Genomic DNA, 49,321 nt, shown 5'->3' with positions numbered 1-49,321 from the left:
GTATTTCCACAGCTTGATGGCCCTCGCCCGTGCAATTTCAAGCGTGCCTGGTACTTCTATGTCGGAAGAGAACCCCGGGAGCCCACACAAGGGGTGTTCATGCGCCCATGGCCACATCGGGTACTGGTCGCGTGCATCGTATGCACCTAGCCACTTGAGTAAATGGATCAGCCATCTTTCTCCTGAGCTTCTGTAGTGGTGGGTATGTCCGAACGCAGCGCTCCTGTGATGGCCCATGTTGGCTTTATCAGACCAATCCTTCTTGGTCACCCTCAGGTAGGGGAGGTAGTCATGCAAATGACCTTGCCCGTAGCCCGCTTTGATCAGGGCATATAGCTTTGTCCATGTCATTCGCCCAGCCTGAGGGGGAGGGCGCCGCGAAGAAGCGACGAATCTCTCCGGTCGAAAACCGAGTACGCGCTGGTTCATGGAAGGGACCTTCCATGCGATGGCGAAAGATCGTTGGGCTCCAGCGAAGTTCGACCGCGAACGGGGCCGTCGTGGGAGCTCGTTCGATTGCCCGTCACTGCCTGCGCGTGACTGGCAATGACGCCACAAACATCTAACGGCCACCCTCGTCGGTTCGTGCTGCAGTCACTCGACTGCGGGTCGCCCGCGGACACGGCAGTGCGTCTTCGGTGAGCCTGCAGCCAGGTCCTAGAGAGGCGGTGAGATTCGATCCACTTCCGCTGAGAAAGTGGGGGTGAAACTGATGCGTCTGGGTGCCGGGGACTTTCCATGATCTCTCCTGGTTCCCGTCGATGTTCGACAGGGTGTGACGTGCCTTGACGCCACCTAGTCCCAGGGAGATACTGTCATTAGGGTCGTCCAAAAACCTTAGACATCTATCTATGAGGTGTCGGCGGGCGCCGGCTTTTCGAAAGGGGGTCGGCGTTTTGCTTTTCTGGGGGCGTAGTCCTCCTCAGGCGGTGACTTCAGTTGCGAGTCTCGCCAAGTACGCTGCCAAGTCTGACGTCGAAACAAAGGCCTTCCGGCGTCCGGGAGGCCTGATCAATTTGAGTGGAAGACGTTTGCGCTGGATGGCCCGGTTGAACGAGTCCAGCGTGGGGAAGCTCAATGCTTTCCAAGCATCGTCGGCTGAGACCAGCGGTCCATACTTTGCAAAGAGAAGCTCGAACGTACGCTGCTCGACGGTAGCGTCGTTCTGTGCGCGTTGTGCCGTCGAAGTCCCGGACTGGGACGGACTAGCAACTGCAGAGGGTGGCTGAGTGCTCACGAGCCAATTCTGATTTCGAAGCCATTTAAAGTCAAGAAATTCTTCCGTAAGTCATTGTCGCGGTTGAATATTTCCTTCGTGCCGTACTACTTTACGGAGAAACTAAATTCGCGGCAAATTTGAAAAAATCGGGCGCGATAAATTTCTTCCTGCACATGAAGATCAGCAGTCTCGTTCAGCCACGGAGTTGCGGAAGTTGCATTCAGAGCTTCTAGAACGTCCGGAATCATCGTCGGCCGGTTGCATGCTTGCTGTGTCTACAGCTAAGATGGCTTGACACAGCTCACTTTGGAAATCTGCGAATTCCCATGTCCGGCCCTTCTTTCACAACCGTCAAACGCGCCAGCATCGACGCGGGCGTGGCTGTGCACGTGGTGATTCGCTCGGAATGTTCAGGCCAGTCGGCGAACCGAATAGCGGTAGTGGCATCACCTCTGCTCGTCCCCGTTCACCAGTCTTAAGGAGCTGACGTTTGGCTCCTTTTAGGAGCTCCGAATGTTCAGCCGATATCGCTTCCTTCTCTCTCCTTGGGGCACAGCGCCCACATTGGCGTTTGTTGGCGGATCACACGCCGACTTGAAGCCGTTGATCTTTGCGATCAAACGCGTCGGAAGTTCACCTTTCGCGTCTGACGCATGCACTTCGCCTTCGAGACCGGCGGCTTTGTTCGGCCGATCTTCAGGTGGTCCATGTCGGTGGCAAAGCGTGGAATCTCCAGTTCTCGATAGCGGCGTCGTGAGTGTCCTGCAGAAGAAAGAGGGCTAGTGACGTGAAGCTGCTTATCCTTTCGGACCTGCACCTCGAGTTCGGTACCTTTCTCGTTCCGGAGGTCGACTACGACGTCGTGATCCTCGCGGGCGACATCTTCGTGCCCGGCTCCAAGGCCATGCGCTGGGCTCGCCGGCCGGAAAACCTTGGGGAAGCGGTTCCCATCGTCTTTGTGCCCGGTAATCACGAGTTCTATCAGGGCGTCATGCAGACGTCTCTCAACGAGATGGCACTGACCGCGGCCGCATGCAACGTGCATCTGCTGGCGCCAGGCGAAGTCGTGATCGCCGGCGTCCGGTTTCTGGGCTGTACCCTGTGGACCGATTTCGAACTGCCCATCCAGACCAAGGCCGGGTCTGTGGTCGACGCCGAGCGGGCCATGAAGGCGGCCAAGGTCCACCTCAATGACTACTCGTCCATCCGGTGGGCCGAGGTGCTGGCACCTTCCGATGCTCCGGCGGCAGCCAAGCCCAGGAAACGCCGATTGACGCCCGAGGACACACGGACGCTCCACTTCAGTGACCGTGCCTGGCTGGCCCAAAAGCTGGCCGAGCCCTTTGCAGGGCCGACGGTGGTCGTGACCCACCATGCCCCACACCGAAACTCGCTCGCGCCGCACTACCAGTCCGACTGGCTATCCCCAGCCTTTGTGAGCGAGCTTCCAGATTCCTTCTTCGAAGTGCCGGCACTCTGGGTGCACGGCCACCTCCACGAGAGCCACAGATACGGCGTCGGCAACTGCCGGGTGGTGTGCAACCCGCGAGGGTACGTGCGACATGGCCGAGAGCACGAAAACAAGCAGTTCAACCCAGAGCTGGTTGTCAATCTATGAGCTCCGTAGACTACCAACGTCTGGCCCAGCAGCTCTGCGAAGTGGTGGATGAGCGCCAGATCCTGTCGCCGGCGAAGTTCGTCGAGATGATGGGCCTGGATATCGCTTCGTTCGCCAGAGAAGCACATGTCCACCGAAGCACGGTCACTCACGCTCCCGGAACGCAGAGCATCCAGGCGCATATCCGCACGAGCCTGCAAGTGCTGGCTGCCGTGGCGACAGCCTCGGGAGGCGACCTCCAGGGCGCTATCTTCCGGTACAGGAACGAACCACTCGCACCGTTCAACTACAAGACGGCTGAAGCGCTGGTGGCCGAAGGGCGGGCCGCCGATGTGCTCAATCTCCTGAAGTCCATCCAGGCCGGGTTCGTTGGATGACATACCCGCGCACCACCCGCACTGACGACTCCAGCGCCCTGCTGTTCCTGGATGTCGATGGTGTTCTTCATCCTGTTGGTACAGACTACTCGTTCAGCAGCAAGTTCTTCAGCCACTTGCCGCTGCTTGAAGAGCTGCTTCGGGAGTTCAGTTCTGTCGAAGTCGTCATCTCCTCGGATTGGCGACTCGCCGACAGCGTTGAGCAACTGCAGCAGTATTTCAGCGATGACATCCGGGATCGGATCATCGGAGCCACGCCGCAGCTCGACCCCAACGCGGCCGTCCATCACCGGCGCCAGCTGGAGATCCAAGCCTGGCTCGAGGGGAACGGTCGCGGTGACGCAGAGTGGGTCGCGCTTGACGATTGGCCTTCAAGCTTTGAAGCAGGCTTCGAACGGCTCGTGCTCACCGACCCCAAGCGTGCGTTCGATCAAGACAGCTTCCAGGAGCTGCGCTCGCACTTCCTGCGGTTCGCGGTTGGCCGATGAACCGCTATCCGGCATATGAAATGAAACCACTCATTCCATCGGACCTCCATGCGCGACCCGAGCACGAGCGGTTCGCGCCAAAGCTGATGTTCTTCGGCGACCCCCACGGCGACTTCGACCCCGTGATTGCCGCGGTCGAGCGCTTTCAGCCTGAGGCGATCGTGCTGCTGGGGGACATTCAGGCGCGTCGACCTCTGCAGATCGAGCTGCAGTCGATCCTGTCCCTCACCGAGGTCTACTGGATACACGGGAATCACGATACGGACGGGGATTTGGACTACCAGAATCTATTCGAATCGGACCTCGCAGATCGAAGTCTGCATTGCCGCATCGTCTCCGTCGCTGGCTACCAGGTCGCTGGCTTGGGAGGCATCTTCCGCAGCAAGATCTGGGATCCTCGGCGGCCGATCGACGAGGCGGCGTTCCAATCGAGCGACGCCATGCGCCGAACCATGAAGAGCCATGAGCGGTGGCGCGACGGCATCTCCCGCAAGCACCGGTCCTCCATCTTCCCGGATGAGTACCAGCGGTTGCTGCGCAGCGGACCCGCTGACATCCTGGTGGCGCACGAGGCGCCGTCGGCCCATCCACACGGCTGGAAGGCGATCGACGAACTCGCCGTGAAGCTCGGCGTCCAGTTGGTGGTCCACGGTCATCATCACCGAAGCGTCGATTATGTCGGCGAGGGTCTGATGCCTGCCGCGGCGCCTTTCCGTGCCTTCGGGGTCGATACGGGATCGCACTTGACTTGGCCGCGCGATGAGCCTGGGCCGGGAGGGCCTCCACAAGACGTGCTCGATCTCGCTACTCAGGTGTTCGGCGCAGCGGCCCAAGCCTGGCTGGACAAGCCGCACGAGCTGCTCGATGGTCAAACGCCGGCGACGCTCGCTGTCGGGGGCGGCGCTGACAGAGTGCGATCGATGTTGATCGCGATTCAACACGGCGGTGTCGTATGAGGGCCGGTGGATATGGGCTAGGAGATTCAGAGTGATCCTGTTCCTCGACTTCGACGGTGTGCTGCATCCGGAAGGGGAAGATCACATTCTCAACGGTGGCGCCGACTTCTGCTTCCTGCCACGCCTGGAGGCATTGCTGCGCGAGTTCCCACACGTGAAGATCGTGATCAGCTCATCCTGGCGCGAGCAGCTTCTCTATCAGTCCTTGCTGAAACCATTCTCCAGCGACATCCGAGCTCGAATCCTTGGAGCTACGCCACACTCAGGTTTCGGGCTTCCACCGCCGTACAGGAAGCGCGAAGGAGAAATCCTTGCCTGGCTCCAGCTCCACGATGCCGTCGACGAACCTTGGGTTGCGCTCGACGATGCGTATTGGCAGTTCGACCATTGCAAGGACCATCTGGTGGTGTGCAGTTCGTTCGTCGGCTTCGACGACAAGGCGTGTGCCGAACTTCGCGCTCGCTTTGAAGGGGCATCCCGATGAAAGTGCTGATTCTTTCCGACCTTCACCTCGAGTTCGCCCCCTTCGAGCCGGTGCCTGATCTCGATTTCGATGCGGTCATTCTCGCCGGCGACATTCATTCACCGGCCAAGCGCGCCGTCCATTGGGCGGCGGATCGCTTTCGCGGCAAGCCGGTGATTTATCTGCTCGGAAACCATGAGTACTACGATGGACGAACTGACACGACATTGGCTGAAGCGCGCCGCGGGGCCGATGGAAGCAATGTCCATCTGCTCGACGGCGACGAACTGGTGATCGATGGCGTGCGCTTCCTTGGCGCTACGCTGTGGACCGACTTCGCGCTCGCCATCGAGACGCCTGAGGGTCCGGTCAGCGATGTCGGGCGTGCCATGAAGATGGCGACCAATCTGCTGAACGACTACGCGCTGATCCGCACGGTCGACGAGTCGGCGGAGCCCGATACCTGGCGCTACAAGCAAGGAAGAAAGCTCCAGGCGGCGGACACGCTTCGGATTCATCAGGCACAGCGCGCGTGGCTGCGAAACAGGCTTTCGGAGCCGTTCGCCGGACAGACAGTGGTCGTGACGCACCATGCGCCGCATCGCGGTTCACTGGCGCAGCGCTACGCTGACGATTGGTCCTCAGGCGCCTTCGTCACCGAGCTTCCGGATTCCTTCTTTGAAGTTCCCGTGCTCTGGGTGCACGGACACACACATCAGCAGTTCGACTATCGAGTGCGTTCTTGCCGAGTCGTGAGTAATCCGCGTGGCTATGTGAACTGGAGCGGCAGGATCGAGAACAAGGCGTTCGATCCTGCCCTGATCATCGACGTGAAACCTTCCGTCATTGAAGCAGCTCGTGGAGCTATCCAATCATGACTAAGGGGGCGTCCAAGATGACACGTCTGATCCCGCAGGCAACAGATCTGCTGCCTGCGAAATCGACGTCCGTCTGGACCACGAAGGTCGGATCGAAGAAACTCGCAAAAGCTGACTTCGTCAGCCTCTTCAAGATTGATCCCCTCGAGCATGTCGAACTGATCAAACACGGTGTACCCACATTCTTGATCGAGTTGGTGGCCAGTGAAATGAGCGTGTCGAAAGACAAGCTGCTCGCCATTCTTGGCCTGCCGCGCGCGACCATTCATAGAAAGGCCAGGAAGAATCAGCCTTTGTCGACCGAAGAGTCATCCAGGGTGCTGGGAATCAGTCGCCTCATTGGGCAAGCACAAGCCATGGTCGAGACCTCCGGAGATCCCGACGGCTTCGATGCGGCGACATGGGTGGCCCAGTGGCTCGATCAGCCTTTGCCCGCTCTCGGTGAGCGACGACCTGAAGAGCTGATGGACACCGCAGAGGGGCAGGCCATCGTATCGAACATGCTCTCCCGCGCCCAGAGTGGCGCTCACGCATGATGTCAGCGCTATGGCTTGTCGGAAACTGCTAGCGCTGAGTTCACCACCGATGAAATGGCAGACGTTCGCGCCGAGATCACCGGCGGCCACCGGAGCCGCATAGGCAGCGCCGTCATACGTGCAGTCGCGAACAGATCGCTCGGAGCAGTCCTCACGCATGCGGCATTGCAACCAATGCGACGCCCAGCCCGAGCAGCGCTGCCCGACACAACTCGTCTGGGTCACTGAGCACGATATGGTGGCTGCCCAACCAGAGAGAGATGAATCCGAGTTGATCCCGACTGAACTGCATGCATGCACCGCACCATGGCATTTCGACGGCAGAATGCGACCATCATTCGACCTTCATAAACAATCGGAGTCACGCCGTGAAACGAACGCTGACAGGTAGCGATGGTATGGCGATAGTCATACCAGACGGTTGGACGGCGCTGCAAGGCTCCGACGGGCGGATGGTTCCCATCCCACCAGGCGGTCGTGGTCTTCAAGGAAGTGACGGACGAATGGTCGCTATACCTTCCGGCGGTCGAGGTCTACAAGGGAGCGACGAGCGAATGATCGCCATTCGCTCAGGTGCGCAAGGGCTTCAAGGCAGCGACGGAAGAATGGTGGAAATTCCCAGCGGCGCTCAGGGAGTCCAAGGGTCTGATGGGCGAATGGTGGCAATTCGGAGCGGGTCTCGGGCCGTTCAAGGCTCCGACGGAAGAATGGTCGGAATTCCATCGGGAAAGAATGCCGTGCAAGACGCTCGAGGTCGGATGAGGGGCAAGTAAGAGCATTCCCCATGGCTGGGTAGTAGCCTTGAACGACTGTCATGGGACAGGCGAGTTTCGAGGTTGAGACTAAGGATTTCCCTGATCTAGCGCGTATTGATCCTGAATGTGGGCAAGTCTGTCTTCGAAAAAATAGGGATAGGCTATCTCGCATGAAGTGGACAGAATGCGCAACTTTCGGAGACGCCCAATGATCGAGGTCGCAGGTCTTGTTCTAGCGATAGTTGGTATCGCGTTCGCCTTTGAGACGCCTAGTCTTACTGTGTCATAAATGAAATAGTGCAATCCTCTAGGGCGTGTTAACACTACTGGCGTGACTCCAGGCTCATATCGGAAACTCCGGGTATGGAGATCACGCAAGCCCAATTCGAGCAGATTGCACATTGTTTGCCTACACAGAGAGGCAACGTCAGCCTGTCGAACCTGAGTGTGTTGAACGCGGTGCTGTATGTGGCCGAGCACGGCTGCAAGTGGCGCGGTCTGCCCAAGCGGTTCGGCAATTGGCACACGATCTATACACGCATGAATCGGTGGTCCAAGGCCGGCGTGCTCGATAGGGTGTTCGAGGAGTTGCAGCGTGCTCAGGTTGTGCGCATCAAGATCGAGGCCGTCTCGCTGGACAGCACGAGCATCAAGGTACATCCGGATGGAACTGGTGCGTTAAAAAAAACGGGCCACAAGCCATCGGCAAGTCCCGAGGCGGATGGAACACCAAGATTCATATGGTTGCCGCGGATGCTCGAACGGCCATAACGTTCTCGCTGTCGCCCGGGCAGGCACACGATGCGCCCGAAGGCCGGGCCTTGCTGCGTCGGCTGGGTGGGCCAACCCGCCCACTGCATCTGCTGATGGATCGTGCCTACGAAGGCAACGAGACACGGCAGTTGGCGCTGGACCTTGGATTCATCCCCGTAGTGCCGCCGCTGAAGACCAGGGTCGAGCCCTGGGAGTACGACCGAGAGATGTACAAGCGCCGCAACGAAGTCGAGCGACTGTTCCGGCGCCTGAAGGGCTTCCGCCGAATCTTCTCGCGATTCGAGAAGCTCGACGTAATGTTCCTTGGCTTCATCAGCTTTGCGCTGATCGCCGACGGACTTCGATTGTGTTAACAGGCCCTAGTCTTCGCACCGGAGGATTGATGAACGCAGTCGAGCGCTTCGATAGCTACCTGGAGCACCTGAGCGCAGGCTTGGGTCACACGGATCGGCACGCAGGCCTTCGTGGGTACTGCACGGGCCTGATGCTTCCCTTGTCGCGCAAGAGCGTAGAGCCCATGGCCGCGCGGGTGGATCCGACGCATGCCAGCGCGCGGCACCAAGCACTGCACCACTTCGTGGCCAAGGCCGAGTGGTCTGACACGCAGATGCTGCGGCGGGTGTGCCAGTGGGTGATGCCCAAGATGGACTTCAGTCAGGGTGGCTGGTGGATCATCGACGACACCGGGTTCCCGAAAAAGGGCCGCCATTCGGTCGGTGTCACGCGCCAGTACTGCGGGATGCTGGGCAAGCAGGACAACTGCCAGGTGGCCGTGAGCATCTCGCTGGCAAGCAAACAGGGCAGCTTGCCCGTCGCTTGGCAGCTGTACCTTCCCGAGGACTGGGCGGCAGATGCTGAACGCCGCACCAAGGCTGGCGTTCCCGATGAAGTGCGTTTCGCCACGAAGACGCAGATCGCGCTGCAGCAGTTGCGTACGCTGCTGGACGAAGGCGCACCGCGCCATTGCGTGCTGGCCGATGCCGGCTACGGCGTGGACAACGCCTTCCGCCAGGCGCTCAGCGACATGGGCTTGCTCTACGCGGTGGGCGTCACATCTGCCGTCGTGGTCTGGCCGCCTGGCGTGCAGCCGCTGCCACCCGAGCCTTACAGCGGCATGGGCCGCCCGCCAGTAATGCCCAGGCGCACGGCGACGCTACAGCCCATGAGCGTCAAGGCATTGGCGCAGTCGCTTCCAAGTCGGGCATTCCAGAACATCAGCTGGCGCGAGGGAACCAGCGACACACTGAACGGCCGCTTCGCGGCCGTGCGGGTGCGCCACGCCGGCGGCAATACGGGCAAGGCACGTCTGCGTCCCGAGCAGTGGTTGCTCATCGAGTGGCCGGCAAGCGACGCTGAGCCGAGCAAGTACTTCTTGTCCACCCTGCCAGAGGACACACCGATCAACGAGTTGGTCGACATCGCCCATCAGCGTTGGCGCATCGAGCGTGACTACCAGGATCTGAAGCAGGATTTCGGCCTCGGCCACTACGAGGGCCGAGGGTGGCGGGGGTTTCATCATCACGCCGCGTTGAGCATCGCGGCCTACGGGTTCCTCATGGCCGAACGCCTCGTCGCCGACAAGTCTGTCGGCGGTAAAAAAAACTTCATCGAACGCCAGGTGCCTACCCTTCCCGAGGATTACATCCCCCGCGGAAGTCCTGCGCGCGCAGCGCCACGTGCCGACGTCGATCACAACACTGCGCCATCGACTGAGCTACCAACTGATCGCTCGTCTCGGTCAGTGCCCCTGCTGCGGAAGGGCAAGCGCAAAGCTACTCTTGTGACACAGTAAGACTAGGACCAAGTTCCTCACCATGCTTGGCTGGAGAGCTTCAGCGCCTTCATCCGCGACATCTCAAGGGACGACCGTCAGCGCACTCTCTGGTCATGATCGCGAGCTTGCGAAGACCTTTCGTTCGCTCTTCGCTGACTCGGGTCTATTCCGGGAGTATCAACAGCATGACTTCTTGCTTCCATTCAGGGCGAAAGCCACTACCCCGCTATACACAGTTGTTGAAACTTGGACCAACGAAGCCCACTACTTCACGCACCAAGAACTTCGCCTTAAACAAGCCGCTTTCATCAAGGCAGCCAACGAATTGGCCGCGGAGCTGGTTCGCTACACCGTTCCAGACGGCAGAGGCTACGTTAGCGTGATTACACGGGATATGGATCCGGAGAACCTTCCAGCATATGTTCGAGATGAAGCCAAAGCTATTGACGCGAAGCTACCTGCATTTCTTCAATCGCATGAGCAGTTGCTCGCCACGTGCAATAGGCTCGCTTGACGCTCCTTTTGTCGCATGTGCAGGCAAAACCATCGAGCACTCCAACCATGGTTTTTTTCGCAAGGCGGCGGAGTTCCGCATACGTCGGTGAAACACTCCTGCCCTATCAGAGCGGCTCGAGATCCCAGCGCCTTAGCTGACTGACCGAGGTCAGCCGCAGCTACGCTCTCATTGTTCTTTTCTCTGTCTCGCCAGGAGTGTGGCCTCAACTAGGTGTCAAGCATGTCCCAATCGCTGCCCAGCGCCCAGCGCCCAGCGCCCAGCGCCCAGCGCCCAGCGCCCAGCGCCCAGCGCCCAACGCAGCGCGGACAACTTCCCGGTAATCATGCCCCACTCGAAGTCGGTCCACGGCCCGACATTGCCGTGTCCGAGTTGCCGTTCAATGCGAATGGCGGCAGCGGCAGCGGCAGCGGCAGCGCTACGCCACACCGTGTCTACGGTCGTCCCCTGCGAATCCTGGAATTCCTCCCACTCCTGGCGCAAATTCAACTTCGGGCTCGCAGGCAACGCCGGCGGAGCGTCGGGGCTGTAGTGGCACGGCACAATGCGTCCATGCCCAACATCGCCTCAATCCTCAAAGCTGAAATCTCCCGCGTTGCTCGCAAGGAAGTGCGCGCCGAGATCGAAACACTCAAGAAAGCGTCCGTCGCACATCGCGCGTCGATTGCTGAACTCCGTCGCCAAGTGAATGCGCTCGAAAAGGAACTGCGTCGTGTTGCGAAGGGAGCAGCGCGCTCCGCTACGACGCCCGCTTCGGGCCATGAAGCTGCAGCGGGCCCGAAGCGCCGCTTTAGCGCAACCAGGTTGGCGGCACATCGCGCAAAGCTCGAACTGTCCGCAGCGAGTTATGGACAGCTAGTTGGTGTGTCTGGGCAGACGATCTATCACTGGGAGCAAGGGAAGGCTCGTCCGCGGGCCGCACAACTCGAACGCCTCGCGACAGTACGGGAATTCGGTGCACGCGAAGTCGCCGAGCGCCTGGCCACGTAATAGCACATAGGGCATGAAGCGTCTTGCCCCACGACTTCTAGAGCGAGGCAGGCTCGCGACGAATCAATGAATTGCCAGCAACCAATCTACGGATATGCGCAGCAAGCGACCCTGCGTGTAATGGGCCAGACAGGTCGGGCCGGGACGAGAACACTCCGATAGGGAGTGAGAGCACCAAGCTCGATGTTCAGATGGGAACTTCGTCAGCGAAAACTATCAGGGCCAGCGGGCATATCAGCCTGCATAACAAGCCGCACTGCAACCCTGCCTCCTGCTTCTTCACATTACTTGTGATCCGGGAGGCGCCCATATCGGACGTTCCTTAGGTGGGCCGCTGGCTCCGAGCCTGACGGCTTGTTTCGGCTGGCAAATGATTTCCCTTCAACTCGAGGTTGCCGAAGAGCTCGATCGTCCAGTCGATGAACGCCCGCATCGCCGGAGAAAGAAAGCTGTGATGCGGGTAGAGAAGTGATACGGGCACCGGCGCGGGCCGGCTGTCGGCCAGCACCTCGACCAATTCTCCGGACTGCAAATGGTCCGTCACCAGAATCTCAGGCAACTGCATCAATCCGAGGCCATCGAGGCCCAGCTTCATGTACAGCCCCGTCTCGTTGACCGCTACCGTGCCAGGGACTGGCACTGCGATGCCGACTCCGTCCTTGACGAAATGCAACTGGTTTTCCCGGCGCGTCGTGTTGGAAAAGTAGTGGACCGCTCTGTGTCGTTTGAGATCCTCCAGAACCTCGGGGACACCCCTTTCGTCCAGATAGGACGGCGCTGCACAGGTGATCCACCGCAGTTCGACCAAGCGGCGCGCGACCAACGTTGAGTCATTGAGGCTTCCAGTACGGATGACGCAATCGACTCCCTCCTGGATCAAATCCACCTGGCGATCATTGACTCCGATCATGAGGTAGATATCCGGGTACCGTCGTTGGAATTGCTCCAACTGCGGCAGGATCAATGCATGTGCAATGCCGCCCGGCATGTCCACGCGCAGTCGCCCCTGCGGACGATCGGCGGAGTGCAGACTGGATTCAGTGTCGTCGATCAGGTCCAGTATTTCGCGGCAGCGATAGAAGTACCGCTCACCTTCTGGCGTCAGGCTGAGGTTTCGGGTCGAACGGTTCAGTAGGCGTGTCTGCAGATGTTTTTCAAGCCTCTTGATGATGTCGGTGACCGATGACGCCGGCAATCCCAGGGTCTCTGCTGCGCGCACAAAGCTCTTGCTTTCGACTACACGAAGAAATACCTGCATTGCTTGTACGCGATCCATTGTCTTGTCCTGCTAGCGATAAAGGAAAGCGGCGCCACAAACCGGCATTGTTCGGATTTTCTGAATATGGAGAACGGCCAGGGCTGCTTTTTCTGTGTTGATGCCCCCGCTACAGTGCGTGCACATCACACGTACATGAGAAATCAACAATGCCCGATCGAGACCGTCAGCTGCCAGTGCCGCCAAGCCATACGATGAACCCAACAGATCCTAACGCCACGTCTCAGAACATTCTCGTGCTCGGTGCGGGGGAGCTCGGCCTCCCGGTGCTACGCAACCTGGCACGCCGCGCGAAGGACGTGGCCGGTGCGAAGATCAGTGTGCTGCTGCGCGCAAGCGCAGTGGAGTCCAGTGCACCAGGCAAGCAACAAGACATCGCCGAGATCCAAGATCTCGGAATCGAGATCGTCATAGGCGATCTCGTGAAGAGTTCCATCGATGAGCTCGCCGCAGCGTTCGCTCGATATGACACGGTCATCGGCTGCGCGGGCTATGCAGCCGGAATCGATACGCCAATGAAGCTGGCGCGGGCTGCCTTGCAGGCGCGAATCCCGAGGTACTTCCCCTGGCAGTTCGGAGTCGATTTCGACGTGATCGGTCGCGGCAGTCCGCAGGACATCTTCGACGCGCAACTGGACGTGCGCGAGTTGCTGCGTAGTCAGCAGCAGACCGAGTGGGTCATCATCTCGACCGGCATGTTCATGAGCTACCTGCTCGAGCCGGAATTCGGTGTTGTCGACCTGCAGAACGACGCAGTCCACGCTCTAGGCAGCCTCGACACCGCTGTGACGCTGACGACGCCCGATGACATTGGAGCGCTGACCGCTGAGATCGTGTTCACCAAACCCCGTATCCGAAACGAGATCGTGTATCTGGCCGGTGACACCGTGACCTACGGGGAGGTCGCTGACAAGCTGCAGGCGGGCCTCGACCGCCCCTTCAGTCGTTCGGAGTGGAGCGAGCAGTATTTGCTGGATGAGCTGGCGCGTGACCCGCACAACATGATGCGCAAGTATCGTGCGGCCTTTGCTCAAGGGCGGGGTGTCGCGTGGGACAAGAGTGGAACGTTCAATCAGCGGCGCGCCATCCCGGTCACCGACGTGGCGTCGTGGATCAATGCAAACCTTGCTTCGGGCCGCGGCAAGTAGTCGTGAGTCCGACCCGACACCATCTAGGCAAACTTCGATGAGGCGATCCTTGGTGTCGACGGCCGCCTGGACGCCCGAGGGCTGATCCCAGCCGGCTGCTTCCATGGAGCGCGCGGATCAGTGCTCTGTTCGAGTTGCTCCTGATGGCGATCGACCTCGGCTGGAGCGAGGTTGCGATCTCGCTGGATGACCAACTTGAATTTGCTGCTGTCGATGGCCACGACGCTCAGGGAGAACGGCTTCGGGCTTCGAATTGCGGCACATCAGACGTCACGTATCGGGTCGTCTCCGGCGACGAAGTTGTGAAGGCACGGCGATAGCAAGGTGACTTGGCTTCGATCCTCGCCTGCGAGGATTTGCTTCATGGCTCATCCCGGCCAGCCGCGTTGGCGGTTCAGTCCTGTGTTCACAGATGCCGGCATCGGGAATGATCCGCGTCTGCTCGGTCGAAAATCTGTGCACAGCAATCACACATCGTCAGTAATCGGCAGGCTTGGTGCGCCAAGGGATTACAAACCATACGATGCGCTGGAGAAAGTCTCCTCGATCCATTTTTCAAACGCGCGAGTTGAAAGCGAAGTGGAATTACATTTGTTGCATAGAGCTCGTACTGAGGCATCTTATCGGCGTGCTTAATTGCAATACGCCGATTTGTGAAATCAGAGGTATTTCAGATGCACCCTAAAAATGCGACCCAGATCCAGCTCAATCTTACATCTGACCTTCGCAAATGGCGTGCCTTTTTGGCAATTGCAGAGCTTGGAAGTCTGACACACGCAGCGATCTTTCTTGGCACGAGTCAGTCGCATCTGAGTCGTCACCTTAACTCGTTAGAACGTGATTGCAAAACTCGCCTATTTAATCGCACGGGGCGCGGCCTAACTCTATCGGACGTCGGATTACGCATTTTCCCGATTGTTAAAGACTTGCTTTCTGATGCGGAGCAACTCGAAACTGAAATTCATGGTGATGCACTCGAGCCTGCAGGTCTTGTCACCCTAGGTTTGCTGCCATCTATTGCAAGCGCTATCGCATTACGCTTGTTCGAGCGTGTGCGAGAACGATATCCCGCCATTCAACTCAAGGTGCAAGAAGGTTCTAGTGGCCAAGTCGAGGAATTGCTGACCGGGACGCGAGTCGACATAGGAATTTTGTATCGGTACAGCGACCTTCCATTAGAAGGCGAACAGGCTTTGGCGAGAATCGATAGTTATCTCGTGGGCCCACCTGGCGATCGGCTGACCTCAGCGACGGCGATCCCGTTTTCATCGTTGCACGGATTGCCCTTTATTTTACCTAGTGCTCCGAATGGCTTGAGGGCGGCACTCGACAGGCTTTCGCGACTAAACCATATATCGCTTAATGCCGTGATTGAAGCTGATTCTCTGCCACTCATGCGGGCTGGGGTGGCAGATTCAGGTTTATACACCGTATTGCCGATTCACGCCGTTTGGTCTCAAATTCAGGAAAACCGCCTGCAGGCTGTGAAAATAATTTCGCCTGAAGTCAAGCGTATCGTTTCGATGGTCCTATCGAGGAAGAAGGGGCCCGCTCGCGCTGTATCGGCGGTCGCCAAAGAAATCACAAAAATCATTGAAGACCAGAGGAGGGAGGGTATGTGGGACCAAATCGGTGATGGCGATTAAGTCTGCGGCTCCCGCTCCAACTGGTTTGCTTGTTTGCGCAATGCAGGCTTGCGCGCATTGTGTGCACAGTAGATCCGAGCTTCCTTATGCTGATCGCCAGTGGGATGCCAAGCGCCGAATTGAAAAAGCCACGCTCTTTCATGTCGCCTGATTTCTGGATCGCCGTATGGGCTCCCACCCAACGAGACATATCTGGAAAGAAAATCTATGGCTGTGCTTACGCCGCCCCTTGCTCACCGAACGCTTGAGGCAATTCCCCCCCTACACGCTTTTTGCAGCGGCATTAATGCTGCAGCAGTTAAACAAAAGAGATTTTCAACGTTGGGCGTGCAGTCAGGGCATGGCCAGTCTGACCGCCAAGACGGGGCACGACTCACGGGGCTGGGGGCATGACGTCAGCGCGATCTGCTCTTTCCGAACTGCGAGTGCTAGAAATCGGCGATCTACCTGCCGGTGCCCTTTGCGCTCGCATGTTCGCTGATTTCGGCGCGGACGTTGTGAAGTTGGAGCCCTCTACCGGCGACCCAGGGCGCCTCATTGCACCTTTGATCAACACAGGCGAGGGGGAGGGCGAAGGCGCGTTTTTCTCCTTTCTCAATACACGAAAGCGCAGCGCACTCCTCTCTCGCGAAGCCCTTGCCAACCTATTGGTCGAGGCTGACGTCCTGATCGATTCGCTTTCGCCGGCTCAGCGTCAGGAGCTGGGGGTTGACCATTCAGCGCTCGCAACGTCGAATCCATGTCTTGTCATCGCCGCCATGAGCTGGTTTGGAGACGACGGTCCGTACAGCGAGTTCAGTGGCAGCGACGCAGTATGCCGAGCCCTTGCCGGTGGCACCCAATTGGTAGGGCCCAATGAAGGCCCGCCAACTGCGCTGTACGACTATCAGGCTGGCCTTGTCGGCGGACTGACCGCGTTCATCTCCACACTTTCGTCCGTGCAGGCACCTTTGCGCCGTGGACGACGGCTCGAGTTGCCGCTGTTCGACGCGGCTATTACGCTGGCCGACTACAACGTCGCGCTGAGTTGGGCGACAAACGGACTGGATGAACGTTGGGGAGTCAACCGCTTCTCACCCAATTTCCCACTCGGTATTTACCGTTGCAAGAGTGGTTGGGTGGGAGTGACCGTCGTTACTCCAGTCCAGTGGAGGACTTTTTGCTCGATGCTCGGCGTGGAAGATTTGGGGAGCGATCCGCGCTTCGTGGAGCGCAGCGGTCGATTGCAATGTGCTGACGAACTGGAGGCTCGCTTCGTTTCCCGCTTTCTGGAAAAAACTGCGGAAGAATGGTTCTCCCTGGCGCTGCAGAGAATGCTTCCGCTCGTTGTGGTTCCAAGCATCGAAGAATTGCTGAATACGCCCGAGCATCGTCGACGCGAGGTCTTTGAGACTATTCGTCACGGTAGCCGCACACACGAGCAGCCTGCTTCTCCGCTACGGTTGCAGGGCACGCCGCCGCTGCGTGGCGGTTCGGTTCCCGCGGCGTGCGCAGACGAAGCGCGTTGGCGCGAATCTTCACAACCACGCGCCGAAGTACCGCTGGATCGCGGCGATTCACGCGCGCCGCTGGCTGGCATCCGTGTTGTCGACCTGTCCATGGGTTGGGCTGGCCCACTCGCCACACGTCACTTCGCCGAACTTGGTGCCGACGTCGTGAAGGTTGAGGCTTGCCAATATCCCGACTGGTGGCGTGGGGTCGACGACCGTGCGATTGTCTTTGAACAGCGGTTGTACGAGAAAAGCCCCTACTTCAACGTGCTGAGCCGCAGCAAACGCGGCATCACACTCGATCTGACGACGGAGGAAGGTCGGCAGCTGGTGAAGGCGCTCGTGAAAGACGCGGACGTCGTTATCGACAATTATTCTGCTGGCGTGCTCTCGAAATTGGGTCTTGACTACGTAGATCTGAAGCAAGCCAATCCGGAAATCATCATGCTGTCGATGCCGGCTTTCGGCACTGACGGACCATGGCGGGAATGCCGAGCCTACGGCTCCACCCTTGAACAAGCTTCTGGACTACCCATGGTGGCCGGGCGTCCGGAAGATCCGCCTTCAATGGTGCACATCGCGTACGGCGATCCGATCGGCGGCCTGCATGCGGCGTCAGCGTTGCTAGTGGCACTCTTTCACAAGCAGCGGACTGGGTGCGGTCAACGCATCATTCTTTCGCAGGTCGAGTGCATGATGTCCATGGCGGCGCCGTGGATCGTGGAGCAGTCCGCCAATGGCTGTGTTGTTGACCGAATGGGCACCCGCCACCCTCATCATGCGCCCCACGGCTTCTACCGCTGCATGGGCAAGGACGAGTGGTTATTGGTTGCCGTCACCGACGACGTCAAATGGCTGCAACTGTGCGAAGTGATAGCCAGGCCCGACTTGGCGAGCGATAGCACGCTGGCCACTGCGGCAGGGCGGCGCGGGGCGCTTCCCCGTATCGACGATGTCATAGCCGCTTGGACGGCCACTCGCACGCCGCAGATGGCGATGGAGGAGCTGCAGCGTGCGGGTGTTCCGGCTGGGGTGAGCCGTCGACCCTTGGAACTGCTGAACGACCCTCATCTCAAGGCGAGAGGCTTCTGGCAGTGGATCGACCGGGAACTGGTCGGCTTGCATCCTCAGCCTTCTCCACCTTATCGCGATTCCCTGGAAACGCTTCCCCCATTGCGTCCAGCACCGACGCTCGGCCAGTTCAACCACGAAGTCTTGAGCGATCTGCTGGGCCTCGACAAGACCCAAATCGACGCGCTGCAGGAGGCTGGCGTCATAGGAGACCGGGCGGTCAGGCCAGAGTTTCGCAAGTCGCGGGCGGCCAGCGGCCGATCGACCTGACCTGATCTGAAATGCATGCCCGTTTTGCAGGGCCATCGCTGGATGTCCCGCTGGCTGAAATTCAACTCAAAAGGAGACACGTTATGTTCATCAAAAAGAATCAACCACGCTGGCCGCGACAGAGCATTCTTGCTTTGACATTGGGAACTCTTGCGCTGGCGGCTTCAGCGCAAGACTACCCAACAAAGCCGATCACTCTCGTCGTTCCCTTCCCACCCGGTGGAAGCACCGACGTGCAAGCACGGCTGGTCGCGCGCGGGCTGCAGGCGCAGCTCAAAACGCCGGTCATCGTTGATAACAAAGCGGGAGCCTCTGGCGCCATCGGCACCCGTTTCGTCGCCAAAGCTGAAGCCGACGGCTATACGTTGTTGTTCGGCAGCACATCCTCGCTCGCGGCAGAGCCTGTGCTGAACGACCAGGCCGGCTTTGATCCAGCGAAGGACTTCGCCATGGTCAGTCTTGCGACTGACCTGCCATGGCTCCTGGTCGTCGAGTGCCGCAATGGCCCGAAGACTGTTGCGCAGTTGGTCGAGGCGGCACGCGCCAAGCCGGATGCGCTCAACTATTCGTCGGTGGGCTATGGGAGCGCGAGCAATCTCGTGGGAGAGATGTTCAAACAGAGCAGCGGCATCAAGGCGTTGCACGTCCCCTACAAAGGCGAGGCACCTGCAATCACAGGCCTCATCGGTGGCGAGGTGCAGTTTACGTTCGTCAGCCCGGTTGCGATGCCCCACATCACTGGGAAGCGCATTTGTCCCCTGGCAGTGACAGGAAGCAGCCGTCTGCCGCTGCTGCCTGATGTCCCGACCTTTGACGAAGCCGGGGTCAAGAACATGAACTTCAACGTCTGGTACGGGATCGTAGCGCCCGCCAAAACGCCAAAGGCAGTTTTGGAAAAGCTTGAGCGAGCGGCCATGAACGTCGTCAAGACGCCGGAGTTCACGAAGTCAGTCTCCACCTTAGGTGTGACTGGCGTAGGCAGTACGGGTGCCGACTTTTTGAAACGTTTGCAGTCCGACCAAGCGACCGTTCGCGCGCTCTCCAAGGTTGCGAGGTTGAAGGAATGAACGCCTCCTCGATTCAGGAACTGCAGTACTGCCGCGTGGAACATCGTGGGCCCATCACCCTCATCACGATTTGTCGGCAGGAAGTAAGAAACGCACTGCATCGGCCTGCATGCCTTGAACTTGAAGAGGTGTTCGACCGTTTCGCCGCAGATCCTTCAGCCTGGGTGGCGATCATCACCGGAGAAGGCGACAAAGCGTTCTGTGCTGGCAATGACTTGAAGTTTCAAGCGGCGGGCAATGACAACACCTGGCCGCCCAGCGGATTCGGTGGTCTGACTGCTCGGCATCAACTTGAAAAACCCGTGATCGCAGCTGTGAACGGCGTCGCGTTGGGTGGAGGCTTCGAGATTGCTTTGGCGTGCGACCTGATCATTGCAGCCGAGCACGCGGAGTTTGCTCTACCTGAGCCGCAAGTTGGGCTGGCTGCAGTCTGTGGCGGACTCCTGCGTCTGCCACAGCAGATCGGACTCAAGCAAGCGATGGGGATCATTTTGACAAGCCGGCGCGTTGGAGCCACCGAAGCGAAGTCTTTGGGCTTTGTCAACGAAGTGGTACCCAAGGACCAAGTGCTCCCAGTGGCAATTCGCTGGGCACAAGAAATCCTCAAGGGATCGCCACTTGCCATCCGTGCATCAAAGGCGCTGGTAAACGCCGGCTTGTGGGACCCGGAAATTGATCGAACGTATCCGAAGCAGAAGCAATTGCCGACGGTCGCTGCTCTGTACTCTAGCGCCGACAGGATCGAAGGGCCCAAGGCTTTTGCGGAGAAGCGCAAGCCGGTCTGGCAGGGCAAATAAATCAGCGAAAAGCGCTATGGGTTAGCGGATGAGGAAATTTCGCGCTCGGCCTGGGAGTTGCTGCGAGGCGGGAGCTAGTCGAGCGCAGCCGGCGTTGACGCGCGCAGGCTCCAGTAGTCGAGCAGCACGCGCGTGCTGATAAAAAAGCCGGACCGCGCACCGGCGAGGAGGCAACAGCGCGGCCAACATCTACTTGGCCAACGTGAAGAACGCCGATGCGGTGAGCTTCACGGTCAAGCTGCGCTCGGCAAGGCTGTGAACCAGCAGTCCACCACGCCGGGCGCTTCCCTGGCTCACGATCGTCGAGGACGGGCGCGCGCTGCAGGATCACATACCCAACGCTTCGGTGGCTTTCAGAACTTGACGAGCCACACTCTCGATCGGCTCGCGTTGCAGCATGGCTCGTTCGCGCAGGACCTCGTAGGCCTCGTCTTCCTTGAGTCGACGCGCATCCATGAGTGCGCGCGTGGCTTTGTGAATGACTTGCTGGTGGGCCGCCTTCTGCTCCAGGCGCTGGATGTAGTGTTCCCTCGATCGGCGTTGCTTACTCTGGTGCAGTGTTAGTGCGAGTGCGGTCAGTACGCCAGCAGGTCTCACGGGCGAAGCAATCGTCGTGAATGCGTTCAAGTGCAACACCGCCGCAAGGGTGATTGGATTCTCGAACGCAACGATGGGAATGACGGGAGGTGAATTCGGCCTTTCGAGCCACGGGCAGGGTTGCGACAGCGTATCCGGGTGAACGGACATGAGCACCATGTCAGTACCTTGCGGCAGTGTTTCCAACAGAGGCCATGCGCAGGTAAACGAACACCCGATGCGCGAAAGCTGGGCCGTGAGCTCCTCCCGATCTCCGTCATCGGGGTGGACCACCAACAGCCGCAGCAGGCGGATGTCCTTGAAAATGGCCTGGCTGTCGTTGATCCTCGTCATGCGGCCCCCACTGCGACCTTGCCTGCTGCGCCGTTGTATCGCGGTTGCGAGCGACCTGCCCATGCAGGCGGGATGTGCGACATAACGTAAGGGTCCGCGATCACGGGTTCGGGCGCTTCCGCCAGGATGTCGAAACTGCCGTTGGCGTTGCAACGTCCGATGCGGGGGTTCAGGTGGGTGTGGTGGTTGTTGCCGTCCACGCGGATCCGCCCTTGGGGTGCGTTCATTTCCAGGCCCGCCATGGCGCGCGAGATATGAACCGGCTCCGTGCTGCCGCACGTGCTCATGGCTTGGGCGAGCAAATGGGTTTGCACGTAAGCCGCCTCCCAGCAGGAGTTTGTGCGCGCGTCGGCCCCGAAACGCTGGCGATAACGCTGGATGGCCTCGCGGTTGGCTTCCGTGTTCACTGACTCGAAGTAGGTCGAACAGGTGATCAGCCCCTCGGCCAGTTCGGCGCCCATGGCCTGGACGTCGGCCTCGCAGCTCATGTGGCTGGCGATCGGCGTCACTTGACGATCGACGCCGGCACGGTCCAGGGCTCGGTGCAGCCGGGCCATGCCTTCCCCCACCACGGTGGAGTAAATGAAATCGGCACCACTGCGCTGGATGGCCTGGGCCAGAGCTTCGTAGTCATGCGCACTGGCATCAAGTGGCAGGTAGGCTTCCAAGGCCTTGCTGCCGCCACGCTCGTGGATGAGTTCGCTCATCACGCGGTTGGCTTCGTGGGGGCACACGTAGTCTGATCCGATCAGGGCGACGCGGCTGCCATGGCGTTCAAGCATGTAGCCCGCCAGCGGCAAGATGTTCTGGTTGGGCACAGCGCCGCCGTAGAACACATTGCGGCTGAACTCGAAGCCCTCGTAGGCGGTGCCATAGAACAGCAGTGCGTCATGGCGCTCCACCATCGGAATGACGGCCTTTCGGCTGCTCGACATGTAGCAACCCATGAACAGACGAATGCCGCGTTCGATGATGAGTTGCTCACTCAACTGCCCATACAGGCGCGGGTTGGAGGCGGGGTCGACACACACCGGGATGATCTCCCGGCCGAGCACGCCGCCGGCGTCGTTGATGAGCTCCATGGCCATCAATACGGCTCTGCGCTGCGTCTCCTCGACAGCTGCCGTAACGCCGGTTGAGGAATAAAGAACGCCGATCTCTATGGGTGCCATGTGTATGGATGTGCTGTACAGATTCACCGTGCAGCACCGCGATGGTGCGGTGTGGGTGCGTGTATGCGGTGCATGCCGCCATGAAGCAGTTCCCGGCGCAAGAAGTGAGCCACCGGCTCCCAGCGTTTCCAGCTATGGGGCAGACGGACAGAAGATGCATAACGTGAGGACTGTCCACCTGCAGCCATGTCAAAGGGTGGCACGCCGCTTGCATCGTGGAAAGAGTCTTTGGATTGCGCACCATCGTCAAGCACCCAGGACACGTTGCTGCGGACAAAGGCGTCCATGGCGACAACGGCAAAAGAGCCCGAACCCCGCAAGGGGTGCGGGCTCTTTTTTTTGTTTGCGAATTTCTTCGGTCGGAGTGAAGCAATGAAAAGACGCAATTTCCTGTCTGCAGTGGGCTCGGGTGTCGTGGCGGCCTCGGCTGGCAGTCTTTCCCAGACTGCGCTGGCGGCGACACCTTCGGGCAGCGGTCCCGTCAAGCTGGGCCTGCTGTTCTCGCAATCCGGCGCCATGGCTAACAACGAGTCGTTGTTGAAGGACATCTCCCTGATGACGATCGATCAGATCAACGCCAAAGGTGGCGTGATGGGACGCAAGGTCGAAGGTGTCGTGGTGGATCCCGCGAGTGACTGGCCGATGTATGCGCAGATGAGCAAGCAGTTGATCCTCAGCGAGAAGGTTGCGGCCATCTTTGGTTGCTGGACCTCGGTGTCGCGCAAGTCAGTGCTGCCGGTGGTGGAGGCGCAGGATAGCCTGTTGTTCTACCCGCTGCACTTCGAGGGCGAGGAGCAGTCCAAGAACGTGGTCTACCTCAACTCTCCGCCCAGCAGCTCTGTGCTTCCCGCGGTTGAATACCTGATGACCCCCCAGGGCGGCGAGGCCAAACGCTTCTTCATGGTGGGCAGCGACTACGTTTGGCCACGCACTATCAACAAGATGCTCAAGGGTTACCTCAAGACCAAGGGTGTGCCCGAAAGCGCTATCCGCGAGCAGTACGTTCCTTTCAGCCACTCGAACTTCCAGTCGATCGTGCGCGACATCAAAGCCTTTGCAGCGCAGCCGGGCGGCCAGGCCATCGTGGTGTTGACGGTGGTGGGAGATTCGATCCCTGCCATGTTCAAAGAGGCCATCAACCAGGGCATTCGCGCCACAGACATTCCGATCCTTGGCCTGGACGTGGTGGACAGCGATCTCGAAGGCCTGGACACCGCACCGCTGGCGGGGCATCTGAGCTGCTGGTGCTACTTCCAGAATATCGACACGCCTGCCAATCGTCAGCTCAAGTCCGACTGGGCGAGCTACGTCAAGGCCAAGCAGCTCAAGCACCGCCCGGACATGGTGATCGACCCCATGGTGAGCACGGTGATGGGCATCCAGCTGTGGGCTCAGGCCGCCACCAAAGCAAAGTCGTTCGAGCCCGCGGCCGTGCGCAAAGCCATGGCGGGCATGGCGGTTGCGGACCCCGCTGGCTACATCGCGAAGATGGATGCGACCAATCAGTATCTGTGGCGCGGCACCATGATCGGTTCGATCAACGCCAAGCAAGGTTTCGACATTCTCTGGAAGTCCAAGGACATCGTCGCTCCGGTTCCGTACAGCCCTTTCGTCAAGGCGTGATTGCCCGGCGTGTAGCCGACGTGCGTGGCACGTCGGATTCTTCTGACTGCGGAGCGTTTTCATGAAGTCTCTGTTCGACCGCTCGCGCGGATTCGTGCGGTGGGGCCCCTGGTTCCAGCATTTGATGGTCGCGTGCCTGTGCGCACCGCTGCTGCAGGCGCAGGCTGCCATGCCCGTGCAAGAGCGCAGCTCCATCGCCGTGTCCATCTGTACCGATCCGGCGTCGTATCGGAGCGCTTTGGATCGCATCGTTCAAGCGGTTGTTGGCACTTCTTCGGATGACGCTGCCTGGGGCAAGACATTTCTGGAGCGGCTTCAAGCAGTAGCGTTGATCTGCCGCGAGCAAGGTGCCCCGGTGTTCAAGGTGGACCATGGCCTTGTGGACGCAGCCACGCTTGAACCAGTCACGGAGACCGTCGACGAGCTACCCATGGTGCCAACGCTGGTGTTGGCACGACTGCTGAAAACGTCGCAGGCAGAGATTGAGCTTTTCAGTCCCGATGTGCTCGTTCGCCGGACAGCGGCCCAGCGCATGAGTCAGGCGTATGCGCAGATCAACGAGCCTCTCGTGCGATTGGCACTGTCCAAGGCCGCGGACCCCGAAGTCATGGCGACGCTTGAGCTGGCCCTGGCCAAGCGCAGCCTCGCCAGCGAATCTGTCGAAGTTCGCGTCCAAGCCATACGCGCCATGGGCAATGCGCCCAGCGAAAGCACACGCACGCTCTTGCAAAAGTACCAGGAGGATCGCCCGGATATGAGTCCCGGCGAGCGCACGGTACTCACGCAGTCACTGTCGCAGATCAATCGTGCACTGGAGGTGGGAAAGGCAGCTTCGATCATCTTCAGCGGCCTGAGCTATGCGGGGGTGCTTCTCATCACCGCCCTGGGGCTGTCGATCGTGTTCGGCTTGCTCGGTGTGATCAATCTTGCGCACGGCGAATTCATCATGATCGGTGCGTATGCCACCTTCGTGATCGAGAAATGGCTACAGGCCTACGCACCCGGCTGGTTCGATGCGTACGTGTTCGTCGCCATTCCCTTTGCCTTCGTCGTGTGCGCGCTGATCGGGATCTTGCTCGAGATGACCATCATCCGCCACCTCTACAAGCGGCCGCTGGAGACGCTGCTGGCGACCTGGGCGGTCAGCATCGCCCTGATCAAGCTGGTGCAGATTCTCTTCGGCTCACAGAACGTCGAGTTCATCACGCCGTCGTTCTTGCAGGGAGGGGTGCAGCTGTATCCCGGTTTCTTTGTCACTTGGAATCGCGTGTTCGCCATTGCGCTGGGGCTGGTGATCTTTGCGGCCGCCTATGGACTGATCCGCCAAACACGGTTCGGTCTGTTGATCCGCGCCACCACGCAGCGACGCGATACCGCGCGGGCACTGGGAATTCCTGCACCCTCCATCGACCGTCTGGCGTTCGGCCTGGGCAGCGGCCTGGCCGGCCTGGCTGGCGTTGTGCTCACCCAGATCGCCAGCGTGAATCCCTCGATGGGCACCAGCTTCGTGATCGATGCCTTCATGGTGGTGGTGCTCGGCGGGGCAGGGAGCTTGGTGGGAACGGCCGTGTCCTCACTGATCCTGGGCGAGGTCAACCAGTTGATCGAACCATTCCATGGCGCTGTGGCCGCCAAGGTGGCCGTCCTGCTGCTCATCGTTTTGATCATCCAGCGCCGCCCGCAAGGCCTCTTTGCGCTCAAGACCCGGGGTTGAACCATGCAGAAGTCCGTCCTTTCCCTTCGATCCCCTTTTCGCCCAGCCAGCCGCATCGGCTTGCCTGCCCTGCTGGTGTGCGTGGCGCTTGCGCTACCGCTCTTCAACGCAGTCTTTTCCCCTGGCCACCCGCTGCATCTGTCCTTGTTCGTCGTAAATCTGGTGGGGCAGATGATGTGCTTCGCGCTGCTGGCGCTGGCGCTGGACTTCGTATGGGGTCTATTGGGCGTGTTGAGCCTGGGACACGGCATCTTCTTCGGCATCGGTGGCTACGTGATGGGGTTCCACCTTCTCAACTCGGCCTATGCAGACACGAAGGTGTTGCCTGACTTCATGCAGTTCATGGGGTGGAGCACATTCCCGACGGCGCTGAAGCCTTTTGCCGATCTCCCCATGGCCCTGCTCTTAGGTCTTGTGCTGGCGGTGCTGGTGGGCGGCGTGGTCGGGCTGGCAGCGTTCCGGTCCCGCATCAACGGTGTGTATTTCTCCATCATCACCCAGGCTTTGACGTACGCGTTGATGCTCCTGCTGTTCAACAACGACCTGGGTCTTGGTGGCAACAACGGCTTGACGGGTTTCACGCTGCTGGCCGGCTTCAACTTGGCCCACGAATCGACCCAGGTGGCGTTGGCCAGTTTGTCGGCTGTCGTGCTGGCGGCGGTGTTCTTTCTGTTGCGCTGGCTGGCACTGTCCAGCTTCGGGCAAGCCATGGTGGCCGTGCGGGACGATGAGGCGCGGTTGCGCTTCCTGGGTTTCAGGACCGACCGCATCAAGCTCGCAGCTTGGTGCCTGTCGGCTGCCGTAGCCGCGCTGGCCGGCATGCTGTACGTGCCCCAGGTCGGAATCATCAATCCAGGCATCGTTTCGCCCACGCTCTCGGTCGAGATCGCGGTGTGGGTGGCCATCGGTGGGCGTGGAACACTGACCGGTGCGGTGCTCGGGGCGGTCATCCTCAGCTGCCTCAAGTTCTGGTTGAGCGCCGAGATTCCCAGCGCTTGGCCTTTCGTGCTGGCTGGCATCACGCTGCTCATTACGGTGACCTTGCAGAACGGGCTGTGGGGTGGTGTGCAGCAGTTGCGTACCTGGAAGGCTGCGTCATGAGCCAGACGATCGCCTTGTACATCAACGGGCTGAACGTTCGTTTCGGCGGCTTTGCTGCCATCACCGATCTCACACTGGAAATTCGTTACGGCGAATCACGCGCTCTGATCGGGCCGAACGGTGCTGGCAAGACCACCTTGATGGACGTCATCACCGGTAAGACACGGCCCAACAGTGGCGAGGTTTTTCTGGACCGCAAGCTGGATCTGGCCACGCGCGGTGAGGCGGAGATCGCCCGCAGCGGCATCGGGCGTAAGTTCCAGAAACCCAGCGTCTTCGAGGCATTGCCGGTGGCGCAGAACCTCGAACTGGCTGTGCGGCGCGGGTTGGGCTGGGGTGAGATGGTGATGTCGCGGCTGAGCGTGGCGCAGCGGGAGCGCATCGAAGAGGTGCTCGTGACGATTGGATTGCAGGAAGATCGCCAGCGCAAGGCAGCTGAACTCTCGCACGGGCAAAAGCAGTGGCTGGAGATCGGCATGTTGCTGGTGGCCGAGCCCAAGGTGTTGTTGCTCGACGAGCCAGTGGCGGGCATGACCGAGGCGGAGTCCGAGCGAACGGTCGAGTTGATTGCCTCGCTGCGATCCCCCGACAGGGCCATCGTGGTCGTCGAACACGATATGGAGTTTGTCGATCGCGTGGCCGACCTGGTGAGCGTGCTGCACGAAGGTCGCCTGCTGGGCGAAGGGTCGATGCAGGCGGTGCGGACCAACCCGAAGGTCATCCAGGTCTATCTGGGAAGGTGATGGTGATGCTCAAGATTGAAGGACTGAACCAGTACTACGGCAGCAGCCACGTCTTGCGGCAGGTGAGACTCCAGGTGGCCGACGGCGGCTGCACGGTGCTGCTAGGGCGCAACGGCGTCGGTAAAACCACCCTGTTGCGCTGTCTCATGGGGCTGCTACCCATTCGTTCGGGCCAGGTGACGTTGGGTGGTCAGGAGGTTGCATCCTGGACACCCGAAGCCCGGGCGCAGGCAGGCATGGGCTACGTGCCTCAGGGCCGCGAGGTGTTTCCGGAACTTACCGTGCGTGAAAACCTGCTCGTGGGTGAGATCACCGCTGAGCGGCGGCGCAGGCCGGGAAGGCCCGGAGACGGTGCCGGACAGGATCGCCGGCCTCGCCACACCTACGAAGACGTCGTGAACCTGTTTCCCGTGCTCAAGAGCATGGGGCGGCGATTGGCCGGGAATCTCTCGGGCGGGCAACAACAGCAGTTGGCTATTGCACGGGCGCTGCTGACCCAGCCAAGGCTGCTGATCCTCGACGAACCCACGGAAGGCATCCAGCCCTCCATCGTGCAGGAGATCCAGGCCGTCATCGCCTCGCTCAAGGGGCAGTTGTCGATTCTTCTGGTGGAGCAATACGTCGACTTTGCCGAGTCGGTGGCCGACCGTTTCACCGTGCTAGTGCGGGGACAAGTCGTGGCCAGTGGTGAAGGCCGTGACATGGCGGCTACCGACATTCGTTCCCTGATTTCGGTCTGACCACCCCGGCAGACCATCCCCAATTTCAACTTAACCACAGTAAGGAAAAAAATGGACTGGCTCAAACAATCGATCATGCACATGCGAGGTGTCGCCCGCGGTCAAGTGGGGCAGACTCATGAGCTGAGCGAGGCCCGTCAAGGCACCTTTCACTACACGATCGGCCCCTACTCGCAGCCGGTGATGCAAGTCGTGCCGGGTGACCGTATCGTCGTGGACACCCGTGATGCGTTCGACGGGAAGATCCAGACCGAAAAGGATCTCCCAAGCCAGAAGCTGCGAGTGCCGTTCCTCAATCCCCAAAGCGGACCGATCATGATCGAGGGTGCTGAAAAGGGCGACGTGGTAGCGGTCTACATCGAGTCGATGTTGCCGCGTGGCACCAACCCCCGAGGCACTTGTTGCCTGATCCCGCGCTTCGGCGGACTCGCAGCCACGGACTTCACGGCACTGCTCAACGATCCACTGCCGGAGATCACTCGCAAGATCGACTTGGATGAAGAGGGCGTGTACTGGAGCCGACGCGTCACGCTGCCCTACCGGCCACACATTGGCACCCTGAGCCTCTCGCCCGAGATCGACTCCATCAATTCGCTCACCCCCGACAATCACGGGGGAAACATGGACATCCCCGACATGGGGCCGGGCAGCATCACCTACCTGCCGGTTCGTTCGCCTGGCGCGCGGCTGTTCATCGGCGATGCGCACGCCTGCCAGGGCGACGGCGAGGTCTGCGGCACGGCGGTGGAATACGCCAGCAGAACCACGATCCACGTGGACCTCATCAAGGCTTGGGAGATCGACTGGCCCCGCCTGGAGACCGAGGACAAAATCATGGTGATCGGCAGTGCGCGTCCGCTCGAGGACGCTACCCGCATCGCCTACCGTGAGCTGGTGCTCTGGATGGCTCAGGAGTACGGCTACGACCAATGGGATGCCTACATGATGCTCAGCCAGTGCGGCAAGGTTCGCTTGGGCAACTTTGTGGACCCGAAGTACTCCGTGGCTGCCGGCGTGGAAAAGAAGTACCTCGCTGATCTGGCTTGAATCCGTTGCTCAAACATTGGAGATCGATGTGGACCTGCGATTGCAAGGATTGAAAGCGGTCGTCACCGGCGGCACCAAGGGCATTGGACGAGCGATCGTCGAAACGCTTCTGGCCGAAGGCGCAAAGGTCGCCTTCTGCGCGCGCCACGGTGCCGAGGTGACGCAAGTGCAGGCCGAGCTTTCGGCCGGCGGCGCGGTGGTTCGGGGCCATGCGTTGGATGTGGGCGATGGTGACGCACTCAAAGCTTGGGTGGCCGAGGTCGACGCCGACTTCGGCGGCATCGACATCGTCGTCGCCAATGTCAGTGCGCTCGCCATCTCGCATGGCGAAGCTGCCTGGCGCAGCGGGTTCGAGGTGGACTTGATGGGCACGGTCCGTCTGGTGGAGGCAGCCATGCCTTCGGTGGAAAAGAGTGCGCACCCGGCCGTGGTCACCATCGCCAGTTTGTCGGCGCGAGAGATCGACTTTGCCTCTGGCCCGTACGGCGCCTTCAAGGCCGCGATCGTGCACTAAACACAAGGCTTGGCTTTTCATTTGGCGGGCAAGGGCATCCGCGCCAACTCCGTCTCACCGGGAAACACATACTTCCTAGGCGGTGTCTGGAAGCAGATCGAAACAGGCAATCCCAAGCTGTTTGCGGAGGCCCTTGCATTGAATCCGACAGGGCGGATGGGAACCCCTCAGGAAATGGCCAATGCAGCGGTGTTTCTTGCCAGTCCGGCTGCGAGCTTCATTACTGGCACCAACTTGGTAGTTGATGGAGCGCTGACCCGTGGAGTTCAACTGTGACGCAACGCTTGCCAGTCACTGAATGCGGTTTCTTTTGTCCCCAACGGTGGATGCGGCCGCTGAGACGGCGACATCAGCAATAAGCGGGCAGGCATCCACTACTTTGTGGCTCGCGGGCATAGGTACGCCCGCGAGGCGCAAAACGGCACTTCGAGAAGCCGATAGGGCGCTTCATCCCTCCGACATCGCACCCAATGGTCATCCAACAACGGCGCACGATCCAAAATCACCGCGCTGATCAGCGCTTCCATGATGAAGCCACGGTAGCGCACGAAGTAGCGCGATCACAGCCAGACAGAGCGCGCCGATGACGAGAGACACCTGCGACCCAGTCAGAGAGCTGCCACCGATGCCCCGCACAAGCAGACCATTCAAGGCGGTCTGCAAAGCGATTGGTAACAGTAGCAGTAGCGCATTAATCAGGCGCTGCCTACGTACGCTCAAGCGGCTTGAACGATTCCGAAAACGGATCCGGCTGGTAACCGGCGGCATTGAACAGATAAGCGCGGGACTCGTCGATCGCGGAGCGCAGCTTTGCCTGGTCCACGCCCAGCACGACACCATCGCGTTTGCGCAGCCGCCCCCCGATGATGACGGTATCGACATTGCTGCGCTCAGCCGCGTGCACCACGGTACCGATCGCGTTGTTAACCGGGTAGATGTTGAGGTCCTTTGTGCGGATCAGAACCACGTCGGCCTGCTTGCCCGGCGTCAGGCTGCCAGTGCGCTTTTCCAGTCCCGCGGTTGCGGCGCCGTCGATCGTGGCAGCTTGCAACAACCGGGAGGCATTGGTTGACGCCGCCACATCGGGATTGCCACCGTGTCCCAGGGCCCGTCGCAGGTAGAAGGCCACGCGCATTTCCATGAACATGTCACCGCTGTAGGAGGTCTCGTTGTCGACACTGAGGCCAGGACGAATGCCGTGCTCGAGCGCCTTCTGCCACGCATTCATGCCATCCTCGATTCCGTAGTGGGCATCCGAACGTGGGGTCACACTGACGCGCACACCTGCCTCGCGCAAGATGTTCCAGGCGGATTCCGGCAGTCCGATGCAGTGGTTGAAGATGTTGTCGCTACGCAGCAGCCCCTTGCGGTGCAGGTCCGGGAGCTGGGCTGCCAGGTCGGCGCCAATGAACTCTGTCACGATGACAGCGCCCAGTTCCCGTGCAACGGCCCACTGGTCCGTTTCGAGCTTCGGAAAAGCGTCCATCACGCCCAGTGTCAACAAGCCTGCAGGCTTGTTGGCGAGGTACTTGGCGTGTAGGCGTGCAAGGTTGCCCGGCCAATGTGCCTTGTCCCAGTCGCCGGCGACTGGTGCCCCGGTGACGTGCACCGCCCGGATGCCTGACTCGAGCAGTGCGTCAACTGCGGCGTCGGAGTGCGCGGCCGTACGGCTGTTGTGGGAATCGTCGACCACGGTGGTGATACCGGCATCGATGCAACCCAGCGCCGTGATCATGTTGCCTACGTAGATGTCACGCGGACGGTAGTATTTGGCAAATGAGAGGTGGGTGGCGTTGCTATAGTCCCCAAGCGTTGCCGCATTGGGGTTAATGCGGCGCAGCTGACCTTCCCAGGAATGGCGATGGGTATCGACCATGCCCGGAATGGCGATCATGTCCGCGGCGTCGATCACTTCGGCATCACCAGCATCCAACTGCGAGCCGATGGCGGCAATGGTGCCATCGGCAATCAGGATATCGCCCTTGGTCAAATTGCCGACCTTGGCATCCATGCTGACGATCGTGGCGCCTCGAATCAGAATCCTGCGAGGGGCTGGTGCCAGCGGCCCCACCAGTGGAAGGCCTAGATCGGAGGCTTCAGCGCCTCCGCAGGCAGCAACGCCTCCAGTCAGGCATGTTGCCGCAGCAAATCTAAGCGCAGTACGGCGCGTAATGGCAGAGCTCATGTTGTCCTCATGATCGTATGGGTTGGACGGGGATGAAAATGTGCCTTGACTGGCCCCATGAGACGAAATTTATGATTTCCACATTCTTAAGAAAAGCGCAAAACTTGGAATTTAGATTTACGTGAATCGGAAGAATGAATCGATTCACCGAATGCTCTTCTCATCAAAGTTGCCGAGCGCGGGAGTCTTAAATACTCTGTGGATCCAGGAGGCTGGAGCGATACGAGTTGTCAAGACGATCGGACTGAATGAGCACAGCGAGAGAGAGCTCCATGTTCTGGCAGATGGGCCGACGAGTGGAGGCTCGATTGCGGTTGCGGGCGCATGTGATCTTGCTGGTGGAGCAGGGCCTGCAGAACAAGTGCATCGCCTGTGGAGGCCGGGCTGGACCAGTGCGAGATCGCGCTATGGCGGCAACGCTTCCCGGACGGGGCATCGATGCGCTTTGCAAAGATGCGCCGCACTTGAGGCGCCCCGGAGACGACCCGGCCGGAGTCGCTCATCTTGCACATCACCCTGCACGAGCAGCCAATCAGCGGCACGCACTGGGCATAGTCGAACGGTTCGTCCGTGACACCACCGACAAGCGCACCGGAGGCGGATAGTGTGGTTAGATGACTTTAAGCAGTGCTTTCCAGGGCACCACCAGCTCCATCTCGGTGAGGAAGACTGTCCGACGCGTCCTCTTTCTCTTGCCCGCATGCTCGGCATCCGAAGAACTGATCTGGCTCATCATCGGCGCTGCTTGATCAACATTCAGATCTTCTGTCGGCGGACTCGATCAGACCTTCCCTAGCTATGGACGGCGACGATCATCATGCATAGCGCCCAGAAGACATGCAGTTCGCAGCCCCCCAAGCTCCAGTTCCATTTGCCGCCTGAAATCTTGTACGAGGCCGCTCCCGCAGCGAGCATGAACATTGCACCTAGCCACGAAGCGTATGGCTGCAGTACATTGAACACGAGACCGATGGCTGCAATGAGCTCAATGATCAGCGACAAGATGACGAAGAAGGCCACTGGACGCAGCCCTGCGGATTCGAAGACCTTGTTGACGGCCTGGCGCGCGGTGAACTTCGCAACGCTGTGCGGGATGAACATCAATCCGCAGAGGATGGAGAGCAGCCGTATTGGATCAGTTGCGATGATTTGGTCCATATTCATGTGTTTCAGTTGGCTGTCTTGGTTGTTTGCGAGACGAGTGCTGCCGTAGAAGCGCGACGGTGCGCGAGCGGCGTGGCCGCTCAGGGCTTAGCCAAGCCGCCGCTTCAGGTCCTGCATGGCGAGCAGCAAATCAACGATGAGTTTGCCGCCAGCCTCATCGGTGAACTGTCCTTGCGCGTCGAACTTGCCCGCGCAATGATTGATGAACACCTCGGGTTTGTTCACCGTGAACGCATCCATGAACACCATGACCTTCCGCAGGTCGTACTGCACGCGCGCTGTGCCGACTGGCCCTGGACTTGCGCCGATGATGCCGACAATTTTTCCGATGAACGGCGGCTCTGGCGGGCGCGACATCCAGTCGAGGGTGTTCTTCAGTACTCCAGGGATAGAGAAGTTGTATTCCGGTGTGGCAATCAGCACTCCATCCGCTTGGCGCACTTTTTCCTTCAGCGCGGCAACAGCGGCGGGTTCCCCCTGAGCGCGCTGGTCGTCGTTGTACATGGGAATATCGCCGATGGTTGCGATTTCAACCACGACTCCTGCGGGTGCGAGCTTCTGAGCCGCTTTGAGTGCCAGTGTGTTGTAAGAGCCGGCGCGGAGGCTGCCGGACAGGCCAAGAATATTCATCGGATTTCCAATTGAAAGTAAGCGACGTCTGCGGAGCTAAGCCGCGTGTGTCGTAGTGGAGTAGTCCACCTGATGGCGCGTGATGCGCAGATTGCCGAGCTCGCGCTTTACACGCAGGTGTTCGGGGTGGCTCGCGTAGGCCTCCAGTGCCGCTTGAGAGGCGAATTCGCTGTACAGCACGACGTCGCATGCGTAGTCCACGCCGCTTGTGTCGATTCCGACCTCCAGGTGGAGAAGACCAGGCACTCGGCCGCGAAGGCTATGGAAGCTCTCCACGAGCTGGTTCGCGTTCTGGCGGCGCTGCTCAGGCGTTTCGCCGCACAGCTTCCACATGACGATGTGTTTGATCACATTGCTTTCCATGACTCACTCTGCGGGCGGAAAGCCGGCCTTCTGAGGCCACAGATTCTCGAAGGCATGGATGCTGCTTGACGCGTAGACACCGGCGCGTGTGAACGGCTCGTTTGCGAGCCATGCATGCGCATCGTCCCGGGAGGCGAAGTCGATCGACAGCAGGCTCCCGATCATCGACGTTCCGTCGTCCGCGAGAAGGGGCCCGGCAAAGGCGATCCGTTCGGCCACCTGGGCCAGATAGGCCTTGTGAGCGGGTCGAAGTTGAAGACGCAGCTCCTTTGAACCGGGCTTGTCGAGCAGGAAGAATGTGTAGAGCATTTTGGGGGTATCACCTCGTCGCAGGCGCCGTGGACAGGGAACATCACGATCGACGGGTTAACGCTCGCAATTTTGGAGAATCTGAAAGTGAAAGGCGCGGCGGTCAACCCTGACGCTCCTCCGGTGCAAACAAGGGCGATCGGACGAGGAACGGCGGCGCCGGTGATCGGGTTCGTTTGCCGCGACTCGTCCAGTCCCCCGCATCGAGGCCGTGGAGCCTGGACGTTGAGGGCATTTGCGGCATCTCGGCGTCTCCGTCCAACACCGACTGAAACCTCAAGGCTGCAGTCGGTGGGTCTTCGAGGTCAGTCCTTGACGGTGGCGATCGCCTCGATCTCCACTCGTGCGCCCATGACCAGCGCTGCCGCTTGGAACGTCGTACGCGCCGGCGGATCGTTCGGGAAATACTCACTGAACACCTTGTTCATCGGCAGCATTTCCGCAAGGTCGGCAACATAGATGACGACTTTGTGAACGTCTTGAAGCGACGAACCGCCGGCTTCGAGAACAGCTTTCAGGTTCTCACAGACCTGGCGCGTTTCCGCCTCCATGCCGCCTACGGCCAGTTGCCCCGTGGCGGGGTCCATGCCGAGCATGCCGGACGTGTAGATCCAGTCGCCAACCTTGATGCCTTGTGACAGCGGTACCTTTACAGGCGGGACTTTGTTCGTGTGGATGACGGTTCTCTTCATATTGCTCTCCTAAAGGTTGGTTAAATCTGCCTCGAGAGGCAGGCGGTTAAGGCACTTGTGCGCCAATCGAATTCGGCCTCACGCCCTCATAGGCGTGCTGCAGCAGGTCGCGGATTTCGGCGCGCTGGGCGCTGCCGATCGGACGCGGGTTCCAATACGGGTTTGCAACTGCGAGGTCAGCTGCCTTGTCGAGATCCTCCTGGCGCATGCCAATGTCCTTCAATGCCATCGGGGCACCGCTTTGCTGCGCGAGGTCGAAAATGCCAGCCGCCGCACTCACCCCATTTTTTCCGAGCGCACGCTCGATGCGTCTGACTGCTTGTGGGGCCGCGGTCGAGTTGAAGGCTATCGCGTGGGGCAGCACGACGGTATGGACTTCAGCGTGGGGCAAGTTGAATGTTCCGCCAAGCGTGTGGCAAAGCTTGTGGTGCAGCGCCATGCCGACCGTTCCGAGCACGGTGCCGCACAGCCATGCCCCGTACAGCGCATCGCTCCTGGCCGCTATCTCTGTGGCATCCGCCCGGATGCCCGGCAGCGCTTGCGCAAGTGCGCGAATTCCTTCCTCGGCCATCAAATCCATGACCGGATTGCTGTCCTGTGCGTACAAACCCTCTGCGGCATGCGCGATGGCGTTCATCGCGCTGGTGACGCTCATGCCGACTGGAAGCGTCAGCGTGAGTTCGGGGTCGTAGATCACGGTGCGAGGCAACACGCGCAGATCCTTGCCAGTCTTTTTGAGCCCGGCTTCGGTGATGCCATAGATCGGCGTCATCTCGCTTCCAGCGTATGTCGTCGGGATTGCAAGCACGGGGAGGGACGATTCGAGGGCGATCGCCTTGCCAAGACCAGTCGTCGATCCGCCGCCGATCGCAATGGCGCAATCGGCATTGAGCTGACGCGCGAACTCACGGGCTTCCCGCGCGGTTTCGATCGGCACATGCATCACCGCACGTGCGAACACCCCCGCAGCTCGGTTGCCGATGCGTTCGGCAATCGCGCGGGCCTGTTCGGCCTGCTCGGGCGTCGAAAGCACGATCGCCCGCCTGGCGCCCAGTAGATCGATCTCCCGCTCGAGGTGCGATAGGCTTCCGGCACCGAAAACCACTCGCGAGGGCTGTGCGGTATAGACGAAGTCCTTCATGTCCATCAACCTGAGTGCCCCCGAGTCGGGTTGAGCACGAAGTCAAATTCCAGCAGGTAGCTGCCATCCGCCTGCTCCTTCCACTCACAGATCAGCGACTGGCGCACGCCGAATACGGCATCCGAATCGAGGTAGTCGCTCTTGTCGCGAAAGACATGCGTGACCAGCGTCTCGTATCCGGGCGCCTTGATCATGAAATGAAGGTGCGCAGGGCGCCAGGGATGGCGTCCCGTGGCTTCCAGCAACCGGCCCACGGGGCCATCGTGAGGAATTGCGTACGGAACGGCGAGGATGGATCGGAAGAAGAACGTCCCGTCGCCATCCGCCGTCAATACGCCTCTCGCCTGGGCCTGATCCAGGCCCTCATGCTGTACGTCATACAGCCCGTCTTCGTCGGATTGCCACACGTCCAGAACGGCTTGCGGGATGGGGCTTCCGGAGATGTCACGGACGGTGCCGCGCACCAGGCAAGGCGTGCCGCTCGCCCCGTTGGCGATGTCATCTCCAAGCTCATACTTCGGAGCACCTTCGACATGGAACGGGCCGAAGACAGTCGACTCCGTACAGCCTCGCGGCTTCTCGGTATTCATCGCAACCGTGAGCATGGACAACCCCAACACGTCGGAGAGCAGGATGAACTCCTGCCGCTTCGAGTCCGTGATGTGTCCGCACTGCGTGAGGAAGTCGATTCCCTGGGCCCACTCTTCCTCTGTCAGCTTCACGTCACGCGCAAAGGCATGGAGATGCTGTACCAGGCTCGTCATGATGTGCTGGAGACGAGGAGTCCCCGCATCGGCGAAGCTGGCGATCACGGCCTGAGTGATGTTGTCTTGATTGAGGTTTCGCATGGTTCACAAAAAGCCCGTTTTCCGGGTGGGGCAGTCAAACTTTAAAATTTCACAAAGCAGATGGAAAGCCGCTGAAGTGGAAATGATATTTCCTGAGTTTGGAAAGGTGGGTCACTTCACGGTGGTGCGCAATTGGGGCTGGGTGCGCTCAATCGCCAGTCGAACGGCGCCGCAGCGCACGCGCAAAACCCCAGCCCACAACAGGCAATGCGACAGCCGCCGACAGCAGAATCGGGGTAAAGCCGAAGTGGTCTACGACATACCCGGTGGCGGTCACGCCCAGCGCCTGCCCGGTGAATAGAAAAGACGCAAACAAGGCCACGGATGTCCCCCGTGCCGCGGGCACCATCTGGGTCGCGTGGGTTTGCAAGGTGTTGTGGTACAGAAAGGTGCCGAAACCCACCACCAGGGCGATGGGGCCGGCCAGCCAGGGCAGCACCGAGATCCACCAAGCTAGGAAGCCGCACCCCATCAGCCAACCGCCCGCCAGCACCATGCGCCGTTCCCCGAAGCGGGCCACGATGTGACTGGCGGTGAAGGCGTATGCAAGGCCGCCGACCGCATTGAGAGCCGCCAGGGCAGAGGCCGTGGACAGCGGCAGGTTGTGGTGTATATGCAGGTATGTGGGCAGATAGCTCAGCGGCCCCAGCAGGAAGAACCCCTCTGTCAGCACTGCCAGCAGGACGACACGCGCCCAAGGCACGCGCAGAACGGCCAGCAACTGCTGCGCCATCGGCACCTGAGAAGCAGCACCGGTGGGCGCGGCAATCGAGGCATGTGCCTGGCGCGCTCGCATCATCAGCAGGAGCGCCACTGCGGAATATCCCACGCTCAGGCTGAAGAAGGCGCCGCGCCAACCGGCGGCTGATTCGGAAAACAACCCGCCGGCCAGCTGGCCCGCCATCATTCCCGAGATGGTGCCTGTGAGCAAACGCGCCAGCGTGGCCTGGCGCTGGTCATAGGGGACGGCGTCGCCGATCCAGGCCATGGCCAGGGGAATCACGCCAGCGGCGGCGATGCCCCATGCGACGCGGGTCCAGACCAAAACCTGGAAGTCGGGCGCAAGCGCCGACGCCAGCGATGCCACCGCACAGCCGGCGAGCGCAAGACGCACCAAGCGTGCCTTGCCGTACCGGTCGCCCATCGGGCCGAACAGCAGCTGCACCAGGCCGTAGGCGACGGCAAACCAGATGATGACCTGCCCGGCTGCACCTGGCGTCACGCCGAAGTCGCTGGCCAAGCGCGGCAGCATCGCATCGCAGATGCGCAAGGCGGCCGCGCTGAAAAACGCGGCGCCAGCTAGGAGGGGGACCGTCATGGCGCCGTTGGCGGTCGCTTGGGTTGTCCGCTCACAGTTGCCGGGCCCTCGATCCAGCTCTCACCGCGAAGTGGCCGAGGTTGCCGGCGAAGTTCATGAAGACGGAATGGTCAGGGGTTTCGTCGATTGCGCAAGGCGTTCGGAGAGGCGGCACAAAGGGCCGGCATCTGCCCTCTGATCACTTCAGCGTTTCCTGGAGGTGAGCGCCGGTCAGGCTCTCGCGCTCCCATGCCAGCTGGGTCGGGCAGCTGGTGGGGTCGATCTCCCGTGCTTCGTAGTAGGGCTGATACGGCTTGTACAGGTTGTAGATGCGACGCAGTTCCTCCACCGCGGTCCCGTGCATGTCGACGCGCAGGTCCCATGCCGCGTAGCTCTCGCGATCCATCACGACCACACAGGCCGATCGCTCGGGCAAATGTCGGTCGTTGGCGGTCTGACCACCTGCGTCCCTGCCGGACTCCAGCGTGCTGATGAGTCGTTCAACCAGCGGCTGGGTCGGATCTTCGTTGAACTTCGCCTCCATTGCCTTGAGCACGTATTCGCCTGCTAGAACATTTCCGAAGACGGTGTAGTCCGTTCCCGTCTTGTCTCCGGCCCAACCCGTGACGCTTGCGCCCGTGTGAACCACGCCCAAACCGTCTCGTGTCATCACGGCGATCTGGCGAAGGCTCTCGTGGGCGTCGTCCTGGACCAGCGCTGCAAGCACGCTTTTGCTCGTTAGCCCCTGCTGCAGCAGGTTCTGCCCCAGAGGGGCATTCCGCCTGCGCCCGTTGGCCTGTGACATAACGACGCCGTAGGCGCTGTGCGCTCCTTGAGTGAACGACCCGAAGGCGACTGAATACGTTGCAACGGCGACGCCGATCTGGTGAGTCCGAGGGCAGCGCCCGATTACTGTGTAGGTCACGATGAATTTCTTGTCGGGGTAATAGGTATAGGCTCAGTCAAGGCGAATGTTGTTGCGCTTCACGACCGCTCCCCACTCTTCGTAGTCTTTGGCCAGGAATGAAGCAAACTGCGCCTGTGTTCCGCCTACCGGAATCAAGCCGAGATCGATCGCCTTCTGTTGGAACTCGCTCGAGGCAATGATCTTCTGCAATGCCACCGACAGACGATTCAGGGCTTCCGGAGGGGTACCGCGCGGCGCCAGGATGCCGTTCCATGAATGCAACTGGTTGCCGGGAAAAATCTCCGACAAGACCGGGACGCCAGGCAGATTCGGCACGCGCCCATTTGCAGACACTGCCAACCCTCGCAGCTTGCCTCCGTTGATCTGAGGGATGGCAGCGGCCGACGCTTCCATCGAAAACTCCACGTCTCCACTCATGACAGAAAGGATGCCTCCATCCTTGTATGGAATGGCCGTCATGGCTATGCCGGCCCTCTGCACCAGCTGGAGGGCAGCAATATGGCTTGGAGTGCCATCTCCGTAGGTCGCGTAGTTCAGCTTGCCCGGTTCCCGCTTGGCGGCTTGCACCAACTCATCAACCGATTTGTACGGGGAATTGGCGCGAACGATCATCACAAAGGGAACTTCCACGACATGGATGACCGGCACCAGATCCGAAGCTTTGTATGGCAGCTTGCTAAACACATGCGGATTGAGGGAGACCGACGGAGCCGCGGTGAAGAGAAGCGTGTGTCCATCGGCAGGAGCCTTGGCCACAAGGTCCGTCCCAATGATCTGGCTTGCCCCTGGCCTGTTGTCGACGAGGACCGGCTGTCCAAGATCCTTGGTGAGGCGATCTGCAATGAATCGAGCTGTGACGTCCGGCGAAGCTCCTGCAGGCCAGGGGACGATCAGCCGCACTGGCTTTGTCGGAAACGGCGTTTGGGCGAAGACGGACGCGGACAGGAGTGCCGCTGCCGCAAATACAGACGCGGTGCGGCGGGAAACGGCGCAACGGAAAAGATTGATGCTCATATCTGGCTCCACGGAAGAAATGGGATGAAGTTCAGGCCAGGTGCGGCGGCGGCTTGCCGTACTCGCGTTCGATACCGCGCGCCTTGAGCCAGTCCTTGTGCCGGGGCATGACCGACGGGTCATCGACCAGCGCCTCGTAGTACTCCACCAGCGGCATGTACCAGTCGACAATCCGCCGCAGTTCCGCGATCGGCTCGGACGCGTGGTCGCAGCGCAGATCGAGCCGCGCCGTGCCCTTGCGGCCGAACGTCTTGATGGCCGCCGAGGTCTGGCCCTCCAATTGGCCGCCGGCATCGCGGCCACCTTCGATGGCGCGCAGCAAGCGGTCGTCGAAACTCGCGGCACGGTTGCTCTCCCATGCCTCGCAGATCCCATCGATGGTCTTCTCGCCGGCGAGCACGTTGCCGAAAGCGATGAAGTCGGAGCCGATGCGGTGCCCCGCCCATTGATAGTTCTTCTTGCCCGTGAAGACGGCCATCCCGCCGCGCGCATCGAGGACGCCGACCTGCCTGTATTCCCAGTGTTTGTCCATCTGCTCCATGTCGATGAGCACCTTCTGGGCCGAATATCCTCTTTCGAGCAAGCCCAGCGCCACCTTGCCCAGCCGAGGTTCCACGGACGATTGGTAAGAGAGCACACCGGCCTGCGCCGACCCGAACGGCGCTACCCAACCCACCGCCGGCGAGAAGCTCGAGATGCAGAGACCGAAATCACCCGACTGCTTGTCGCGCGCAATGATCGTGAAAGTCATGACTAAAAACTCCGTTTTTGAATTGGTGAGATTGACGCTTTCCGTTTGGCTCCATCAGTCGAGCCGAATTCCGTTCTGTTTTACGACTGCTCCCCAGTTTTCAAAATCCTTGGCCAGGAACGAACGAAACTCTGCTGGTGTTCCCCCGGCGGGAATCAAGCCAAGTTCGAGCAGGTACTGCCGAAACTCATTCGACGCTGCGATCTTCTGCAGTGGCGCCGACAAGCGATCCACGACTTCCGCAGGGGTGCCACGCGGCGCCAGAATGCCGTTCCACGAGTAGAGCTGACTGCCGGGAAAGCTCTCGGACAAGGCGGGGACGCCAGGCAGACTCGGCATACGTCCGTTCGCGGAAACTGCCAGCGCTCGCAGCTTTCCTCCCTTGATCTGAGGAATGGCATCGGCCGAGGCGACGAACGCCCAATCCACGACTCCACTCATGAGGTCCAGAATGCCTCCATCCTTGTATGGCACGTGCGTCATCGTTGCGCCCGTCTTCTGCAATAGCTCCAGCATCGCAACATGGTTTGGGGTGCCCGGCCCATGTGACGCGTAGGTCAGCTTACCGGGCTGCTGCTTGGCAGCTTGCAATACCTCATCGACCGACTTGTACGGGGAGTTCGCGCGAACGCTCAACACAAAAGGAACATCCACGAGGTGGATGATTGGTGCAAAGTCGGAAGACTTGTATGGCAGCTTGGTAAACAAATGCGGGTTGAGCGAGATCGCCGGAGCTGTGCCGTAAAAAAGCGTATATCCGTCGGCGGGGGCCTTGGCTACCGCGTCCGCGCCAATGATCGAGCTCGCCCCCGGCTTGTTGTCCACGAGTACCGGCTGTCCGAGATCCCTGGAGAGGCGCTCTGCAACGAATCGGGCTGAAACGTCCGGTGACGTTCCTGCCGGCGTCGCGACGACCAGCCGGATGGGCTTCGTCGGAAACGTCGTCTGGGCAAAGACAGAGCCGCCGACGAGCATTGCTGCCGTGAGTACAGACGCGGTACGGCGGGAAAGAACCGCACGGAAACGATTGATGCTCATACTTTCTCCAAAGTGGACGATTCGGATAAGACCCATGTACCGAACCGGGGAGCCACACTTTAGAATTTCACAATCAGGACACAAACCACCCAGCCCGGAATTCACATTTCCAAAAGTCGGAAAAATGGATCGATTCACTGAGCTATCGCTCTTCATCCAGGTTGCTGAGCGCGGGGGGCTCGGCAAGGCCGCCGAGGCGTTGGGCTTGTCCAATCCTGCCGCGAGTCGCACCTTGGCTTCTCTCGAGAACCGCGTCAAGGTGCGGCTAGTCGAGCGAAACACGCGTCGCCTGTACCTGACACGCGAGGGTCAGGAGTTCCTTGAACGTGCGCGGCACATCCTCGATGAGCTGGAAGATGCGGAATCGGCGCTCCAAAGCGCAACGCTCAATCCCTCAGGCGTTCTACGAGTAAGCGCTTCGCTGTCTTTCGCGATGCAGATCATTGCGCCTCGTTTGCAGCGCTTCCACCAGCTGTATCCCCAACTGCGGGTGCACATCGAAACTGCGAACAGATACTTGGACATGATCGACAACGGGATCGATGTCGCAATCCGCACCCGGGAGTTGGAACCAGACAGCACCATCACGATTCGTCGCTTGGGGACGACACGGAGATTCCTGGCGGCATCCCCGGCATACCTTGCCAACCGAGGCGTGCCGAAGCATCCGCGCGAGCTTCCACTGCACGCGCTTTTGCTATACGTCTATGCGAAGAATCCGAATGAGCTGAGCTTCACTCGCGGCGCGCAGCGCGAGTCAGTGACGGTTCACGGGCTGCTCGAGTCAAACGATGGTCAAGTGCTCAGGGCAGCCGCACTGAACGGCCATGGAATCCTGGTGCAGCCCAGCTACATCCTCTATGACGATGTTGTTGCCGGTCGCTTGGTGCCCGTGCTGGACGAGTGGGAGTTGCCAGAGCTCACGATCAATATCGCCTACCCCAGCCGGAAGCATTTGTCTGCGAAGGTTCGCTCTTTCATCAACTTCATGGTTGATGAATTTGCGGCCCATGAATACGAGCGGAAGTGGACCGGGAGGATGTGACGCTCTGGCCTGCTGAAGTGTCTACAACTGCTCAGCGCCCCATCTCCCTCTCGGGCGGCTGCCTGCGGAACCAATCCTTATGCTCCGTCTCGACGCGGCCGATCAGTCGCGCCCTTGTTGAGTGAGCGATGAGCCGCGAGGCTACGCGTCCGCGTAGAGCTACATGGACACGTAGGCATCAGAGCAAGTGCGCAGAATTGAGAGGCTGATTGGTTGTGGGGCGCAAGAGCCCGGATCCGTTCGGCTCGCGTGCCTATGTGTTCAGCAACCGCAGGCGCTGCTGCGGTAAGGATCCTGTGTTGTTAGCGTAACGATCCTTGCTGTTGCTCAAGCGGCCCTCGGCCGAGGTGGTTCTCACCCCCACGGCCGAACAGTTGCACTGGTTGCTGGAGGGCATCGACATCGCGGTGGTGCAGCACTAATCCCGTCCGCGCTTTTTCCGTGTGGCCTGAAGGAGCGGTGATGGGGCAGTCCGATCCAAGCGGGCGTGTCGCCACCGCCAGTCACTGCCTTCATCACCGTAGAAGAACTCGCTGCGCTCATTGCCGAGCGTTACGCGCTGACCGGCGCGACGACTACGAGGCGATGCTGCCTTGGAATGTCCAATTCGGTGACGCATAGATCGCTGCGCACACTTCTGCTGGCGTATCACGCGCAAGGGCGTGGTTGATTGACGGCTTGCGCTCCACCAGCCGACCCTGACCCAGACTTCACGCGCGGCCAGGTAGCGTGTTGCCGCGGGATTCGACAGCCCCAGCGCTCTGGATGCACCGCTGAGGCCACCATGTCCCGCAGCCTGGACCAACAGCGATAGCTCAGTGAGTGAATCAAATTTTCCATTTCAAGGAAAAATGATTTCCAAGATCGTCGCTTTGCACCCGATCACTGAATCTATAGAGTGAAGCTCATTGTTCATCGCTCAGCGCTCACGCCTAACCCGAATATTCCAAACCGCAGGCTTGGTCATGGGGGGCGCGTGGAGATCGAGGCGATCACCATTGTCAAGGATCGACGAAGGAATCGTCGAACAACCGACCAGGGCCGAACGGCCTGATAAATGTCACGGACAGCAGCCATGCCGCAATCGCCCCCTTCACACGCATTCCACGGGCTCGACTGCAGGGCACTCAATCCTTCGCAGCAAGCCAAGCTGATCACCAGCGCGATCGTTCCGCGTCCCATCGCGCTCATCTGCACGAAGGGCCCCGCGGGGCTGAATGCGGCGCCATTCAGCTTCTTCAACATCGCCAGTATCAATCCGATGATGGTGATGTTCTCCATTGCGCCTACGCAGTATCAACGCGCAGGCGAGCCCAAAGACACGCTGGTCAACATCGAAGCGTCGCGCGAGTTCGTGGCGCATCTCGTTGACTATGAGAACCGGGAGGGGATGAACGCCTGCGGTCCTGAATATCCTGCGGACGTCAGCGAACTCGAGGTGGCCCAGTTCACGCTCGAGCCGTCCGTGAAGGTGCAGACTCCGCGCATCGTGAACTTCCCGATCCAGTTCGAGTGCGTCCTGTCCCAGATGCACGATCTCGGCGGTTCAGGCCACCGACTCGTGGTGGGTGAAGTCGTTTATGCGCACTACCGCGAGGGCGTGTTCAACGAACAACTGCACGTGAACTTGGGAGCGCTCGACACCATCGGGCGGCTTTCGAGCCCCGGCACGTACGCCCGAATCACCGACCGCTTCCAGATGCTTCCGCCAACCTTGAGCGCGGCAGAACTGAAGCCCAGCGCGATGAACAGCTAAGTCTCGGAATGCGGCTCGTGGGCTTGTGCGTCATGGATGCCGAAATGAGGAATCCGAAAGGTGCTTCAGCCTCCGCAGGAATTGCGCTCATCCCGTCGCCGAGCGCAGTTACCGGTCAGACATACAGCTCGAGATCGGCACGCCCCAAGCATGGATCGTACATGCCAAGGCTGCGTTGCCGCATTGAGTGGGCCGCCGCGACAGCCTCGAATTCATCTTGCTTCTATCTCCCAACAACGGAAAAACCGGCCATCCATCAAGCTGAGGGTATTCACATGAATCGCAGAGATTTTGCTTCGATGTTATTTACTCATGCCGTAGGGACTCCGGCTGTCGTGTACGGACTGACGCAAGCGCCCGCGTTTGCGCAAGAGAAATACCCCAGCCGTCCGATACGCATGATCGTGCCGTTTCCCGCGGGCACCGCGCCTGACGTTTCCGCCCGATTTGTCGCAGAGCGGATGTCAAAAACGCTGGACCAACCCGTCATCGTCGACAACAAGCCCGGGGCAAGCACCATCGTGGGTGCACAGCAGTTCGTCGCCACGCGACCGGACGGCTACAACCTCTTGTACACGGCAAATGTCACGCTCTCGATCAACCCGCATGTGTACAAGAAGTTGCCGTACCAGGTCAGTGATCTGATCCCGGTCACTCGAACGCTGGCAATTCCGTTTGTGCTCGTCGTGAGGTCCGACTCGAAGCTCAAGAACCTGTCCGACCTGATCCAGGAAGCGAAGCGAACTCCCGGGCGGCTGAACTACAGCTCCTACGGTGTCGCGACTGCCCCTCATGTGGCCATGACCTACTTCTGCAACAACGCGGGAGTATCCATGACCCACGTGCCCTACAAGGACGGCGGTTTGGTTGATCTCCTTGGCGGCTCGATCGACACGGCGTTCAGCCCCGTCGCCGACGTCCTGCAGTATCTCAAGACAGGAAAGCTGCGCGCGCTCGCCGTCTCGAGTGCTGCCCGCATCAAGAGCCTGCCCGAAGTCCCGGCCGTTGCTGAAATGTTCCCGGGATTCGACGGTGACTCCTGGCACGCGCTCTTCGTCCTGAAGGGCACTCCACAGAGCATCGCCGACCAGTTGGCTGCGGCCGCGCGCGGCGTAACTGCCTCCGAGGAGTTCAGTAAGTTCCTGGCTGATATGGGTCTTGTTCCAGCGGGCGATTCGCCGGTCCAGTTCGCGAGTTTCCTGACCAACGATTCTCGTCGCTGGGAGAAAGTGGTAAAGGACAACAAGATCTCAGCAGAGTGAAGACACGCATAAGCCCAAGCTGCGAGATCAGAGCTCGAAGACCGAATGTCGGGGATGTCGCGGCAGCGGTCGCAACTGGACGACTTGCATCAACAAAGGGAAGTGCGCACCGCCGAGAAATGCACATGCGTGCGCGCGCTTCTGTCATTTTTCACCCGGAGGAATTAACCATGATCACTATCCGCAACATCGTATCCCTCGTCGCTGCGCTCACTGTATGCGGCGGAAGCGGGCTGGCCATCGCGCAAGCACCCACGCCTGCAGCCGCACCTGCCGCGGCAGCAGTCCCGCAGTACGGCGGCAACATCAATCTCGAGCAGGCCCGTCGTGCCATTGGTGCTGCGATTGCCGAAGCCCGTCGAATCAACGTTCCCATGGCCGTGGCGGTGGTGGACACCAGCGGCAACCTCGTGGCCTTCGAGAAGATGGACAACACGCAGAACGCCAGCATTCTGGTCGCCCAGAACAAGGCGGTGTCAGCCGCGATGTACCGCCGTCCGACCAAGGCGTTCCAGGATGCGCTGGCAGCTGGCGGCGCCGGCCTGCGCATTCTCACGTTGCCCCACGCGAATGCTGTTGAAGGCGGTATTCCGCTGATGCAAGGGGGCCTGATCGTCGGTGCTATCGGCGCTTCGGGTGGTTCCCCGGATCAGGACTCGGTCGTAGCAACTGGCGGTGTTGCCGCGATGGGGCGATGAAGGCTTGCGGGCATCGATACCAAGTGCGCATTACCTCCATCGCCCCATTGAAACTTGCTCTCTAAATTAGGAGTGGATATGAAATTTCGTCATGCACTGCTCGCGACACTATGCAGTTCGCTTTTTCTGGCGACGACCGCGAACGCCCGCGAGTACCTCAAATCAGAAGCTGGGCAGCCCCGGGGGTATTCCACCGCAGTGGCCACGCAAGGTGGAAAGACTGTCTGGATATCGGGTCAAGTCGGCATAAGGGATGAACAGGGAAAATCGATGGCCGGCGACTTTGAAGGCCAGGCTCGCGTGATCTTCCGAGCCATCGACGCAGCGGTCAAACGCGCTGGTGGCAGCATGAAAGACGTCGTCAACATCACTGTCTATCTGACCGACCCTAGGCTTCTGGAGCCGCTCATTCCGATTCGCCACGAGTTCTGGCCCGATGGCAACTTCCCTGCGAGCACGTCTATCACGGTGCATAGCCTGCCTTTCGTCGGAATGATGATCGAGGTGTCTGCTGTCGCGGTCATTGGTGATAAGTAGACATACCAGCATTGATGGCGAATGATGGCCCGACCCCGGATCGGGGAGCGGACGAAAAATTGGACTGCCAGGAGGTGGTTCATGTACTCCTACGAAGGTCGGATTCGAGCCGTTGAGCTCTACATCAAGCTGGGAGAGCGCGTCAGACCCACCATCCGGCAACTGGGCTATCCAACAAAGGGTTCTTTGAAGGGCTGGTACAACGAATACCAGTAGAAGCTCGATTTGCCAAAAGGCTATGCGGGCCGGAGACCCTCGCGGTCAACCAAACTCGGTCATCTTCATCGGCAGGGGAAAGATCGGCCAGTGCAGTCTCCAAATATTGGGCGAACTGCTTTGCATGATTGAGGACTCCTTGCGGAGGTCGGATTCCAAGGCGATCAACGAAAGGCGAGGGGAGAAAGTACATTCTCCAGCGCTCAGGACTGCGGGACTCAGATAGCTTGGTCCTGCCGCTCTTCATGGTCGGCGCCTTCAGTCCCATCGGCTGCTTGAGACTCGACTCGGCGCTTCAGTTCTTTCATGAGGAAGCACGGTACAACCTCGACACGGCAGCGACGAACGGCTTCTCGGCGGAGGAAGTGCTTGGATACATCGAGGAGTTCCCGAATACCGCGAACGGGTGAGCCAGTGTTCAGCATCGGCATCGCTGCGTCATCGAAATGGAGAGAACGCAAGCAAGTTGCAGTGCTCTTGGTCATTCCGAAAATGAAATTCAGTCGCTCATTTTCAGAGGCAATTCAAGGCTCATTGCGGCCTCTGTACAGCTCACACTCATGAGCGCCTTGTCCTGTCGCGCAGGTCGATACCGCACGGGCTTCTGAATCGGTGCGTACATGGCAAGAGGCAGTGACATTCAATGTCGTGTCGTCGGCGTCTCATGTGACAACGAATGTCACTTCTTGCCGCTGCATGTCTCTCGCAACGCGCGCAATGCGTCCATCGGTTTTACCGATTTCATTTCATCGGGCCATCGAGGCGGATGGCATGCAGTTTGCAGAATTATTTGTTTACACATTTTAGACAAATGACGCACTTTTCGAATGACGACAAAGATGTCGCCCTGCTGGATCGCCGCACCTTCTTCATCGGCACCGCGAGTGCACTCGCCCTTGGCACGACGGCTTGCGGTGGTGGCAGCAGCGGAAGTTTTTCGCCGATAGGGGGAGTTGCCGCGCAGCAGCCACCGGGTGCCACCCCTGATGCCGTCGCAGGTGTCGATACTCCCGACACCCCAGCGCCCGGGCCGACCACCCCTGAGCCCGGAGTACAAAAGATCACGCACCCCGGCCTGCTGGTCACCGAGGTCGACCTGCAGCGCATCCGAGACAAGCTGGCCGCCAAAGCGGAGCTCTGGGTGGGCGGCTTGAACATGATGCTCAAGACGAACAACACCAACCTCGATGCGAAGCCGCGCCCCCTGGCGTTGGTGACGCGCGGTGTCGACGGCGAGAACTATTGGCAGATGGTCGGCGACTTTGTGCGCGCCCTTCACCTCGCATTGCGCTGGAAGATCACGAACGACGAGAGCTACGCGAAGAAGGCGGTGGAGTTCCTCAACGCATGGTCGTCGACCTTGACCGAACTGGGCGGCGACTCCAACGTCTACCTCGCCTCGGGCCTCTACGGCAACCAATGGGCCAACGCCGCGGAACTGATGCGGACCTACCCCGGCTGGGCGAAGGAGGACGTCGCGCGTTTCCAGACCATGCTGCTGAACGTGTTCTACCCGAAGGCGCACGACTTCCTGGTCAACCACAACGGCACGGAGACCAGAAAGGTCACCCACTACTGGGCGAACTGGGACCTGGCCAACATCTGCACCGTCTACGCGATCGGCGTGTTCTGCGATCGGAGCGACCTGATCGCCGAAGCGAGCAACTATTACAAGAGCGGCCGTGGCAGCGGCGCGAGCGCCAACAACGTCTACTACGTGCATCCTGGCTATCTGGGGCAATGGCAGGAGAGCCAT

General features: G+C 60.1%; 48 protein-coding genes and 2 pseudogenes. 32 read left to right on the top strand and 18 right to left on the bottom strand.

Translation table 11 applies throughout. The annotated features are described in order from the left end of the window. Positions 1 to 351 (bottom strand): hypothetical protein (locus tag EJO66_RS32860; RefSeq protein WP_476756211.1); only part of this gene is annotated, 351 nt, incomplete at its 3' end. 1,655 nt (positions 352 to 2,006) lie between these two features. Between EJO66_RS32860 and EJO66_RS30420 the strand changes: the two genes are divergently transcribed. From EJO66_RS30420 to EJO66_RS30365, 11 genes are all read left to right on the top strand, one after another. After that, the gene (locus tag EJO66_RS30420) at positions 2,007 to 2,837 is read left to right on the top strand and encodes a metallophosphoesterase (RefSeq protein ID WP_125967002.1); all 831 of its coding nucleotides are present in this window, start codon (positions 2,007 to 2,009) and stop codon (positions 2,835 to 2,837) included. Next, the gene (locus tag EJO66_RS30415) at positions 2,834 to 3,214 is read left to right on the top strand and encodes a DUF2384 domain-containing protein (RefSeq protein ID WP_125967001.1); all 381 of its coding nucleotides are present in this window, start codon (positions 2,834 to 2,836) and stop codon (positions 3,212 to 3,214) included. The genes EJO66_RS30420 and EJO66_RS30415 overlap by 4 nt, the downstream gene beginning before the upstream one ends. After that, complete coding sequence (locus EJO66_RS30410; RefSeq protein WP_125967000.1) at positions 3,211 to 3,702, top strand: HAD domain-containing protein; 492 nt, start codon at positions 3,211 to 3,213, stop codon at positions 3,700 to 3,702. The genes EJO66_RS30415 and EJO66_RS30410 overlap by 4 nt, the downstream gene beginning before the upstream one ends. Then, entirely contained in the window at positions 3,699 to 4,658 is a 960-nt protein-coding gene (locus tag EJO66_RS30405; protein ID WP_240648905.1) for a metallophosphoesterase, read from the top strand. Before EJO66_RS30410 ends, EJO66_RS30405 begins: the two co-directional genes overlap by 4 nt. 31 nt (positions 4,659 to 4,689) lie before the next feature. Further along, the gene (locus EJO66_RS30400; RefSeq protein WP_125966998.1) at positions 4,690 to 5,142 is read left to right on the top strand and encodes an HAD domain-containing protein; all 453 of its coding nucleotides are present in this window, start codon (positions 4,690 to 4,692) and stop codon (positions 5,140 to 5,142) included. Then, positions 5,139 to 5,999, top strand: a complete 861-nt coding sequence (locus EJO66_RS30395; RefSeq protein ID WP_125966997.1) for a metallophosphoesterase — start codon at positions 5,139 to 5,141, stop codon at positions 5,997 to 5,999. The genes EJO66_RS30400 and EJO66_RS30395 overlap by 4 nt, the downstream gene beginning before the upstream one ends. Before the next feature lie 17 nt (positions 6,000 to 6,016). Beyond that, on the top strand, positions 6,017 to 6,535 hold the full coding sequence (gene parS / locus EJO66_RS30390) for a type II RES/Xre toxin-antitoxin system antitoxin (protein ID WP_125966996.1): 519 nt from the start codon (positions 6,017 to 6,019) through the stop codon (positions 6,533 to 6,535). A 1,118-nt stretch (positions 6,536 to 7,653) separates the two neighbouring features. After that, positions 7,654 to 8,417 (top strand): IS5 family transposase gene (locus EJO66_RS30385; protein WP_125966995.1). Its coding sequence is split into 2 segments (ribosomal slippage): positions 7,654 to 7,969 and positions 7,969 to 8,417, totalling 765 coding nucleotides; the frame shifts between segments, so codons are not numbered across the junction. A 29-nt stretch (positions 8,418 to 8,446) separates the two neighbouring features. Beyond that, on the top strand, positions 8,447 to 9,856 hold the full coding sequence (locus EJO66_RS30380) for an IS701 family transposase (RefSeq protein ID WP_125966994.1): 1,410 nt from the start codon (positions 8,447 to 8,449) through the stop codon (positions 9,854 to 9,856). A gap of 22 nt (positions 9,857 to 9,878) precedes the next feature. Further along, complete coding sequence (locus EJO66_RS30375) at positions 9,879 to 10,352, top strand: hypothetical protein (protein WP_125966993.1); 474 nt, start codon at positions 9,879 to 9,881, stop codon at positions 10,350 to 10,352. 552 nt (positions 10,353 to 10,904) lie between these two features. Then, entirely contained in the window at positions 10,905 to 11,342 is a 438-nt protein-coding gene (locus tag EJO66_RS30365; RefSeq protein WP_125966991.1) for a helix-turn-helix domain-containing protein, read from the top strand. A gap of 322 nt (positions 11,343 to 11,664) precedes the next feature. Here the strand turns inward: EJO66_RS30365 and EJO66_RS30360 are convergent, their stop codons facing one another. Next, the gene (locus EJO66_RS30360) at positions 11,665 to 12,618 is read right to left on the bottom strand and encodes a LysR family transcriptional regulator (protein ID WP_125966990.1); all 954 of its coding nucleotides are present in this window, start codon (positions 12,616 to 12,618) and stop codon (positions 11,665 to 11,667) included. 194 nt (positions 12,619 to 12,812) lie between these two features. On the opposite strand from EJO66_RS30360, the gene EJO66_RS30355 reads away from it, so the two are divergent. The 6 genes from EJO66_RS30355 to EJO66_RS30335 all read left to right on the top strand — a co-directional run bounded on the left by EJO66_RS30355 (position 12,813) and on the right by EJO66_RS30335 (position 20,107). Next, the gene (locus EJO66_RS30355) at positions 12,813 to 13,766 is read left to right on the top strand and encodes an aromatic alcohol reductase (RefSeq protein ID WP_125967004.1); all 954 of its coding nucleotides are present in this window, start codon (positions 12,813 to 12,815) and stop codon (positions 13,764 to 13,766) included. 143 nt (positions 13,767 to 13,909) lie between these two features. Further along, entirely contained in the window at positions 13,910 to 14,086 is a 177-nt protein-coding gene (locus EJO66_RS32730; RefSeq protein WP_164547951.1) for a hypothetical protein, read from the top strand. A 354-nt stretch (positions 14,087 to 14,440) separates the two neighbouring features. Then, complete coding sequence (locus tag EJO66_RS30350) at positions 14,441 to 15,412, top strand: LysR family transcriptional regulator (RefSeq protein ID WP_125966989.1); 972 nt, start codon at positions 14,441 to 14,443, stop codon at positions 15,410 to 15,412. Between the two features lie 389 nt (positions 15,413 to 15,801). Continuing rightward, the gene (locus EJO66_RS30345) at positions 15,802 to 18,243 is read left to right on the top strand and encodes a CaiB/BaiF CoA transferase family protein (protein WP_125966988.1); all 2,442 of its coding nucleotides are present in this window, start codon (positions 15,802 to 15,804) and stop codon (positions 18,241 to 18,243) included. An 83-nt stretch (positions 18,244 to 18,326) separates the two neighbouring features. Then, a complete protein-coding gene (locus tag EJO66_RS30340) occupies positions 18,327 to 19,310 on the top strand; it encodes a Bug family tripartite tricarboxylate transporter substrate binding protein (RefSeq protein ID WP_164547950.1) in 984 nt (327 codons plus the stop codon). Then, on the top strand, positions 19,307 to 20,107 hold the full coding sequence (locus tag EJO66_RS30335; protein WP_125966986.1) for an enoyl-CoA hydratase-related protein: 801 nt from the start codon (positions 19,307 to 19,309) through the stop codon (positions 20,105 to 20,107). The genes EJO66_RS30340 and EJO66_RS30335 overlap by 4 nt, the downstream gene beginning before the upstream one ends. Before the next feature lie 327 nt (positions 20,108 to 20,434). Here EJO66_RS30335 and EJO66_RS30330 read toward each other — a convergent pair whose 3' ends face one another. Beyond that, positions 20,435 to 21,037: an ANTAR domain-containing response regulator gene (locus EJO66_RS30330; RefSeq protein WP_125966985.1), complete on the bottom strand. Its 603-nt coding sequence runs from the start codon at positions 21,035 to 21,037 to the stop codon at positions 20,435 to 20,437. Further along, the gene (locus EJO66_RS30325; protein ID WP_125966984.1) at positions 21,034 to 22,209 is read right to left on the bottom strand and encodes a transporter substrate-binding domain-containing protein; all 1,176 of its coding nucleotides are present in this window, start codon (positions 22,207 to 22,209) and stop codon (positions 21,034 to 21,036) included. Before EJO66_RS30325 ends, EJO66_RS30330 begins: the two co-directional genes overlap by 4 nt. 285 nt (positions 22,210 to 22,494) lie before the next feature. Between EJO66_RS30325 and EJO66_RS30320 the strand changes: the two genes are divergently transcribed. The 7 genes and pseudogenes from EJO66_RS30320 to EJO66_RS30290 all read left to right on the top strand — a co-directional run bounded on the left by EJO66_RS30320 (position 22,495) and on the right by EJO66_RS30290 (position 29,967). Then, entirely contained in the window at positions 22,495 to 23,832 is a 1,338-nt protein-coding gene (locus EJO66_RS30320; RefSeq protein WP_240648901.1) for an urea ABC transporter substrate-binding protein, read from the top strand. A 61-nt stretch (positions 23,833 to 23,893) separates the two neighbouring features. Continuing rightward, on the top strand, positions 23,894 to 25,546 hold the full coding sequence (gene urtB, locus EJO66_RS30315) for an urea ABC transporter permease subunit UrtB (protein WP_125966982.1): 1,653 nt from the start codon (positions 23,894 to 23,896) through the stop codon (positions 25,544 to 25,546). A gap of 3 nt (positions 25,547 to 25,549) precedes the next feature. Further along, positions 25,550 to 26,647, top strand: coding sequence for an urea ABC transporter permease subunit UrtC (gene urtC, locus EJO66_RS30310; protein WP_125966981.1), 1,098 nt, complete (start codon positions 25,550 to 25,552; stop codon positions 26,645 to 26,647). Next, on the top strand, positions 26,644 to 27,390 hold the full coding sequence (gene urtD, locus EJO66_RS30305; protein ID WP_125966980.1) for an urea ABC transporter ATP-binding protein UrtD: 747 nt from the start codon (positions 26,644 to 26,646) through the stop codon (positions 27,388 to 27,390). The genes urtC and urtD overlap by 4 nt, the downstream gene beginning before the upstream one ends. A 5-nt stretch (positions 27,391 to 27,395) precedes the next feature. After that, entirely contained in the window at positions 27,396 to 28,130 is a 735-nt protein-coding gene (urtE, locus tag EJO66_RS30300) for an urea ABC transporter ATP-binding subunit UrtE (protein WP_125966979.1), read from the top strand. A 51-nt stretch (positions 28,131 to 28,181) separates the two neighbouring features. Next, a complete protein-coding gene (locus tag EJO66_RS30295; RefSeq protein WP_125966978.1) occupies positions 28,182 to 29,177 on the top strand; it encodes an acetamidase/formamidase family protein in 996 nt (331 codons plus the stop codon). 28 nt (positions 29,178 to 29,205) lie between these two features. Continuing rightward, positions 29,206 to 29,967: pseudogene (locus tag EJO66_RS30290) on the top strand (SDR family NAD(P)-dependent oxidoreductase). A gap of 430 nt (positions 29,968 to 30,397) precedes the next feature. On the opposite strand, the gene EJO66_RS30285 reads toward EJO66_RS30290, so the two are convergent. The 14 genes and pseudogenes from EJO66_RS30285 to EJO66_RS30220 all read right to left on the bottom strand — a co-directional run bounded on the left by EJO66_RS30285 (position 30,398) and on the right by EJO66_RS30220 (position 42,051). After that, on the bottom strand, positions 30,398 to 31,762 hold the full coding sequence (locus tag EJO66_RS30285; RefSeq protein WP_276312028.1) for an amidohydrolase family protein: 1,365 nt from the start codon (positions 31,760 to 31,762) through the stop codon (positions 30,398 to 30,400). 727 nt (positions 31,763 to 32,489) lie between these two features. Continuing rightward, positions 32,490 to 32,609 (bottom strand): annotated as a pseudogene (locus EJO66_RS32855) (IS5/IS1182 family transposase); the annotation flags it as partial. A 59-nt stretch (positions 32,610 to 32,668) separates the two neighbouring features. Continuing rightward, on the bottom strand, positions 32,669 to 33,034 hold the full coding sequence (locus EJO66_RS30275; RefSeq protein WP_164547949.1) for a DoxX family protein: 366 nt from the start codon (positions 33,032 to 33,034) through the stop codon (positions 32,669 to 32,671). Positions 33,035 to 33,127: 93 nt separating this feature from the next. Then, positions 33,128 to 33,670 (bottom strand): NADPH-dependent FMN reductase, encoded by a 543-nt coding sequence (locus tag EJO66_RS30270; protein WP_125966975.1) that lies wholly within the window; start codon positions 33,668 to 33,670, stop codon positions 33,128 to 33,130. Between the two features lie 36 nt (positions 33,671 to 33,706). Then, entirely contained in the window at positions 33,707 to 34,033 is a 327-nt protein-coding gene (locus EJO66_RS30265; RefSeq protein WP_206168909.1) for a Dabb family protein, read from the bottom strand. 3 nt (positions 34,034 to 34,036) lie between these two features. After that, positions 34,037 to 34,342 (bottom strand): YciI family protein, encoded by a 306-nt coding sequence (locus tag EJO66_RS30260; RefSeq protein ID WP_125966974.1) that lies wholly within the window; start codon positions 34,340 to 34,342, stop codon positions 34,037 to 34,039. Between the two features lie 305 nt (positions 34,343 to 34,647). After that, positions 34,648 to 35,034, bottom strand: coding sequence for a RidA family protein (locus tag EJO66_RS30255; protein WP_125966973.1), 387 nt, complete (start codon positions 35,032 to 35,034; stop codon positions 34,648 to 34,650). Between the two features lie 46 nt (positions 35,035 to 35,080). Continuing rightward, a complete protein-coding gene (locus EJO66_RS30250; protein ID WP_125966972.1) occupies positions 35,081 to 36,175 on the bottom strand; it encodes a maleylacetate reductase in 1,095 nt (364 codons plus the stop codon). Between the two features lie 5 nt (positions 36,176 to 36,180). After that, the gene (locus EJO66_RS30245) at positions 36,181 to 37,023 is read right to left on the bottom strand and encodes an intradiol ring-cleavage dioxygenase (protein ID WP_125966971.1); all 843 of its coding nucleotides are present in this window, start codon (positions 37,021 to 37,023) and stop codon (positions 36,181 to 36,183) included. A 148-nt stretch (positions 37,024 to 37,171) separates the two neighbouring features. Next, complete coding sequence (locus tag EJO66_RS30240; protein ID WP_125966970.1) at positions 37,172 to 38,341, bottom strand: MFS transporter; 1,170 nt, start codon at positions 38,339 to 38,341, stop codon at positions 37,172 to 37,174. Positions 38,342 to 38,519: 178 nt separating this feature from the next. After that, positions 38,520 to 39,245 carry a DUF1028 domain-containing protein gene (locus EJO66_RS30235; RefSeq protein WP_164547948.1) on the bottom strand — a complete coding sequence of 242 codons (726 nt, stop codon included), beginning with the start codon at positions 39,243 to 39,245 and terminating at the stop codon, positions 38,520 to 38,522. A gap of 33 nt (positions 39,246 to 39,278) precedes the next feature. Then, on the bottom strand, positions 39,279 to 40,262 hold the full coding sequence (locus EJO66_RS30230) for a tripartite tricarboxylate transporter substrate binding protein (protein WP_164547947.1): 984 nt from the start codon (positions 40,260 to 40,262) through the stop codon (positions 39,279 to 39,281). 31 nt (positions 40,263 to 40,293) lie between these two features. Then, positions 40,294 to 41,013, bottom strand: coding sequence for a DUF1028 domain-containing protein (locus EJO66_RS30225; RefSeq protein ID WP_125966967.1), 720 nt, complete (start codon positions 41,011 to 41,013; stop codon positions 40,294 to 40,296). Positions 41,014 to 41,067: 54 nt separating this feature from the next. Then, complete coding sequence (locus tag EJO66_RS30220) at positions 41,068 to 42,051, bottom strand: Bug family tripartite tricarboxylate transporter substrate binding protein (RefSeq protein WP_164547946.1); 984 nt, start codon at positions 42,049 to 42,051, stop codon at positions 41,068 to 41,070. 124 nt (positions 42,052 to 42,175) lie between these two features. On the opposite strand from EJO66_RS30220, the gene EJO66_RS30215 reads away from it, so the two are divergent. The 8 genes from EJO66_RS30215 to EJO66_RS30185 all read left to right on the top strand — a co-directional run. Then, positions 42,176 to 43,096: a LysR family transcriptional regulator gene (locus EJO66_RS30215; protein WP_125966965.1), complete on the top strand. Its 921-nt coding sequence runs from the start codon at positions 42,176 to 42,178 to the stop codon at positions 43,094 to 43,096. Positions 43,097 to 44,171: 1,075 nt separating this feature from the next. Then, a complete protein-coding gene (locus tag EJO66_RS30210; RefSeq protein ID WP_164547944.1) occupies positions 44,172 to 44,852 on the top strand; it encodes a flavin reductase family protein in 681 nt (226 codons plus the stop codon). A 275-nt stretch (positions 44,853 to 45,127) separates the two neighbouring features. Further along, positions 45,128 to 46,114: a Bug family tripartite tricarboxylate transporter substrate binding protein gene (locus tag EJO66_RS30205; RefSeq protein ID WP_125966963.1), complete on the top strand. Its 987-nt coding sequence runs from the start codon at positions 45,128 to 45,130 to the stop codon at positions 46,112 to 46,114. A 170-nt stretch (positions 46,115 to 46,284) separates the two neighbouring features. Continuing rightward, entirely contained in the window at positions 46,285 to 46,812 is a 528-nt protein-coding gene (locus tag EJO66_RS30200) for a GlcG/HbpS family heme-binding protein (RefSeq protein ID WP_125966962.1), read from the top strand. A 78-nt stretch (positions 46,813 to 46,890) separates the two neighbouring features. Then, positions 46,891 to 47,349, top strand: a complete 459-nt coding sequence (locus tag EJO66_RS30195) for a RidA family protein (protein ID WP_125966961.1) — start codon at positions 46,891 to 46,893, stop codon at positions 47,347 to 47,349. 81 nt (positions 47,350 to 47,430) lie between these two features. Next, positions 47,431 to 47,565 carry a hypothetical protein gene (locus EJO66_RS33265; RefSeq protein WP_276312029.1) on the top strand — a complete coding sequence of 45 codons (135 nt, stop codon included), beginning with the start codon at positions 47,431 to 47,433 and terminating at the stop codon, positions 47,563 to 47,565. Positions 47,566 to 47,792: 227 nt separating this feature from the next. Then, positions 47,793 to 47,975 (top strand): hypothetical protein, encoded by a 183-nt coding sequence (locus tag EJO66_RS30190; RefSeq protein ID WP_125966960.1) that lies wholly within the window; start codon positions 47,793 to 47,795, stop codon positions 47,973 to 47,975. Positions 47,976 to 48,376: 401 nt separating this feature from the next. Further along, positions 48,377 to 49,321: alginate lyase family protein (locus EJO66_RS30185; protein WP_206168908.1), on the top strand; the 945-nt coding region annotated here is incomplete at its 3' end.

This window comes from Variovorax beijingensis, assembly GCF_003951285.1.
GTDB classification, from domain to species: domain Bacteria; phylum Pseudomonadota; class Gammaproteobacteria; order Burkholderiales; family Burkholderiaceae_C; genus Variovorax; species Variovorax beijingensis.
Note: the sequence above shows the minus strand (reverse complement) of the source record. Positions and strands in the feature narration are given on the sequence as shown.

Excerpts from the sequence above, each read along its gene's own strand:
- EJO66_RS32730 (WP_164547951.1), top strand. The coding sequence starts at position 13,910 with ATGGCGATCGACCTCGGCTGGAGCGAGGTTGCGATCTCGCTGGATGAC.
- EJO66_RS30345 (WP_125966988.1), top strand. The coding sequence starts at position 15,802 with ATGACGTCAGCGCGATCTGCTCTTTCCGAACTGCGAGTGCTAGAAATC.
- EJO66_RS30230 (WP_164547947.1), bottom strand. The coding sequence starts at position 40,262 with ATGAGCATCAATCTTTTCCGTTGCGCCGTTTCCCGCCGCACCGCGTCT.
- urtB (WP_125966982.1), top strand. The coding sequence starts at position 23,894 with ATGAAGTCTCTGTTCGACCGCTCGCGCGGATTCGTGCGGTGGGGCCCC.
- urtC (WP_125966981.1), top strand. The coding sequence starts at position 25,550 with ATGCAGAAGTCCGTCCTTTCCCTTCGATCCCCTTTTCGCCCAGCCAGC.
- EJO66_RS30415 (WP_125967001.1), top strand. The coding sequence starts at position 2,834 with ATGAGCTCCGTAGACTACCAACGTCTGGCCCAGCAGCTCTGCGAAGTG.
- EJO66_RS30270 (WP_125966975.1), bottom strand. The coding sequence starts at position 33,670 with ATGAATATTCTTGGCCTGTCCGGCAGCCTCCGCGCCGGCTCTTACAAC.
- EJO66_RS30355 (WP_125967004.1), top strand. The coding sequence starts at position 12,813 with ATGAACCCAACAGATCCTAACGCCACGTCTCAGAACATTCTCGTGCTC.
- EJO66_RS30395 (WP_125966997.1), top strand. The coding sequence starts at position 5,139 with ATGAAAGTGCTGATTCTTTCCGACCTTCACCTCGAGTTCGCCCCCTTC.
- EJO66_RS30210 (WP_164547944.1), top strand. The coding sequence starts at position 44,172 with ATGCCGCAATCGCCCCCTTCACACGCATTCCACGGGCTCGACTGCAGG.
- EJO66_RS30220 (WP_164547946.1), bottom strand. The coding sequence starts at position 42,051 with ATGAGCATCAATCGTTTCCGTGCGGTTCTTTCCCGCCGTACCGCGTCT.
- EJO66_RS30195 (WP_125966961.1), top strand. The coding sequence starts at position 46,891 with ATGAAATTTCGTCATGCACTGCTCGCGACACTATGCAGTTCGCTTTTT.
- EJO66_RS30245 (WP_125966971.1), bottom strand. The coding sequence starts at position 37,023 with ATGCGAAACCTCAATCAAGACAACATCACTCAGGCCGTGATCGCCAGC.
- EJO66_RS30340 (WP_164547950.1), top strand. The coding sequence starts at position 18,327 with ATGTTCATCAAAAAGAATCAACCACGCTGGCCGCGACAGAGCATTCTT.
- EJO66_RS30215 (WP_125966965.1), top strand. The coding sequence starts at position 42,176 with ATGGATCGATTCACTGAGCTATCGCTCTTCATCCAGGTTGCTGAGCGC.
- EJO66_RS30320 (WP_240648901.1), top strand. The coding sequence starts at position 22,495 with ATGGCGACAACGGCAAAAGAGCCCGAACCCCGCAAGGGGTGCGGGCTC.
- EJO66_RS30205 (WP_125966963.1), top strand. The coding sequence starts at position 45,128 with ATGAATCGCAGAGATTTTGCTTCGATGTTATTTACTCATGCCGTAGGG.
- EJO66_RS30265 (WP_206168909.1), bottom strand. The coding sequence starts at position 34,033 with ATGGAAAGCAATGTGATCAAACACATCGTCATGTGGAAGCTGTGCGGC.
- EJO66_RS30380 (WP_125966994.1), top strand. The coding sequence starts at position 8,447 with ATGAACGCAGTCGAGCGCTTCGATAGCTACCTGGAGCACCTGAGCGCA.
- EJO66_RS30325 (WP_125966984.1), bottom strand. The coding sequence starts at position 22,209 with ATGGCACCCATAGAGATCGGCGTTCTTTATTCCTCAACCGGCGTTACG.
- EJO66_RS30405 (WP_240648905.1), top strand. The coding sequence starts at position 3,699 with ATGAACCGCTATCCGGCATATGAAATGAAACCACTCATTCCATCGGAC.
- EJO66_RS30375 (WP_125966993.1), top strand. The coding sequence starts at position 9,879 with ATGCTTGGCTGGAGAGCTTCAGCGCCTTCATCCGCGACATCTCAAGGG.
- EJO66_RS30335 (WP_125966986.1), top strand. The coding sequence starts at position 19,307 with ATGAACGCCTCCTCGATTCAGGAACTGCAGTACTGCCGCGTGGAACAT.
- EJO66_RS30295 (WP_125966978.1), top strand. The coding sequence starts at position 28,182 with ATGGACTGGCTCAAACAATCGATCATGCACATGCGAGGTGTCGCCCGC.
- EJO66_RS30260 (WP_125966974.1), bottom strand. The coding sequence starts at position 34,342 with ATGCTCTACACATTCTTCCTGCTCGACAAGCCCGGTTCAAAGGAGCTG.
- EJO66_RS33265 (WP_276312029.1), top strand. The coding sequence starts at position 47,431 with ATGTACTCCTACGAAGGTCGGATTCGAGCCGTTGAGCTCTACATCAAG.
- urtE (WP_125966979.1), top strand. The coding sequence starts at position 27,396 with ATGCTCAAGATTGAAGGACTGAACCAGTACTACGGCAGCAGCCACGTC.
- EJO66_RS30410 (WP_125967000.1), top strand. The coding sequence starts at position 3,211 with ATGACATACCCGCGCACCACCCGCACTGACGACTCCAGCGCCCTGCTG.
- EJO66_RS30365 (WP_125966991.1), top strand. The coding sequence starts at position 10,905 with ATGCCCAACATCGCCTCAATCCTCAAAGCTGAAATCTCCCGCGTTGCT.
- parS (WP_125966996.1), top strand. The coding sequence starts at position 6,017 with ATGACACGTCTGATCCCGCAGGCAACAGATCTGCTGCCTGCGAAATCG.
- urtD (WP_125966980.1), top strand. The coding sequence starts at position 26,644 with ATGAGCCAGACGATCGCCTTGTACATCAACGGGCTGAACGTTCGTTTC.
- EJO66_RS30225 (WP_125966967.1), bottom strand. The coding sequence starts at position 41,013 with ATGACTTTCACGATCATTGCGCGCGACAAGCAGTCGGGTGATTTCGGT.
- EJO66_RS30350 (WP_125966989.1), top strand. The coding sequence starts at position 14,441 with ATGCACCCTAAAAATGCGACCCAGATCCAGCTCAATCTTACATCTGAC.
- EJO66_RS30200 (WP_125966962.1), top strand. The coding sequence starts at position 46,285 with ATGATCACTATCCGCAACATCGTATCCCTCGTCGCTGCGCTCACTGTA.
- EJO66_RS30240 (WP_125966970.1), bottom strand. The coding sequence starts at position 38,341 with ATGACGGTCCCCCTCCTAGCTGGCGCCGCGTTTTTCAGCGCGGCCGCC.
- EJO66_RS30255 (WP_125966973.1), bottom strand. The coding sequence starts at position 35,034 with ATGAAGAGAACCGTCATCCACACGAACAAAGTCCCGCCTGTAAAGGTA.
- EJO66_RS30360 (WP_125966990.1), bottom strand. The coding sequence starts at position 12,618 with ATGGATCGCGTACAAGCAATGCAGGTATTTCTTCGTGTAGTCGAAAGC.
- EJO66_RS30275 (WP_164547949.1), bottom strand. The coding sequence starts at position 33,034 with ATGGACCAAATCATCGCAACTGATCCAATACGGCTGCTCTCCATCCTC.
- EJO66_RS30330 (WP_125966985.1), bottom strand. The coding sequence starts at position 21,037 with ATGACGAGGATCAACGACAGCCAGGCCATTTTCAAGGACATCCGCCTG.
- EJO66_RS30250 (WP_125966972.1), bottom strand. The coding sequence starts at position 36,175 with ATGAAGGACTTCGTCTATACCGCACAGCCCTCGCGAGTGGTTTTCGGT.